Annotated in this window: 64 protein-coding genes and 1 pseudogene (1 of these 65 running past the window's edge); 52 read left to right on the top strand and 13 right to left on the bottom strand. The window is 41.0% G+C overall.

Going from position 1 to position 56,876, the window contains the following annotated elements; translation table 11 throughout:
* Positions 1–219: 219 nt before the first annotated feature.
* The 8 genes from larC2 (at position 220) to trhO (ending at position 7,368) form a co-directional block, all read left to right on the top strand.
* Entirely contained in the window at positions 220–1,407 is a 1,188-nt protein-coding gene (gene larC2 / locus ACZ5AE_RS22190; RefSeq protein WP_464566707.1) for a nickel pincer cofactor biosynthesis protein LarC2, read from the top strand.
* Between the two features lie 2 nt (positions 1,408–1,409).
* Entirely contained in the window at positions 1,410–2,027 is a 618-nt protein-coding gene (locus ACZ5AE_RS22185) for a nucleotidyltransferase family protein (RefSeq protein ID WP_464566706.1), read from the top strand.
* 86 nt (positions 2,028–2,113) lie between these two features.
* Positions 2,114–2,881, top strand: a complete 768-nt coding sequence (locus ACZ5AE_RS22180; RefSeq protein ID WP_464566705.1) for a tRNA threonylcarbamoyladenosine dehydratase — start codon at positions 2,114–2,116, stop codon at positions 2,879–2,881.
* A gap of 281 nt (positions 2,882–3,162) precedes the next feature.
* Complete coding sequence (locus ACZ5AE_RS22175; protein ID WP_464566704.1) at positions 3,163–4,089, top strand: ABC transporter ATP-binding protein; 927 nt, start codon at positions 3,163–3,165, stop codon at positions 4,087–4,089.
* Positions 4,082–5,032: an ABC transporter permease gene (locus tag ACZ5AE_RS22170; RefSeq protein WP_464566703.1), complete on the top strand. Its 951-nt coding sequence runs from the start codon at positions 4,082–4,084 to the stop codon at positions 5,030–5,032. Before ACZ5AE_RS22175 ends, ACZ5AE_RS22170 begins: the two co-directional genes overlap by 8 nt.
* 114 nt (positions 5,033–5,146) lie before the next feature.
* Complete coding sequence (locus tag ACZ5AE_RS22165) at positions 5,147–5,440, top strand: HesB/YadR/YfhF family protein (protein WP_464566702.1); 294 nt, start codon at positions 5,147–5,149, stop codon at positions 5,438–5,440.
* A gap of 95 nt (positions 5,441–5,535) precedes the next feature.
* A complete protein-coding gene (locus ACZ5AE_RS22160) occupies positions 5,536–6,375 on the top strand; it encodes a 2OG-Fe(II) oxygenase (protein WP_464566701.1) in 840 nt (279 codons plus the stop codon).
* A 21-nt stretch (positions 6,376–6,396) separates the two neighbouring features.
* Complete coding sequence (trhO, locus tag ACZ5AE_RS22155; protein ID WP_464566700.1) at positions 6,397–7,368, top strand: oxygen-dependent tRNA uridine(34) hydroxylase TrhO; 972 nt, start codon at positions 6,397–6,399, stop codon at positions 7,366–7,368.
* Between the two features lie 54 nt (positions 7,369–7,422).
* Here trhO and ACZ5AE_RS22150 read toward each other — a convergent pair whose 3' ends face one another.
* Positions 7,423–8,694: a replication-associated recombination protein A gene (locus ACZ5AE_RS22150; RefSeq protein WP_464566699.1), complete on the bottom strand. Its 1,272-nt coding sequence runs from the start codon at positions 8,692–8,694 to the stop codon at positions 7,423–7,425.
* A gap of 151 nt (positions 8,695–8,845) precedes the next feature.
* Between ACZ5AE_RS22150 and cymR the strand changes: the two genes are divergently transcribed.
* From cymR to mnmA, 3 genes are read left to right on the top strand one after another with little or no spacing between them, the layout of a single operon-like run.
* Complete coding sequence (gene cymR / locus ACZ5AE_RS22145) at positions 8,846–9,265, top strand: cysteine metabolism transcriptional regulator CymR (RefSeq protein WP_464566698.1); 420 nt, start codon at positions 8,846–8,848, stop codon at positions 9,263–9,265.
* Between the two features lie 45 nt (positions 9,266–9,310).
* Complete coding sequence (locus ACZ5AE_RS22140) at positions 9,311–10,453, top strand: cysteine desulfurase family protein (protein ID WP_464566697.1); 1,143 nt, start codon at positions 9,311–9,313, stop codon at positions 10,451–10,453.
* A 41-nt stretch (positions 10,454–10,494) separates the two neighbouring features.
* Entirely contained in the window at positions 10,495–11,613 is a 1,119-nt protein-coding gene (gene mnmA, locus ACZ5AE_RS22135) for a tRNA 2-thiouridine(34) synthase MnmA (RefSeq protein WP_464566696.1), read from the top strand.
* Here the strand turns inward: mnmA and ACZ5AE_RS22130 are convergent.
* Positions 11,610–11,831 carry a hypothetical protein gene (locus ACZ5AE_RS22130; RefSeq protein WP_464566695.1) on the bottom strand — a complete coding sequence of 74 codons (222 nt, stop codon included), beginning with the start codon at positions 11,829–11,831 and terminating at the stop codon, positions 11,610–11,612. The two genes, mnmA and ACZ5AE_RS22130, sit on opposite strands and share 4 nt — an antisense overlap.
* Positions 11,832–11,873: 42 nt before the next feature.
* Here ACZ5AE_RS22130 and ACZ5AE_RS22125 point away from each other — a divergent pair, with 42 nt between their 5' ends.
* On the top strand, positions 11,874–12,527 hold the full coding sequence (locus tag ACZ5AE_RS22125) for a tetratricopeptide repeat protein (protein ID WP_464566694.1): 654 nt from the start codon (positions 11,874–11,876) through the stop codon (positions 12,525–12,527).
* Between the two features lie 36 nt (positions 12,528–12,563).
* On the top strand, positions 12,564–14,984 hold the full coding sequence (recD2, locus tag ACZ5AE_RS22120) for an SF1B family DNA helicase RecD2 (protein ID WP_464566693.1): 2,421 nt from the start codon (positions 12,564–12,566) through the stop codon (positions 14,982–14,984).
* Positions 14,985–15,014: 30 nt separating this feature from the next.
* On the opposite strand, the gene ACZ5AE_RS22115 is transcribed toward recD2, so the two are convergent.
* The gene (locus ACZ5AE_RS22115) at positions 15,015–15,707 is read right to left on the bottom strand and encodes an N-acetylmuramoyl-L-alanine amidase (RefSeq protein ID WP_464566692.1); all 693 of its coding nucleotides are present in this window, start codon (positions 15,705–15,707) and stop codon (positions 15,015–15,017) included.
* Positions 15,708–15,852: 145 nt separating this feature from the next.
* On the opposite strand from ACZ5AE_RS22115, the gene ACZ5AE_RS22110 reads away from it, so the two are divergent.
* The 16 genes from ACZ5AE_RS22110 (at position 15,853) to ACZ5AE_RS22035 (ending at position 30,450) form a co-directional block, all read left to right on the top strand.
* Entirely contained in the window at positions 15,853–16,329 is a 477-nt protein-coding gene (locus ACZ5AE_RS22110) for a PRC-barrel domain-containing protein (protein ID WP_464566691.1), read from the top strand.
* A gap of 11 nt (positions 16,330–16,340) precedes the next feature.
* On the top strand, positions 16,341–16,532 hold the full coding sequence (locus tag ACZ5AE_RS22105; RefSeq protein ID WP_213120075.1) for a hypothetical protein: 192 nt from the start codon (positions 16,341–16,343) through the stop codon (positions 16,530–16,532).
* Between the two features lie 180 nt (positions 16,533–16,712).
* The gene (locus ACZ5AE_RS22100) at positions 16,713–16,847 is read left to right on the top strand and encodes a YrzQ family protein (RefSeq protein ID WP_213120076.1); all 135 of its coding nucleotides are present in this window, start codon (positions 16,713–16,715) and stop codon (positions 16,845–16,847) included.
* 93 nt (positions 16,848–16,940) lie between these two features.
* Entirely contained in the window at positions 16,941–18,020 is a 1,080-nt protein-coding gene (locus tag ACZ5AE_RS22095) for an AI-2E family transporter (protein ID WP_464566690.1), read from the top strand.
* Positions 18,021–18,358: 338 nt separating this feature from the next.
* Positions 18,359–20,998 (top strand): alanine--tRNA ligase, encoded by a 2,640-nt coding sequence (alaS, locus tag ACZ5AE_RS22090; RefSeq protein ID WP_464566689.1) that lies wholly within the window; start codon positions 18,359–18,361, stop codon positions 20,996–20,998.
* Positions 20,999–21,053: 55 nt separating this feature from the next.
* Positions 21,054–21,320, top strand: coding sequence for an IreB family regulatory phosphoprotein (locus tag ACZ5AE_RS22085; protein WP_066311816.1), 267 nt, complete (start codon positions 21,054–21,056; stop codon positions 21,318–21,320).
* Positions 21,321–21,323: 3 nt separating this feature from the next.
* Entirely contained in the window at positions 21,324–21,740 is a 417-nt protein-coding gene (gene ruvX, locus ACZ5AE_RS22080; protein ID WP_464566688.1) for a Holliday junction resolvase RuvX, read from the top strand.
* Between the two features lie 12 nt (positions 21,741–21,752).
* Positions 21,753–22,055: a DUF1292 domain-containing protein gene (locus ACZ5AE_RS22075; RefSeq protein WP_464566687.1), complete on the top strand. Its 303-nt coding sequence runs from the start codon at positions 21,753–21,755 to the stop codon at positions 22,053–22,055.
* A gap of 178 nt (positions 22,056–22,233) precedes the next feature.
* Entirely contained in the window at positions 22,234–23,358 is a 1,125-nt protein-coding gene (gene mltG, locus ACZ5AE_RS22070; RefSeq protein ID WP_464566686.1) for an endolytic transglycosylase MltG, read from the top strand.
* A gap of 364 nt (positions 23,359–23,722) precedes the next feature.
* On the top strand, positions 23,723–24,367 hold the full coding sequence (locus ACZ5AE_RS22065; protein WP_464566685.1) for an O-methyltransferase: 645 nt from the start codon (positions 23,723–23,725) through the stop codon (positions 24,365–24,367).
* Position 24,368: 1 nt separating this feature from the next.
* On the top strand, positions 24,369–25,298 hold the full coding sequence (locus tag ACZ5AE_RS22060) for a peptidase U32 family protein (protein ID WP_464566684.1): 930 nt from the start codon (positions 24,369–24,371) through the stop codon (positions 25,296–25,298).
* A 24-nt stretch (positions 25,299–25,322) separates the two neighbouring features.
* The gene (locus ACZ5AE_RS22055; protein ID WP_464566683.1) at positions 25,323–26,591 is read left to right on the top strand and encodes a peptidase U32 family protein; all 1,269 of its coding nucleotides are present in this window, start codon (positions 25,323–25,325) and stop codon (positions 26,589–26,591) included.
* 1 nt (position 26,592) lies between these two features.
* Positions 26,593–27,228 (top strand): uridine kinase, encoded by a 636-nt coding sequence (gene udk / locus ACZ5AE_RS22050; protein ID WP_464566682.1) that lies wholly within the window; start codon positions 26,593–26,595, stop codon positions 27,226–27,228.
* A 166-nt stretch (positions 27,229–27,394) separates the two neighbouring features.
* Positions 27,395–27,871 (top strand): transcription elongation factor GreA, encoded by a 477-nt coding sequence (gene greA / locus ACZ5AE_RS22045; RefSeq protein ID WP_464566681.1) that lies wholly within the window; start codon positions 27,395–27,397, stop codon positions 27,869–27,871.
* Positions 27,872–27,937: 66 nt separating this feature from the next.
* Positions 27,938–29,686 (top strand): peptidoglycan D,D-transpeptidase FtsI family protein, encoded by a 1,749-nt coding sequence (locus ACZ5AE_RS22040; protein ID WP_464566680.1) that lies wholly within the window; start codon positions 27,938–27,940, stop codon positions 29,684–29,686.
* A 95-nt stretch (positions 29,687–29,781) separates the two neighbouring features.
* Complete coding sequence (locus tag ACZ5AE_RS22035; RefSeq protein WP_464566679.1) at positions 29,782–30,450, top strand: YrrS family protein; 669 nt, start codon at positions 29,782–29,784, stop codon at positions 30,448–30,450.
* A gap of 31 nt (positions 30,451–30,481) precedes the next feature.
* On the opposite strand, the gene ACZ5AE_RS22030 is transcribed toward ACZ5AE_RS22035, so the two are convergent.
* Complete coding sequence (locus tag ACZ5AE_RS22030; protein ID WP_213120089.1) at positions 30,482–30,685, bottom strand: YrzA family protein; 204 nt, start codon at positions 30,683–30,685, stop codon at positions 30,482–30,484.
* 189 nt (positions 30,686–30,874) lie between these two features.
* On the opposite strand from ACZ5AE_RS22030, the gene mtnN reads away from it, so the two are divergent.
* Positions 30,875–31,567 (top strand): 5'-methylthioadenosine/S-adenosylhomocysteine nucleosidase, encoded by a 693-nt coding sequence (gene mtnN / locus ACZ5AE_RS22025; RefSeq protein WP_213144777.1) that lies wholly within the window; start codon positions 30,875–30,877, stop codon positions 31,565–31,567.
* A gap of 47 nt (positions 31,568–31,614) precedes the next feature.
* On the opposite strand, the gene ACZ5AE_RS22020 is transcribed toward mtnN, so the two are convergent.
* Positions 31,615–31,875: a YrhC family protein gene (locus ACZ5AE_RS22020; RefSeq protein ID WP_464566678.1), complete on the bottom strand. Its 261-nt coding sequence runs from the start codon at positions 31,873–31,875 to the stop codon at positions 31,615–31,617.
* 522 nt (positions 31,876–32,397) lie between these two features.
* On the opposite strand from ACZ5AE_RS22020, the gene ACZ5AE_RS22015 reads away from it, so the two are divergent.
* From ACZ5AE_RS22015 to ACZ5AE_RS22005, 3 genes are read left to right on the top strand one after another with little or no spacing between them, the layout of a single operon-like run.
* Entirely contained in the window at positions 32,398–32,538 is a 141-nt protein-coding gene (locus ACZ5AE_RS22015; protein WP_464566677.1) for a YrzI family small protein, read from the top strand.
* Between the two features lie 30 nt (positions 32,539–32,568).
* Positions 32,569–32,715: a YrzI family small protein gene (locus tag ACZ5AE_RS22010; protein WP_464573707.1), complete on the top strand. Its 147-nt coding sequence runs from the start codon at positions 32,569–32,571 to the stop codon at positions 32,713–32,715.
* Between the two features lie 39 nt (positions 32,716–32,754).
* Positions 32,755–32,895 (top strand): YrzI family small protein, encoded by a 141-nt coding sequence (locus tag ACZ5AE_RS22005; protein WP_213144781.1) that lies wholly within the window; start codon positions 32,755–32,757, stop codon positions 32,893–32,895.
* A 428-nt stretch (positions 32,896–33,323) separates the two neighbouring features.
* Here ACZ5AE_RS22005 and ACZ5AE_RS22000 read toward each other — a convergent pair whose 3' ends face one another.
* Positions 33,324–35,123, bottom strand: coding sequence for a M3 family oligoendopeptidase (locus tag ACZ5AE_RS22000; protein ID WP_464566676.1), 1,800 nt, complete (start codon positions 35,121–35,123; stop codon positions 33,324–33,326).
* Between the two features lie 122 nt (positions 35,124–35,245).
* On the bottom strand, positions 35,246–35,413 hold the full coding sequence (locus ACZ5AE_RS21995) for a hypothetical protein (protein ID WP_464566675.1): 168 nt from the start codon (positions 35,411–35,413) through the stop codon (positions 35,246–35,248).
* A 159-nt stretch (positions 35,414–35,572) separates the two neighbouring features.
* Here ACZ5AE_RS21995 and ACZ5AE_RS21990 point away from each other — a divergent pair, with 159 nt between their 5' ends.
* Complete coding sequence (locus tag ACZ5AE_RS21990; RefSeq protein WP_464566674.1) at positions 35,573–36,547, top strand: F510_1955 family glycosylhydrolase; 975 nt, start codon at positions 35,573–35,575, stop codon at positions 36,545–36,547.
* 16 nt (positions 36,548–36,563) lie between these two features.
* Here ACZ5AE_RS21990 and sigK read toward each other — a convergent pair whose 3' ends face one another.
* The gene (sigK, locus tag ACZ5AE_RS21985) at positions 36,564–37,280 is read right to left on the bottom strand and encodes an RNA polymerase sporulation sigma factor SigK (RefSeq protein ID WP_464566673.1); all 717 of its coding nucleotides are present in this window, start codon (positions 37,278–37,280) and stop codon (positions 36,564–36,566) included.
* Positions 37,281–37,451: 171 nt separating this feature from the next.
* The gene (gene pssA, locus ACZ5AE_RS21980) at positions 37,452–37,991 is read right to left on the bottom strand and encodes a CDP-diacylglycerol--serine O-phosphatidyltransferase (RefSeq protein ID WP_464566672.1); all 540 of its coding nucleotides are present in this window, start codon (positions 37,989–37,991) and stop codon (positions 37,452–37,454) included.
* Between the two features lie 131 nt (positions 37,992–38,122).
* Here pssA and ACZ5AE_RS21975 point away from each other — a divergent pair, with 131 nt between their 5' ends.
* Positions 38,123–38,905 carry a phosphatidylserine decarboxylase gene (locus ACZ5AE_RS21975; RefSeq protein ID WP_464566671.1) on the top strand — a complete coding sequence of 261 codons (783 nt, stop codon included), beginning with the start codon at positions 38,123–38,125 and terminating at the stop codon, positions 38,903–38,905.
* Between the two features lie 146 nt (positions 38,906–39,051).
* Here the strand turns inward: ACZ5AE_RS21975 and sda are convergent, their stop codons facing one another.
* Positions 39,052–39,192, bottom strand: coding sequence for a sporulation histidine kinase inhibitor Sda (gene sda / locus ACZ5AE_RS21970; protein ID WP_213144787.1), 141 nt, complete (start codon positions 39,190–39,192; stop codon positions 39,052–39,054).
* 487 nt (positions 39,193–39,679) lie between these two features.
* Here sda and ACZ5AE_RS21965 point away from each other — a divergent pair, with 487 nt between their 5' ends.
* From ACZ5AE_RS21965 to ACZ5AE_RS21930, 8 genes are read left to right on the top strand one after another with little or no spacing between them, the layout of a single operon-like run.
* A complete protein-coding gene (locus ACZ5AE_RS21965) occupies positions 39,680–40,195 on the top strand; it encodes a YqeG family HAD IIIA-type phosphatase (RefSeq protein ID WP_464566670.1) in 516 nt (171 codons plus the stop codon).
* A gap of 3 nt (positions 40,196–40,198) precedes the next feature.
* Complete coding sequence (gene yqeH, locus ACZ5AE_RS21960) at positions 40,199–41,305, top strand: ribosome biogenesis GTPase YqeH (protein WP_464566669.1); 1,107 nt, start codon at positions 40,199–40,201, stop codon at positions 41,303–41,305.
* Positions 41,306–41,332: 27 nt separating this feature from the next.
* Positions 41,333–42,163 carry a shikimate dehydrogenase gene (gene aroE / locus ACZ5AE_RS21955; RefSeq protein ID WP_464566668.1) on the top strand — a complete coding sequence of 277 codons (831 nt, stop codon included), beginning with the start codon at positions 41,333–41,335 and terminating at the stop codon, positions 42,161–42,163.
* A 3-nt stretch (positions 42,164–42,166) separates the two neighbouring features.
* Positions 42,167–42,457: a ribosome assembly RNA-binding protein YhbY gene (gene yhbY, locus ACZ5AE_RS21950; RefSeq protein ID WP_464566667.1), complete on the top strand. Its 291-nt coding sequence runs from the start codon at positions 42,167–42,169 to the stop codon at positions 42,455–42,457.
* Between the two features lie 17 nt (positions 42,458–42,474).
* Complete coding sequence (locus ACZ5AE_RS21945) at positions 42,475–43,044, top strand: nicotinate-nucleotide adenylyltransferase (RefSeq protein WP_464573706.1); 570 nt, start codon at positions 42,475–42,477, stop codon at positions 43,042–43,044.
* Entirely contained in the window at positions 43,034–43,603 is a 570-nt protein-coding gene (gene yqeK, locus ACZ5AE_RS21940) for a bis(5'-nucleosyl)-tetraphosphatase (symmetrical) YqeK (RefSeq protein ID WP_464566666.1), read from the top strand. Before ACZ5AE_RS21945 ends, yqeK begins: the two co-directional genes overlap by 11 nt.
* The gene (gene rsfS / locus ACZ5AE_RS21935) at positions 43,604–43,960 is read left to right on the top strand and encodes a ribosome silencing factor (protein WP_464566665.1); all 357 of its coding nucleotides are present in this window, start codon (positions 43,604–43,606) and stop codon (positions 43,958–43,960) included.
* Complete coding sequence (locus tag ACZ5AE_RS21930; RefSeq protein ID WP_464566664.1) at positions 43,957–44,706, top strand: class I SAM-dependent DNA methyltransferase; 750 nt, start codon at positions 43,957–43,959, stop codon at positions 44,704–44,706. Before rsfS ends, ACZ5AE_RS21930 begins: the two co-directional genes overlap by 4 nt.
* A gap of 68 nt (positions 44,707–44,774) precedes the next feature.
* Here the strand turns inward: ACZ5AE_RS21930 and comER are convergent, their stop codons facing one another.
* A complete protein-coding gene (comER, locus tag ACZ5AE_RS21925; protein ID WP_464566663.1) occupies positions 44,775–45,599 on the bottom strand; it encodes a late competence protein ComER in 825 nt (274 codons plus the stop codon).
* A gap of 87 nt (positions 45,600–45,686) precedes the next feature.
* On the opposite strand from comER, the gene ACZ5AE_RS21920 reads away from it, so the two are divergent.
* The 3 genes and pseudogenes from ACZ5AE_RS21920 to ACZ5AE_RS21910 all read left to right on the top strand — a co-directional run bounded on the left by ACZ5AE_RS21920 (position 45,687) and on the right by ACZ5AE_RS21910 (position 49,264).
* Complete coding sequence (locus ACZ5AE_RS21920; protein ID WP_464566662.1) at positions 45,687–46,340, top strand: helix-hairpin-helix domain-containing protein; 654 nt, start codon at positions 45,687–45,689, stop codon at positions 46,338–46,340.
* A 71-nt stretch (positions 46,341–46,411) separates the two neighbouring features.
* Positions 46,412–46,858 (top strand): annotated as a pseudogene (locus ACZ5AE_RS21915) (ComE operon protein 2); the annotation flags it as partial.
* A gap of 75 nt (positions 46,859–46,933) precedes the next feature.
* A complete protein-coding gene (locus tag ACZ5AE_RS21910) occupies positions 46,934–49,264 on the top strand; it encodes a DNA internalization-related competence protein ComEC/Rec2 (protein WP_464566661.1) in 2,331 nt (776 codons plus the stop codon).
* A gap of 67 nt (positions 49,265–49,331) precedes the next feature.
* Here the strand turns inward: ACZ5AE_RS21910 and ACZ5AE_RS21905 are convergent, their stop codons facing one another.
* Positions 49,332–49,466, bottom strand: coding sequence for a YqzM family protein (locus tag ACZ5AE_RS21905; protein WP_213120113.1), 135 nt, complete (start codon positions 49,464–49,466; stop codon positions 49,332–49,334).
* Positions 49,467–49,806: 340 nt separating this feature from the next.
* On the opposite strand from ACZ5AE_RS21905, the gene holA reads away from it, so the two are divergent.
* Entirely contained in the window at positions 49,807–50,823 is a 1,017-nt protein-coding gene (gene holA, locus ACZ5AE_RS21900) for a DNA polymerase III subunit delta (protein WP_464566660.1), read from the top strand.
* 151 nt (positions 50,824–50,974) lie between these two features.
* On the opposite strand, the gene rpsT is transcribed toward holA, so the two are convergent.
* Positions 50,975–51,235: a 30S ribosomal protein S20 gene (gene rpsT / locus ACZ5AE_RS21895; protein ID WP_213120116.1), complete on the bottom strand. Its 261-nt coding sequence runs from the start codon at positions 51,233–51,235 to the stop codon at positions 50,975–50,977.
* A gap of 220 nt (positions 51,236–51,455) precedes the next feature.
* Between rpsT and gpr the strand changes: the two genes are divergently transcribed.
* From gpr to hemW, 5 genes are all read left to right on the top strand, one after another.
* Entirely contained in the window at positions 51,456–52,571 is a 1,116-nt protein-coding gene (gpr, locus tag ACZ5AE_RS21890) for a GPR endopeptidase (protein ID WP_464566659.1), read from the top strand.
* 105 nt (positions 52,572–52,676) lie between these two features.
* Positions 52,677–53,876, top strand: coding sequence for a stage II sporulation protein P (gene spoIIP / locus ACZ5AE_RS21885; protein ID WP_464566658.1), 1,200 nt, complete (start codon positions 52,677–52,679; stop codon positions 53,874–53,876).
* 25 nt (positions 53,877–53,901) lie between these two features.
* Positions 53,902–54,228: a DUF3679 domain-containing protein gene (locus ACZ5AE_RS21880; RefSeq protein ID WP_464566657.1), complete on the top strand. Its 327-nt coding sequence runs from the start codon at positions 53,902–53,904 to the stop codon at positions 54,226–54,228.
* A 110-nt stretch (positions 54,229–54,338) separates the two neighbouring features.
* Positions 54,339–56,174 (top strand): translation elongation factor 4, encoded by a 1,836-nt coding sequence (gene lepA / locus ACZ5AE_RS21875; protein WP_464566656.1) that lies wholly within the window; start codon positions 54,339–54,341, stop codon positions 56,172–56,174.
* 306 nt (positions 56,175–56,480) lie between these two features.
* Positions 56,481–56,876 carry the 5' end (the start) of a radical SAM family heme chaperone HemW gene (hemW, locus tag ACZ5AE_RS21870; protein ID WP_464566655.1) on the top strand. It continues 747 nt past the right edge of the window, so the window shows 396 of its 1,143 coding nt (coding positions 1–396); the start codon lies at positions 56,481–56,483; its stop codon lies off the right edge, out of view.

Below are 56,876 nucleotides of genomic sequence, written 5' to 3'. Positions count from 1 at the left end.
GGTAGCATAGAGGGTTTATATGAGCCCGAACACATGGAAAATGCGCCAGCTCTTGAAGCATAGAGGAGTTATATGAGCCCGAACAAATGGAAAATGCGCCAGTTCGGTAGCATAGAGAGGTAATATGAGGCCGAACACATGGAAAATGCGCACGTTCGGTAGCATAGAGAGGTTATATGAGCCCGAACACTTGGAAAAATAGGATAGGAGGGATTAACCATGAAGACGCTCTATCTTGATTGTACTTTTGGCATTGCCGGGGACCTGGCTTTGGCAGCACTAATCGATTTAGGTGCCGACATCTCTTACATAGTTGATCATATTAGAAAGTTACCAATAGAGCCGTTTGGAATCGAATTACATAATATTACGAAACAAGGCATTGCTGCAAAAAAAATAAGCATCTTTTACGGATCGGAAAAAAATCAACATTTGAGTACGCAAGTGATATTTAAAATAATTGCAGAAAGTGAACTCCCAGCTAAAACTAAGGAATGCAGTTTGGCAATATTTCATGAATTCGCAAATGCCAAAGGAAAGCTACTTGGAATCGACTCCAATGATGTTTATTTTGAAATAGATTCCATTATCGAGATCATTGGTGTCTGCCTGGCACTTGAAAGCCTCGAAATCGGAGAAATATTCGCGTCACCCGTTCCGGCAGGCTTTGGCCACAAGATGACGGCGCAAGGACTTTATCCAATACCAACTCCAACTACTCTTGAGCTGCTAAAAGGGATTCCACTTGCAGAACTAAACGTCCAAGGGGAATTGACCACACCAACAGGGGCAGCAATCTTGCGGACGCTTGTGAAAAAGTTTATGCCGATTGGCGATTTTGTTGTGGACAAGGTAGGGTATGGTGCTGGTGAAAATGACCACCCAAATGTTCTTCGAGCCTTACTCATATCTCCAACGAACATCCAGTCATCGGGGAAGCCTGAACCCAATCAAGAAAGAGAGTCTATTTATATCTTGGAGGCCCAACTTGATGATATGACAGGGGAAGGTCTTGGATTTGCAATGGAACGTCTACTGGCTGCAGGAGCTCTTGATGTTTTTTATACTCCTGTTTACATGAAGAAAAATCGGCCAGGCACCCTTGTAACTGTATTGGTATCCTTAAACCTGGCGGACCGCTGTGAACAAATTTTATTGGAAGAGACTACTACCCTAGGAGTCCGAAGAAGCATGTGGAGCCGCAATATTCTAGACAGAAGTTTTATTGAGGTTGAGACACCCTATGGGCCAATTAAGGTTAAGCAGGCTTGCAGGGGGAAAAAAATCCTCCACCAAGCACCGGAATTTGAGGATGTTGCAAAGGCAGCAAGGGTGCACGGGGTTCCGTTTCAAACGGTTTACCAATATGCGATGAAATTAGCAATCAATGAGCAGATTGGGGATTAAATATGGCCCATATGATTCCCATTACAGCTGTTGTGTTAGCTGCAGGAAGCTCCAAAAGGATGGGAGATTTTAAACCTTTGCTTCCCATTCAAGGAATCCCAATGCTTGAGATGGTACTGCAAAAAGTTTTATCATTCCCGTTTGAACAAGTGATGGCAGTCGTTGGCTATAATGAAAAAGAAATTAAAGATTCCATAAAGATTCATAACGAGCGCTTCAAATGGGTAAGCAATATCTATTTTCATGAAGGGTTAAGCAGTTCAATAAAATCTGCTATTCAGCAATGCAATGCTGAAACCTGCGGCCTAATGGTCTTTCTCGGCGATCAGCCTTTACTTAAAAAGACGACAATCCAACAAATAATCCAGACAATCTTGAACACGAATGTAAATCAATCAAAGTACATTATTCAGCCAACCTACAACAGTGTTCCTGGACATCCCGTTTCACAGCTTTTTCCATATGTTGATAAAATAACAGGTGATCAAGGGGCAAAAGCGATATTTAAGTTTGCAAATAAACATTACCAAATTCCCATCGATGACGAAGGGACCATTTTAGATGCAGACACCTATGAGGATTATCAAAAGATTATCCAAAAGATAAAAAAATCATTCTAAGTGCTTCTGTTTTTAGGAAAGTATGATATATTCTTTAAGGTGAAAAATAATAAAATAAATCGAATTTAATTTTTGGAGTGAACACAATGTTGCATCAATTTTCTCGTAATGAGCTTGCGATTGGTAAAGAAGGCCTTGATATAATGAAAAACAGTACGGTTGCCGTATTAGGTATTGGCGGCGTCGGTTCTTTTGCCGCGGAGGCGCTTGCCCGTTCTGGAGTCGGCCGTCTAGTGTTGATAGATAAAGACGATGTAGACATTACTAATGTTAACCGCCAATTAATTGCCTTGCTATCCACTGTAGGTAGACCAAAGGTTGAAATTATGGAGGAGCGGATTAAGGATATTAATCCCGATTGTGAAGTTATTTCATTAAAAATGTTTTATACTGAGGAAACATATGAAGAAATTTTCAGCCACAAGTTAGATTTTGTTGTTGATGCTTCAGATACGATTATGTATAAAATCCATTTGATGAAGGAATGTTTAAAGAGGAATATCCCGATTATATCAAGTATGGGTGCCGCCAATAAAATGGATCCAACCCGCTTCCAAATCGCCGATATTTCAAAGACGCATACAGACCCGATTGCTAAGGTGATTAGAACAAAATTGCGTAAAGAACGAATTCACAAAGGCATTCCGGTTGTCTTCTCCGATGAAAGCCCGATTGTTATTCGAGAGGATGTCAGAAAAGTTGTCGGAAACGAAAATGCAGAGATTAGGAAGGCAAAAATGCCGCCATCTTCTAATGCATTCGTGCCATCTGCATGTGGGTTAATCATGGCAGGCTATGTGTTTAGCCAATTACTAAAAGACATCAAAATCATCCGCGTAGCAGATGAGAAATAGCTAAACTTTAGCTCTAAGCAAAAATGCTTAGGGCTTTTTTTTGCTGAAAAATCTTATATAACTTTGTGGAGGGAAAAGCAAAAACATGGTGCACTCGCTGTCTTTTCTATGTCTGGCTATTGTTGTCCTTCCGTTTTTTTCGGTCTCCAGACCTAGTTTCTTTACATCTTCAGCCGTTTAATTCACTCCTAATATTAAGTTAAGATAATTAGTGAATTAGTAGGAAAATTTTAGCTGTTAGGTTAAAATATAGGGGCACTCGAAGAGAGGGGAGAAAATTTTTGAAATCAATCGTAGAATTAATAAATGTAACAAAAGTGATTAAAGGGAGAACGATAATAGACGATATCAGCTTTCAAGTGAATAAAGGAGAAGTTTTTGGATTTCTAGGTCCGAACGGTGCAGGTAAGACAACGACCATACGAATGATCGTCGGTTTAATGGCGATTACCTCTGGGGACATTACCATTGGCGGTTCCAGCATCAAAACACAATTTGAAGACGCCGTTCGCCATGTTGGAGCCATCGTTGAAAATCCGGAAATGTACAAGTTTTTAACAGGTTATCAAAACCTGATACATTATGCTAGAATGGCCAAGGGAATTACGAAGGAAAAAATTGCTGAAGTAGTGGAATTAGTGGGGCTGTCGGACAGAATACACGATAAAGTTAAAACCTATTCTCTAGGTATGAGGCAGAGATTGGGGCTTGCACAATGTCTATTGCATGATCCCGAGGTATTAATACTTGATGAACCGACAAACGGTCTCGATCCTGCAGGAATTCGGGAAATCCGAGACTATGTCCGCCGTCTGGCACGTGAAAAAAATATGGCAGTTATTGTTTCCAGCCACCTCTTGTCCGAAATGGAAATGATGTGCGACCGAATCGGCATTATTCAAAATGGGCAATTGATTGATGTCCAGCAGGTGAAGGAATTTATCCAGGGCAATGAAACAGTCCATGAAATGGAAGTTATTCCTAGCGAAACTGCACTATCAATCGTACGCTCTTACTTCCCAGATGCAGAAGCAAATCTGTCACGAAACGGTATATCTGTCAGTCTTTCAAAACAAGAAATCCCAAATCTGGTTAAAATCCTAGTCCAAGAAGACATTAAGATTTTTAGCATTAAGGAAACTGCGAAAACTCTAGAAGACCGCTTCCTTGAAGTGACGAAAGAAAAGGAGGCAGAAGCCCATGCTTAATTTAATAAAAAATGAATGGATGAAAATTTTTCGGCGTCCCGGTACCTATGTCATGATTGCGATGCTGATTGTCATAACCTGCATTGTCGGTGCCTTTTTTAAATATCAAGAAAATGGCTCTAATGCTGGTCCGGATAAGAATTGGCAGCAAACGTTGCAGGAAGAAAACGATGCCTTAAAGAAACAGATGGAGCAGAGCAGGACCAAAATAGAGAAGGACTTTTTCAAAGAAGAAATCGCCATCAATGACTATCGTATAAAACATGATATTCCACCGAAAGAAAAATTTAATGTTTGGTCATTTGTCAAACAGGCATCTGAACTTATCATGATGGCTGGGTTGTTTACGATTATCATTTCTGCAGGAATTGTAGCCAGTGAATTTAATTGGGGAACCATTAAGCTGCTGTTGATTCGGCCTATCAATCGAAGCAAAATATTAATTTCAAAATATTTGACTGTTTTATTGTTTGCCCTGACCATGCTAGCGATTTTGTTTGTCTTTTCGACGGTCCTTGGCGCATTGTTATTCGGAATGCCTGAGCATGCAGCCCCGTATTTAAACTATCATAACGGTTCGGTTACCGAGCAAAATATTGTGGTCCATTTATTAATCTATTATGGTTTAAGCTCTATTGATATGATCATGCTGGCGACGATGGCGTTCATGATTTCATCTGTTTTCCGAAACAGTTCACTTGCCATCGGATTATCTATTTTCTTATTATTTACTGGAGCGCAATTTACTGCGCTGCTGTCGCTTAAGTTTTCATGGGCGAAATATATTCTATTTGCCAATACGAATTTAATGCAATACTTTGAAGGATCCCCGATGGTCGAGGGAATGACGATGAATTTTTCAATCTTTATTCTAGTTATTTACTTTGTTGTTTTTCAATTCTTGGCATTCTTTGTATTCAAAAAACGGGATGTTGCTGCATAATCAAGTGAAATAGGGCTGTCTCATCTTAGCTGTTGAGACAGCCTCCTTTTTTCAATTATAGCGATATGATATGGGCAAACTATATAGTAGAAAAAATATCTGGAGGACTTACTTATGGAAATTAAAATCAGCAATCAGGCGTTAAAATGGTTTAAAGAAGATATTGGCCTTAAGAAGGGGGATAAACTGCGGTTTTATACGCAAGTTTATGGAAATAGTCCCATTCAGAAGGGGTACTCTTTGGCATTTACTCAAGAGGAGCCTTTAAAAATAGCAGCCAGTACTGATTTGGATGGGATCCTTTTCTTTGTTGAAGAAGGGGATATCTGGTATTTCGATGGGCATGATTTACATGTTGATTATGATGCAAAAGAAGATGAATTGAAATATAAGTATGTTAAACCTTAGGTAGTTTGGGCTAGAACAACGATACCCTTCGCTGGTAATTTTCTTGTAGTTAAGAGATAATTGTTTGGTACTCGTTCTAAAAGGAGAAATATAGAGTGGAAAAAATCAAGCATATCTCCAGCGAATTTAAAGATTGGATCATTCAGACATTAAATAGTGGTGCAAGCCCGGAGAAAATCGTCGATGCGATGATTAAAAAGGGATTCGATGAAACATTTGCTTTAAGGACTTTATTGCGTATTGGTGGAAACCAAACCATTTTAACAGCCGATAAGCAAAGTCCTTATTATTATGAAATTCCTGAAATTGGTCAAAAGGGTAATAAACTACATGCGGGGGACCGGGAAATTAAGGTGCTTTCTAGAGTGGAGCATCCATTTATTCTGCATTTAGATAATGTGTTAAGCGACGAAGAATGTGACAAACTGATCAGCCTTTCAAGGGACAGATTACAGCCCTCTTATGTTATTGATAAAAACACAGGTGAGGAACGTGCTGCTTCTGGCAGAACGAGCAAAGGAATGTATTTTACAATCAATGAAAATGCACTCGTCTCCACGATTGAGAAAAGAATTGCTGAATTAACCGGCTATCCGGTTGAAAATGGCGAGGGACTGCAGGTTTTGAACTATAAAATTGGCGAGGAATATAAACCCCATTTCGATTATTTCCCCGCAAACCAGGTTAAAGCAGATAAAGGGGGACAGCGGATTGGCACCTTTTTAATCTATTTAAACAATGTCGTTTCAGGAGGAGAAACCGTATTCCCAAAGTCTGGAGTATCGATAGTTCCGAAAAAAGGAACAGCTGTTTACTTTCATTATGGGAATAGTAAGGGGCAAGTTGATCGACTGTCCTTACACACCAGTGTGCCGGTATCCGAAGGTGAAAAATGGGTTGCCACCAAGTGGATCAGGCATGGTAGAATTTACTAACATAGATAGGGGCAGTAACAAATGACAGAAAATAAACCATATAGAGTATTACTATATTACATGTATGTACCAATTGAGAATCCGGAGGAATTTGCCGCTCAGCATTTGCAGTTCTGTAAGGAACTAGGACTTAAAGGACGAATTTTAGTGGCTGCCGAAGGGATTAATGGTACGGTTTCGGGAACGGTCGAGCAGACTGAAAAGTATATGGAAATCATGCATCAAGACGAACGTTTCGCTGAGATGGTTTTTAAAATTGATGAAGAGTATGAGCATGCCTTTAAAAAGATGCACGTCCGTTTTCGGCCGGAGCTTGTCACTCTTCGCTTAGAAGATGAAATCGATCCTAATGAAACAACCGGTAAACATTTGAGTCCAAAAGAATTCTATGAGGCAATGCAGGATCCGGAGACCGTTGTCATTGATGCCAGAAATGACTATGAATTTGATTTGGGTCATTTTAGAGGAGCAGTTCGGCCCGACATAACTGCCTTTCGCGAGCTTCCGGACTGGATTCGGGAAAATAAACAGCAGTTTGAAGGGAAAAAAATCTTGACCTATTGTACAGGCGGAATTCGCTGCGAGAAGTTTTCAGGCTGGCTTGTAAAGGAAGGCTTTCAAGATGTTGGACAACTGCATGGCGGAATCGTGACCTACGGGAAGGACCCTGAAGTGCAAGGACAGCTTTGGGACGGACAATGCTATGTATTCGACGGACGAATCAGTGTGCCGGTGAACCGGGTTGAACATGTTATTGTCGGTAAAGATTATTTCACGGGTGAACCTTGTGAACGATATGTAAATTGTGCAAACCCGGAATGCAATAAACAAATTATCTGCTCAGAGGAAAGTGAGCACAAATACCTAAGGGGCTGCACACATGAATGCCGAATGCACCCAAGGAACTTGTACGTAAAGGAACATGAATTAACGGAAGAAGACGTTGAATTAAGATTAATGCAGATTGGTGAAGAGTTTTCGGTTAACAGCTGATAATTTTATTAAAAAATGACGTGTGAATTGTACACGTCATTTTTTTATACATGTTTAATTTTTTCTTGTAAGCTTTTCATAGACAGCAGCCAAGGCTTGTTCGAATTTCCCTGTTTTTTTCGGCTGATAGTATTGTTTGTTCTTGATTCGATCTGGCAGGTATTGCTGTGGCACCCAGCCGTTCTCATAGTCATGCGGATACTTGTAGCCGATGCCTCTGCCAAGCTCTTTCGCTCCTCTGTAATGGGCGTCCTTTAAATGATCAGGGACATCCCCAGAAATCCCCTTTTGAATGTCGGAAAGGGCAGCATCAATTGCAAGGATCGCTGAATTGGATTTGGGCGACAGGCATAATTCAATCACCGCATTGGCAAGCGGGATTCGTGCTTCGGGAAAGCCGAGTCTTTCCGCCGTTTCAACGGCCGCCAATGTCCGTGCTCCCGCCTGCGGGTTGGCAAGCCCAATATCCTCATAGGCAATTACGATTAACCGCCGGCTGATGCTCACCAAGTCCCCGGCCTCAATTAATCTGCCAAGATAATGCAGGGCAGCGTTCACGTCACTGCCGCGGATTGATTTTTGAAAGCCTGACAATACATCGTAATGTGCGTCCCCATCCTTATCTGCGGCAATGCTTTTCTTCTGCAGGCATTCTTCCGCGGTTTGCACATCGATATGAATGATACCTTGCTCATCCGGGTCCGTCGAAAGAATAGCTAATTCCAGGGCATTTAAAGAGCTGCGGACATCTCCTCCTGAGCCTTGGGCAAAATGCTGAAGCGCTTCCTCCGTCAGTTCGACCTTTAATCTGCCGTACCCGCGTTCTTCATCCTTTAATGCCCTAACTAATGTCTGTTTTACTTCATCAGGTGTTAAAGGCTTAAGTTCGAAAATTTGGCAGCGGCTCCGGATGGCAGGGTTAATGGCATGATATGGGTTACTGGTTGTGGCCCCAATCAAAACAATCATTCCGTTTTCCAAATAAGGTAATAGGAAGTCCTGCTTCGCTTTATCCAGCCTGTGCACCTCATCAAGAAGAAGTATCACTTTACCAGACATTTTTGCCTCAGCGGCAACAATTTCCATATCTTTTTTATTATTCGTCACGGCGTTTAATGTTCGAAAAGCGTATTTGGTACTGCCGGCAATGGCGCTTGCGATCGAAGTTTTCCCAATCCCAGGCGGTCCATACAGAATCATCGATGTCAGCTGCTTGGCCTTTACCATTCTGGCAATAATTTTTCCATCACCGACAAGATGCTGCTGGCCGGCTACCTCTTCAATTGTGCGGGGCCGCATCCGAAATGCTAACGGCTTTTGCTGCATAATAATCTCCCCAATAAATATTTTGCTATCTAAACAATACCATTTTCTCGTGGAAAAGCATATTAAAGAGGAATATGTTATAATTCTAATGCCTATCAAATTACTGCGGATTTTTTTGAATATAAATTCTAAATAATAGAGGTGTTATTTTATGAAAATATCTACAAAGGGACGATACGGCCTTACAATTATGATTGAATTGGCCAAAAATTATGGGGAAGGGCCGACTTCTTTAAAAACAATTGCCCAAGCAAATGATTTATCGGAGCATTATTTGGAGCAATTGATTGCGCCATTAAGAAATGCCGGGCTGGTTAAAAGTATTAGAGGTGCTTATGGTGGTTATATTTTAACAGATGTACCTTCAAAAATTACGGCAGGCGATGTGATTCGTGTGCTTGAGGGACCAATTACACCTGTTGAGGGAATTGAAGACGAAGAACCTGCTAAACGGGAGTTGTGGATTCGCATCCGCGACGCGATTAAGGGCGTATTGGATAATACGACTCTAGAAGACCTGGCCAGCCACAGTGAAGATGGTGATGTGGAAGGTTATATGTTTTATATTTAATGACAAAGTTAATAATATAGATATTTTTTGATTTGAGGTGTCATAATGGAACGAATTTATCTCGACCATGCCGCAACCTCTCCGATGCATCCAAAAGTGATTGAAAAAATGCATGAGACGATGAAAACTGTTTTTGGAAATCCATCAAGCATCCATGCTTTTGGCAGGGAAGCGCGACACTATATTGATGTGGCGCGGGCAACACTCGCGGGGAGCATTGGGGCAAATGAAAATGAGATTATTTTTACTAGCGGCGGTACCGAAGCGGACAATATGGCCTTATTTGGCGTTGCGGAAAGCTATCAGCATTTAGGGAAGCATATCATCACTACTCAAGTAGAGCATCATGCTGTTCTTCATGCTTGTCAGAAGCTTGAAAAGATGGGCTTTGAGGTTACCTATTTGCCAGTTGATGAAACAGGCAGGATTTCCGTTTCAGACCTTCAGGAGGCCTTGAGGGACGATACGATTTTAGTTTCTGTCATGTATGGAAACAACGAGGTTGGCACCATCCAGCCGATTGCGGAAATTGGCCATATTTTGAAGGACCATCAGGCAAAATTTCATACAGATGCCGTACAAGCATATGGGATGGAAAATATAAATGTCGACCAAAGCTATATCGATTTGCTTTCGGTTTCTGCCCATAAAATAAATGGACCAAAAGGGATCGGTTTTCTTTATGTAAGGTCAAATGTTAAAATTTCACCACGTTTATTTGGCGGCGAGCAGGAGAGAAAACGGCGAGCAGGAACAGAAAATGTCACATCAATTGCCGGGTTCCATGAAGCGGTTCTGATTGCGATGGAGGAACGGTCTGCGAAAAGAGAACAGTTTACAGGGTATAAGCAGCTTTTGATGAACAAGCTTCAAGAAGCAGGGATTGAGTTCGCTGTAAACGGATTGCTTGAAAATTCCTTGCCGCATGTATTAAACTTAAGCTTTCCCGGAACTAACGTGGAAGCCATGCTGGTGAATCTAGACCTGGCGGGAATTGCTGTGTCAAGTGGTTCTGCCTGCACGGCCGGATCAATTGAACCATCGCATGTCCTGGTGGCGATGTTTGGAAAAGGCTCGGAACGGTTAACGAATGCAATCCGCTTTAGTTTTGGCTTTACCACGACAACCGAAGAAATCCTACAAGCGGCGGAAGAAACAGCGAAGGTTGTTTCGCGGCTTAGAAAATAAATGCATGATAAATTTGTGTGTAAAGTGAGGTGAACTTTTAAATGGAAAGAAAAGACCCAAAAGATACCCGAGTTGTTGTCGGTATGTCAGGAGGTGTTGATTCGTCTGTTGCGGCATTGTTGTTAAAGCAGCAGGGCTACGATGTAATCGGCATTTTTATGAAAAACTGGGATGACACCGACGAAAACGGTGTTTGTACGGCAACGGAGGATTATAACGATGTGATTCGTGTCTGCAACCAAATTGGCATCCCTTATTATGCGGTTAATTTTGAAAAACAATATTGGGACAAGGTATTCACCTATTTTCTTGATGAATATCGGGCGGGCAGGACACCGAACCCCGATGTCATGTGCAATAAGGAAATTAAGTTTAAAGCATTTTTGGAGCATGCAATGAATTTAGGGGCAGACTATCTAGCTACAGGTCATTATGCCCGCGTTGAATATCGCGACGGGGAATATAAAATGCTGCGGGGACTTGATGAAAATAAGGATCAAACCTATTTCTTAAATCAATTATCTCAAGAGCAAATTAGTAAAGTCATGTTCCCAATCGGAAATCTTGAAAAATCGAAAGTACGGGAAATTGCGAAGGAAGCCGGTCTTGCTACAGCGGCGAAAAAGGACTCCACCGGCATTTGTTTTATCGGAGAACGGAATTTTAAGGAGTTTTTAGGTCAATACCTGCCTGCTCAGCCCGGTAACATGGAAACGTTCGACGGCGAAGTCAAAGGCAAACATGAAGGCCTGATGTATCATACAATTGGTCAGCGTCATGGGCTCGGCATTGGTGGATCGGGAGAACCTTGGTTTGCCATTGGCAAGGACTTAAAACGAAATGTTTTATATGTCGGCCAAGGTTTCCATAATGAAAAGCTTTATTCCGATTCAATTACTGCGACGAATGTTAGCTGGGTTTCTAACCGGGAAAAGCCTGTCGAATTTGATTGTACTGCTAAATTCCGTTACCGCCAAGAGGACCATAAGGTAAAGGTTCGTTTGCTTGAAGGCGATAAGGTTGAGGTTATCTTTGCTGAACCGATACGTGCCGTCACACCTGGGCAAGCCGCTGTTTTTTATAACGGTGACGAATGTCTTGGTGGTGGAACGATTGATGAAGTTTATAAAAATGGGGAGCGGCTGACGTATGTTGGTTAAGCTTTCGAGGCCCTGATTCCAGTTTGGGAATTGGGGTTTTTTGTTGCGGAAATTGGGTTTGGCGGATAACTGTTCGATTTCGGCGGATAACTCTGCAAGTTTGGCGGATAACCGGCTAGATTTGGCGGATAATCCATACAAGTTGGCGGATACTTGGCCAATTTCGGCGGATATCTCAAACCGCCGACCCACACCACTTTTCCAACCTCAATTTTCAATTAAAATATGGTATACTTCCATGTAGAACGGAGTTGAAAATAATGGACAAAAACCAATTAGGTGTTCAATATATGCAGGAAGGCAATTGGGAAATGGCTGTGAAGGTTTTCAATGAGGCAATACAGGAAAATCCGTCTGACCCAGTCGGCTATATTAATTTTGGCAACGTCCTCAGCGTTGTCGGTGAGGCTGAAAGAGCGTTAAAATTTTTTCAAAAAGCGATTGAACTTGACGAAAATGCAGGTGCCGCCTATTACAGCGCGGGCAACCTTTATTTCAGCAATGACCGTTTCCAGGAAGCGAAAAACATGTTTGAAATAGCGATGAGAAAAGGGCTGGAAACCAGCGACAACTATTTTATGCTGGGGCTTTCATTAGTCAATCTTGACCAAAGCAAATTTGCGCTTCCCTATTTCCAAAGAAGCGTTGAGTTGAATGAAGAGGATGCCGAGGCCCGGTTCCAATACGGGTTATGCTTGGCAAACCTTGAACTGATAGATGAAGCCATCAGCCAATTTACAAAATGCGTTGAGCTTGATCCCGACCATGCAGATGCCTATTACAACTTGGGTGTTTCCTATGCTTTCAAAGAGCAGGGGCCAAAAGCGATGGACATGTTTGAAAAAGCTTTAGAAATCCAGCCTGACCATCTATTGGCAGGAAATGCTAAAAAAATATTAGAAATGAACCAGTAGACCATTCAATTTCTTACATGGAAGGAGGGAGCAGCAATGGTGGAAAAGCAGGAAGCGCTAGATTTGTTTAGCGAGCAGGGGAAATATATTAAAGGCAGACCGATTGTCACGATTTTTCACAATGAGCAAAACCTCTATACCGTCATCAGAATCCGGGTAGACGAGACAAATCATCATTATGAAGACAAAGAAGCCGTTATTACCGGCTATTTTCCAAAAGTACACGAACAGGAAACGTATATTTTTTACGGGGAATTTAAAGACCATCCTCGCTTTGGCACTCAATTTCATGCCAACCATTTTCGTAAGGACATGCCTCAATCTAAGCAGGGTGTTATTGCTTATTTGTCCGGCGAAATGTTCAAAGGAATCGGCAAGAAAACGGCGGAAAATATCGTGGAAACCTTGGGTGAGGATGCGATTTCGAAAATTCTCAATCAGCCTTCCTTGCTTGATACCGTACCGAAGCTCCCTCCCGATAAGGCAAAGCAGCTTTATGACACGTTAATGGAGCATCAAGGTCTAGAGCAGGTGTTGGTCGCGTTAAACCAGTATGGTTTTGGCCCGCAGCTGTCGATGCGTATATACCAAACTTATAAAGAAAAGACACTTGAGATTATTCAAAAAAACCCATACCAGCTGGTTGAGGATGTCGAAGGTATTGGTTTTGGCCGGGCGGATGAGCTCGGATACCAACTTGGAATCTCAGGCAGCCATCCGGACAGAATCAAAGCAGGCTGCCTCTATACATTGGAAAATGAATGTATGCAGACAGGGCATGTCTATATGCAAGCCCAAGCCCTCATTGAGCAGGTAAAAGCCCTGCTTGAAGATAACCAGCGCGACCAAATTGATTTCCTTGCCATCTCGAACGAAATTATCAAGCTTGAAGAGGAAGGAAAAATTGTTGGTGAAGATAGGCGAGTTTACCTGCCTTCCTTATACTTTGCGGAAAAAGGACTCGTCACCAGCATTAAACGAATCCTGCAGCAAACAGAGTATCAGGACCAATTCCCGGAATCGGAATTTTTGCTGGCATTGGGAGATTTGGAAGAGCGGCTTGGGGTTCAGTATGCACCAACCCAAAGGGAAGCCATCCAAACAGCGTTAATGTCACCGATGCTGATCTTAACGGGGGGGCCAGGAACAGGGAAAACCACCGTTATTAAGGGGATTGTCGAGCTTTATGGAGAACTCCACGGCTGCTCCTTGGAAATAAAGGATTATCAAAAAAAGGACGAACCATTTCCGTTTCTGCTCGCGGCGCCTACCGGAAGAGCAGCCAAACGGATGAGTGAATCGACTGGATTGCCCGCTGTCACAATTCACCGACTGCTTGGCTTCAACGGGACGGAAGGCTTTGACCGTGATGAGGGGAGCCCGCTTGAAGGAAAAATTCTCATTGTCGATGAAACTTCGATGCTCGATATTTGGCTCGCGAATCAGCTCTTCAAAGCGTTACCGGAAAACATCCAAGTCATCATGGTAGGTGACGAAGACCAGCTGCCGTCTGTCGGCCCAGGCCAGGTTTTAAAGGATTTACTAAGATCGGAGCGAATCCCGACAGTAAGGTTAACAGATATATACCGCCAGGCAGAGGGCTCCTCTATTATTGAACTAGCTCATGAAATCAAAAAGGGACATTTGCCGGCTGACATAACCCAAAAACAAGCTGACCGTTCCTTTATCAGATGTACTACCACGCAAATCGCAGAAGTAGTCGAAAAGGTCGCATTAAATGCGAAAAATAAGGGTTATACGGCAAAGGATATTCAGGTCTTAGCCCCAATGTACCGCGGTCCTGCCGGCATTGACAGATTAAACTTACTCTTGCAGGAAATCTTTAACCCAAACCCGGATGGCAAAAGAAAAGAAATCCAATTTGGAGATGTTAAGTACCGGATTGGCGATAAAGTTCTTCAGTTAGTTAACCAGCCTGAGAATAATGTGTTTAATGGAGATATCGGGGAAATCATCTCTATCATCTATGCAAAGGAAAATACTGAAAAGCAGGATATGATCTATATTTCCTTTGAAGGAAATGAAGTGGAGTATACAAGGCAGGATTTGACGCAAATTACCCATGCCTATTGCTGCTCGGTCCATAAATCACAGGGAAGTGAATTTCCGATAGTCATTCTTCCCGTAACAAGAAGTTATTACAGAATGCTGCAAAGGAACTTAATTTATACGGCGATTACAAGAAGTAAACAATCCTTGATCCTTTGCGGAGAGGTTGATGCACTGCAAATGGGTGTTGCGCGGGCGGATGAAATGTCAAGACTAACCACTCTTTGTGAGAAACTTCAGGAAACCATTGTCGGAAATACAGCCGATCCTCAAAAGGATCAAGAACAAAGTAAATTGTCGCTTGAGGAAGAATTAATGGCCGTCAATCCAATGATTGGGATGGAAAATATTACGCCATATGATTTTATCGAGAAAACGGGCAGCTAATGTAAAAGGACCCAAAGGGTCCTTTTACATTTATTTACTTGATAGTTCCTGCATTTTGCGAGACACAAGCGGATAAAAATTATTGATGGCGTCGGTAGTCGAATTACCTCCAAAAAAACCTGTTCCCGGGCAGGTTTTTACATTGTAATCCGGACCGCTGTCTAGCACTCGTTCACCCGTTTTTACATTCCACCAATGATGATAGGTAATACTATCAATAGAGGGAGTCAGACCGAATCTTAAGGAAAGAGCAGCCGTGATATAAACAATCGTCTCTTTTTGCTCCGCTGTCATCACATCATGGCCGATATCAAAGTTTCCGATATTTTCAATCATGATTCCGGTTGTGTTAGCGATAGGGCCAATCGAGCCTTCTGGTGCAACATCAAACGGCCTGGACACTGCCACCTTTCCATCCGGAAACGTTGTTAAATTTTGCGCGATATTCTTCCAGCCTCTTTGCTTCACATGGAAATTTTCCATGCTCTCCAGCAGTTTAAAATGATTATTCCCATAAAACTGCTTGTAGGACGGCAGCCATGTATGATGCTGCTGGATGATGTTTATATTTCTTTTAAATTTATTTTGAAATAACCAATCCTTAAATTCCTCTCTAGTCATCAAAATATATTGTCCATGTGTAGCCGCTCCAAGCGCATGGGAAGGGAAAATATTAATCATCATGATGAAAATAAAACTGAAAAGGATTAGATTTTTTTTCATTTTCTCGACCTCTTTCTAACCTCTTTTCTACATTGTTTGTTAAACAACCTTTCTTATTCCAAATAGCACAATGGAAAACGTTGCACCTTATGATTTGACGAAAAATAACGGAAACTAAAAATGTTCGAAGGAGGTGGGATACTCTTTGCGAACATTTTCCTTATTGAAGGGGCAGCCGGTTTTTGAAACGAAAAAAGGAACGAAAATCGGCGAGGTTTGTGATCTTTGCATTTCAAAAAACGGAACCGTCAAAGGCCTATTGATTAAAAAGGGCGTTTTCTTCAAACAATCCTGTTTTTTGGACATTCAGAAGGTTTCTTCCTTTGGCTGGGATGGGGTCATGATTGAGGATGCTGCTAGCTTGGAAAAGCTGAAAGAAACTCCTGAGTTTACATTGAACCATCAGCATTCACTTGAAGGGATGATGATGCTTTCCAATAGCGGACAATCGCTCGGAATGTTAAAAGATGTATACTTTCAGGAAGAAGTGGGAACAATCGTAGGGTACGAAATCACGGATGGCTTCTTTTCAGATATCACTGATGGGAAACAGGTAATCCAGTCCGAGAAACCCTTAACGGTTGGAAAAGATGCCATTATCGTTGACGTTAATCAAACGTGAGGTGTCTTTTCATGCTTAAGTGTCCCAATTGTGCAAGCAAGGATATCGGAAAAATCGGTATCAATCAATACTATTGCTGGAACTGTTTTATTGAATTGTCTGTTGGCAAAGGAATTATCAACACCCATCAAGTTGAGGAAGACGGAACCTTGAGTTCATTAGACGATTTGTTTGAAGAAGAATTGCGTCGTTACACACTCTAAATAGAAAAGCGTAGGCGCCTTGATCAGGGGCGACAGGCATAAGACGAGCCGGCGAGAAGGCTGCTTTTTAGCCTTCTTGACGGATTGGCTTATGACCCCGAGCCCCTAGGCGCCGTAGCTGGACAGTGGTCTTAGTTATGTGACCTGTCTTGATTTCAATCCTAATAAGAGGTGAAACGTATGAACAAATTGATGACGACCATGGTTGCTTTCGGTGCCGGGATGGCTGCTTATAATTTGGCGCAAAGAAATAATTTAATGTCAGGCCGGCAAATGAAAAGAATGCAAAGAAAAGTGAAACGAGCGATATTTTAAATGCTTAGGTCCCCCTCATATGCCGAGGGGGATTTTTGAGTGCATATTTATTTACCGAGTCTCCAAAAATAACCACTAAAGGAGGCACGGACGTTGGATATTCGTATGAAATGGTATTACCGAATCGGTTTTTCACTCCTTTTATTAATTGTCATTTACGTATTTTTAAAAATACGTTTTGTCTGGCTGCCCGTTGTAAAAGTGGCCATAATTATCGCACTGCCGTTTGTCATTTCCGGATTTATCACCTATTTGCTGCATCCGATAGTTGAAAAACTGCATGAAAAAGGACTTCATCGCGGCATTGCCATCCTGCTCATTTATGTCATATTTTTTGGTGGACTTGGGTTTACCCTTTATAAGGGGATTCCAGCAGTCATAGCACAAATAAAAGACCTGTCGGAAAGTGCACCCGTTTTCGCTGAACAGTACCGAGATTGGATTCGTACTCTCCAGTCCCATACAAGGGAATGGCCGGAGGGATTGCAAACGAGAATCAATGACGGCATTGATGCTTTTGAGAAAAGACTTGATTCTCTTTTATCAATTATTGTTGGCTATTTAGGCAAATTGTTAAGTTCAGCAGCTCTTTTACTGATTATCCCTTTTATTACTTTCTATATGCTGAAGGATTTTACCCTTATTAAACGCAGTGTTTGGTATATGACACCAAAAAAATGGCGCAAAAGGGGAACCCTTTTTCTAAAGGATGTTGACGATTCACTAGGTAGATACATTAGAGGCCAGCTGCTTGTTTGTGTCATTATCGGAACAGTCTCGTCTCTTCTGTTCTGGGTGTTTCATTTAAAGTATCCCTTATTGTTAGGGATGATTGTAGGAGCAACAAATGTCATTCCCTATTTTGGCCCCATTATCGGCGCTGTACCAGCGGTGATTGTGGCAGCAACGACTTCGGTAAAATTGGTCATTATCACGCTGATTATTGTATTTGGATTGCAGTTCCTCGAAGGTAATATACTGTCGCCATATATTGTGGGCAAAAGCCTTCATATGCATCCTTTAGTCATCATGGCGGCACTGACAGCAGGGGGTGAGATCGGCGGGATCTTGGGGTTGATATTAGCAGTTCCGGTGGTAGCGATTCTAAAGGTTGGCATCATTCATGCAAAAAATCACTTTATCGACGCCCGAAATAATGGAACTTCACCATAGGTATTTGACAAACTAAGTCAGTACTAGCTATAATTCGTCATAGATAATATTGCTTAAAATGAAGAAGGACCCAAGTATGTTATAGACCATCTGTAACGCATCTTGCGCTGAAGAGAGGAGCCCTCTTGGCTGAAAGGGGTTCTGGATGAAGGATAACAGAACGCTAATCCGGAGTGCAGCTAATCACTGCCGTAAGACCTGCGTTAAAGGCTGTTGAGAGATGGGTGCTGTATCTGTACCCATAATCAGGGTGGTACCGCGAGATAAGCTCTCGTCCCTGTTTGGGGGATGAGGGCTTTTTTGTGTGCTTTTTTAAGAATAAAGGAGGTAATATAAATATGAAAAATTTAACCGGCTCGCAAATTCGCTCAATGTTTTTACAATTTTTTAATGAAGAAAAAGGTCACCAAATTGAACCAAGCGCTTCGCTAGTCCCGCATGATGACCCGTCGTTGTTGTGGATAAACAGCGGTGTTGCAACTTTGAAAAAATATTTTGATGGCCGTGTCGTGCCTGAAAATCCAAGAATTACGAATGCCCAAAAGTCCATACGGACAAACGATATTGAAAATGTCGGCAAAACCGCCCGCCACCATACTTTCTTTGAAATGCTCGGAAACTTCTCAATCGGCGAGTATTTCAAAAGGGAAGCGATTGAGTGGGCATGGGAATTCTTAACGGACGAAAAATGGATTGGTTTTGAAAAAGACCGCTTGTCTGTGACAATTCATCCGGAAGATAATGAGGCCTATGAAATTTGGCATAACACGATCGGCATTCCGGAGGAGCGGATTATCCGTCTTGAAGGAAACTTCTGGGATATCGGTGAAGGCCCAAGTGGTCCCAATACGGAGATTTTCTATGACCGCGGACCTGAGTACGGTGCTGACCCAAATGATCCAGAATTGTATCCTGGAGGGGAAAATGAACGCTACTTAGAGGTTTGGAACCTTGTATTTTCACAATTTAACCATAATCCTGACGGTACATATACGCCGCTGCCTAAGAAAAATATTGATACTGGAATGGGTCTTGAGCGGATGGCTTCTGTTGTGCAAAATGTCCCAACCAACTTTGATACAGACTTGTTTATGCCGATTATCCGGGCGACTGAAGAAATCTCCGGAGAAAAATACGGTGTGGATAAGGGGCAGGATGAAGCCTTTAAAGTAATTGCAGACCATATCCGGACCGTTGCGTTTGCCATTGGCGATGGAGCGCTGCCATCAAACGAAGGCCGCGGCTATGTTCTAAGACGCTTGCTTCGCCGTGCTGTCCGGTATGCTAAGCAAATCAACATTAACCGCCCGTTTATGTATGAACTTGTTCCAGTGGTGGGCGAAATCATGCATGATTTCTATCCAGAAGTAAAGGATAAATCTGAATTTATTCAAAAGGTAATAAAGACTGAAGAGGAGCGCTTCCATGAAACCCTTCATGAAGGATTGGCGATTTTAGCAAGCGTCATTAAGAAGGAAAAGGAAAAAGGCAGCGACATCATCTCTGGTGAAGATGTTTTCCGTCTTTATGATACGTATGGTTTCCCAGTTGAATTGACTGAAGAATATGCCGAAGAAGAAGGCATGAAGGTTGACCACGATGGCTTTGAGGCAGAAATGGAAGTTCAGCGGGAACGTGCCCGTGCGGCTCGTCACGATGAAAATTCGATGCAGGTTCAAGGTGGCGTATTAAGGGATATTACTGTAGAAAGTAAGTTTGTTGGGTATAATGAACTGATCACGAACTCTTCTATTTTAGCGATTATAAAAAATGGCGAACTGATGGATGAGGCTTCAAGCGGTGAAGAGGTTCAGCTTATTCTTGATATTACTCCGTTTTATGCGGAAAGCGGCGGACAAATTGCCGACCGTGGTGTCATTCAAGGCGATGGGACAAGCGTCTCAGTTAAAGACGTCCAAAAAGCGCCAAACGGCCAGAACCTTCATAAAGTAGTGGTGCAAAGCGGAACATTAAAGACAAACCAGCAGGTAACTGCCCAGGTGGATCCGGAAAACCGTGTGAAAATCATTAAGAACCATACTGCTACCCACTTATTGCATCGTGCATTAAAGGATGTATTAGGGGAGCATGTGAATCAAGCAGGGTCGCTTGTTGAACCGGACCGTCTTCGCTTTGACTTCTCGCATTTTGGTCAAATTAAACCAGAAGAACTGGAGCAAATCGAAAAGATTGTCAACGAGAAAATCTGGAGCAGCATTGAAGTAGATATCAGCCTGAAGCCAATTGCTGAAGCAAAAGCAATGGGAGCAATGGCGTTGTTCGGTGAAAAATACGGCGACATTGTCCGCGTTGTTAAGGTAGGCGACTATAGCTTAGAGCTGTGCGGTGGCTGCCACGTTCCAAACACCTCCGTAATCGGCTTGTTTAAAATCGTCTCTGAGGGTGGAATTGGTGCCGGCACGAGGCGCATTGAGGCTGTTACCGGCGAATCAGCTTACAAAGCTTTAATCGAGCAGGTTGGCATGTTAAAGGATGCTTCAGAGAAATTGAAGGTTAATCCAAAAGAAGTGGGGCATCGAATTGATGGTTTACTGGCTGAAATCAAACACCTTCAAAGAGAAAACGAATCGCTCTCTGCCAAGCTTGGCAATATTGAGGCAGGAAATTTGGTCAACAAAGCAAAAGAAATCAATGGAGTTACTGTCTTAGCCGCAAAAGTTCAGGCTCAGGATATGAACAACTTGCGTAATATGGCTGACGATCTTAAACAAAAGCTTGGTTCTGCAGTGATTGTATTGGGAAGTGCACAAGATGGCAAGGTGAATTTAATTGCTGCGGTTACAAAGGATTTAATTGAACAAGGTTACCATGCCGGCAAGTTAATTAAAGAAGTGTCTGCTAAGTGCGGCGGCGGCGGCGGCGGCCGTCCGGATATGGCTCAGGCAGGCGGCAAGGATCCTGAAAAACTTGATTCAGCGCTTTCCTTTGTCGAAGAATGGGTAAAATCTGTTTTGTAATAAGGACAAAGTAGTGTAAAATGTAGGTAACAATTCCAATTCGAGGTGCACGTTAATGAGCTCATTTGATAAAACAATGAGATTTAATTTTCCTGAAGAGCCTTTTGAACATGATGTCAATGATGTACTTTTTCAAGTTTATGAGGCATTAAAGGAAAAAGGGTATAACCCTATTAATCAAATTGTCGGTTACCTATTATCTGGAGACCCAGCCTACATCCCACGTCATCGCGATGCCCGCAATATCATCCGCAAGCTGGAACGGGATGAAATCATTGAAGAACTGGTAAAATCGTATTTAAAACAGCAGCGAGAGGGTTAATCAATGCGTTTAATGGGTTTAGATGTAGGTTCAAAGACTGTCGGGATCGCCCTAAGTGATGAACTTGGGTGGACAGCGCAGGGCCTGAAAACACTCAAAATTGATGAAGAAAAAAAACAATTCGGTTTTGAGGAAATTGGCCAATTAATTAAGGAACATCAAATTAGTACTGTAGTAGTAGGCTTGCCAAAGAATATGAACGGTACAATTGGACCGCGTGGAGAGGCAAGTCAATATTATGCGGAAGAACTAGAAAGCCGGTTTGCCGTTCAAACCGTTTTATGGGACGAACGGTTGACCACAATGGCAGCAGAACGTATCCTGCTTGAAGCAGATGTCAGCAGGAAAAAGCGGAAGAAAGTCATAGATAAAATGGCGGCTGCCATGATTCTTCAAGGCTATTTGGATAGTAAAAAATAATGAGGTGAAAAAATGGCGCACGAACACCATTATGATGATGAACAATATATTACTCTGATCAATGAAAACGGTGACGAGGAGTTATTTGAAATTCTGTTTACCTTTGAATCTGATGAATTCGATAAGTCATACGTTTTATGCTACCCGGTTGGTGAGGGAGAGGATGATGAGGAAGTCGTTGTCCACGCATATTCCTACATCCCAACTGAAGAAGGGGAAATTGGAGAATTATCACCTGTCACATCCGATGAGGAATGGGATATCATCGAAGAAGTATACAATACTTTCATCCAAGATGAAGAGGAAGAAGAATAACACAAAGGAGGAACCAGCTGACAATGCTGGTTCCTTTATTTTTTATCCTCAAATTAATGTCGACAAATTAAATGCGAAATTGACATTTTTCTTACCTTATGCTGAAATTATTACGACATGGTTCAAGTTTATAGAAAAATAATAAAGCACCCATGCTAACAGGGAAGGGGGAAATTAGATGACAGAAGACAAGAAGCATGTAATTCGACAAAAAATGCTCGAACATCAGAGTGAAGCACGAATCGTCAGAAGGATTGTTTTAATTATTACGATTTTATTGGTGGTTACCATCGTCCTTATTGGCGGCGGGGGATACCTCTATATACAATCAGCACTAAAACCGGTAGATTCCAACAGTAAGGTACAGAAAAACGTGGAAATTCCGATTGGCTCCTCAGTAACCGGGATAGGCGAAAGACTTGAGCAAAACGGGATCATTAAGGATGCCAAGGTGTTCAAATATTATGTAAAGCTCAAAAATGAAGGCGGCTTTATGGCGGGGGACTATCAATTAAGTCCTTCCATGGATGTTCCTGAAATTGTCAGCCGCTTGAAAACAGGCAAGGTCCTTGCCAAGGCATCGTTTAAAATTGCTATCCCGGAAGGAAAGCAGCTTAAGGAAATTGCCGCCATTATTGCGAAGGCAACAAATCAGGATGAGGCACAGGTACTTGCCAAATTAAATGATAAAGAATTTATCAAAACATTAATGGCAAAATACCCTGATATTTTAACAAATGAAATCTTGAACCCTTCAATCATGTATCCGCTAGAGGGATATTTATATCCAGCCACCTATCCATTCTTTAAACCGAATCCATCGGTCGAGGAAATAGTTACAGCCATGCTTGATAAAACGAGAGAAGTCCTTGCTGACTACACAGATGAGGCAAAAGAAAAAAAGCTGTCTGTTCATCAGCTCCTTACAATGGCATCCTTGGTCGAGGAAGAGGCAACCGAGAAAGCTGACCGAAAAAAGATTACCAGCGTCTTTTATAATCGGATGGAAAAGGGGATGCCGCTGCAAACGGACCCAACCGTTCTATATGCCCAAGGGAAACATAAGGAAAGAGTGGTCTATAAGGATTTGGAAGTGAATTCTCCTTACAATACGTATAAAAATCCCGGACTTCCACCTGGTCCGATTGCTAATGCTGGAAAATCTTCCATTGAAGCTGCGTTAGAACCGGAACAAACGGATTATTATTATTTCCTGGCAGCAGAGGACGGCACGGTTATTTTCACCAAAACGCTAGAAGAACATAATGAGGAAAAAGCCAAGCATATTTCCAGTAAAAAATAGTACGTCACCTGAGGGAATTGTTCGCATTCCCTCTTTTTTTATGGTAGAATACTAAAGTGTTTCATAAGCTATCTATAGCGTCACTCACAGGTTATTTTGGCGGTTTACTGCCAGTGTCAATGTGCCGAATGATTATTGCTCGGTTCGTTGTTTTTCTGTGAACGCTATTTTTTATGTCTAAAGAGCCGCATTTTGGCAACACTGCAGGTAAAGAAAACACGCAACTGGCGGGTCCGTAAGGGCGGTTCATGAGGCGCAGTTCACTCAAAAGCACAGTTTTTGGGTTTCGATGCGAATGCTCATGAAGCATTCCTTAGTGCACTTATACTTTTTTATTAGCGAAAAAGGATTGAGGTGAAGCAGCTTGTTAAATGAAAAGCTGCATTCTTATATAGAAGGTCTAATTCCGGAGCGTCATTCTTTATTAATGGAAATGGAGAGTTATGCCAACGAGCATCATGTTCCAATTATGGAGCTGGCCGGAATGGAAGCAATGCTTCAAATGTTAAGGATCCATGGTGCCCAAAATATTCTTGAAGTGGGCACCGCCATTGGGTACTCTGCATTGAGAATGGCTTTTGCATTGCCATGTTCGAACATTATCACGATTGAGCGGGATGAAGAACGCATTCAATTGGCAAAAGAATTTATTGCTAGATCTGATTATCATGAAAATATTTTTCTCATCGAAGGGGATGCACTTGATGTTGAAGAGCGCGTAAACGGTCATGCTCCTTACGATGCTATTTTTATTGATGCCGCTAAAGGGCAATATCAAAAATTCTTTGAAATTTACTCTAAATATTTAAAAACTGATGGCTTGATTATTACAGATAATGTCTTATTTAAAGGACTTGTTGCAGAATCAGAAATAGAGTCTAAAAGGACGCGGAACCTTGTCAAAAAAATTAACGAATTTAACCGCTGGTTAATGAATCATAAGGGTTTTGATACAGTTATTCTCCCGGTCGGTGATGGGGTCGCGATCAGTAAACGAAGAGGTGAATAAAATGAAAAAGACAGAACTATTGGTAACTCCCATTTCTGTTGATGACATTTTGCCATTGGCAGAGGCAGGGGCTGATGCCTTTGTTGTCGGAGAGCAGCGGTACGGCTTGAGACTGGCGGGGGAATTTACTCGAAGTGACGTGCAAAAGGCTATTGAATTGGCTCACTCAAAAGGAAAAGAAGTATACGTGGCTATGAATGCCATTTTTCATAATGATAAACTTCCCGAGCTGAACGATTATATTCGTTTTGTGTCTGATGCAAAGGCTGATGCTATTATATTTGGTGATCCGGCTGTACTAATGGCAGTAAAAGAAACAGCCCCGGAAATGAAGCTGCATTGGAGCACTGAGACAACTGGCACCAACTGGTATACCTGTAACTATTGGGGAAGAAAAGGAGCGAAAAGAGCTGTCCTTGCCCGCGAAATTAACATGGATTCAATCGTGGAAATAAAAGAAAAAGCAGAGGTTGAAATTGAAGTTCTCGTTCATGGAATGAGCTGCATGTTTCAATCGAAGCGTTCGCTCTTAGGCAACTATTTTGAATACCAAGGCAAAGTCATGGAAATCGAAAACCGTAAACAGCAAAAGAATATGTTCCTCCATGACAAGGAGCGCGAGAACAAATACCCGATTTTTGAAGATGAAAATGGAACTCATATTATGAGCCCAAATGATATCTGCATTATCGATGAGCTGCAGGATATGCTTGAGGCTGGAGTGGATTCTTTTAAAATTGATGGAATCCTAAAGAGTCCAGAATATATTTTAGCTGTTACAAAGCTATACCGCGAAGCAATTGACCTTTATTTTGAAGACTCAGATAATTATGAGGACAAAAAGGACGAGCTATTAGAAGCAGTAGAGGAAATCCAGCCAGCTAATCGTCCGTTAGATACAGGATTCTATTTTAAAGAAACAGTTTATTAAATTAGAAAGGGAGGGGTTCAATTCATGAGTATTGTGAAAGATAAGATTTCAGAGATTATTGATGGAAAACGCGTCATTGTCAAAAAGCCGGAACTCCTAGCTCCTGCAGGCAATCTCGAAAAGTTGAAAATTGCTGTCCAGTACGGTGCCGATGCCGTGTTTATCGGCGGCCAGGAATATGGACTGCGCTCCAATGCCGATAATTTCTCGCTGGAAGAAATCAAAGAAGGCGTAGAGTTTGCAAAAAGGTACGGGGCTAAAATTTATGTAACCACTAATATTTATGCCCATAATGAAAATATTCCCGGACTGGAAGAATATATACTTGGTTTAAAAGAGGCGGGAATTGCCGGAATCATCGTGGCAGACCCGCTGATTATTGAAACCTGCCGCAGGCTGGCACCGGAAATCGAAGTACATTTAAGTACACAGCAATCTCTTTCTAACTGGAAAGCCATCCAATTTTGGAAGGAAGAGGGGCTTGAGCGTGTCGTATTGGCGAGGGAAACTAGTGCGGAAGAAATCCGTGAAATGAAAGAGAAGGTAGATATTGAAATTGAAACCTTCATCCATGGAGCGATGTGTATCGCTTATTCCGGCCGTTGTACCCTTTCCAATCATATGACAGCCCGCGATTCTAACCGCGGCGGCTGCTGTCAATCATGCCGCTGGGATTATGACCTGTATCAGTTAGAGGGCATGGATGAAAATGCGTTATTTGCGGAGGGGGATTCTCCGTTTGCAATGAGCCCAAAGGATTTAAACCTTATACAGTCCATTCCGAAAATGATTGAGATTGGCATCGACAGCTTGAAAATTGAAGGACGGATGAAGTCGATTCACTACATTGCTACAGTGGTAAGTGTTTATCGTAAAGTAATTGATGCTTATTGTGCAGACCCAGATCATTTTGTGATTAAAAAGGAATGGCTTGACGAGCTGGATAAATGTGCCAACCGTGAAACGGCTCCGGCCTTTTTCGAGGGCGTTCCTGGGTATAAAGAGCAAATGTTTGGTAATCATAGCAAAAAGACTAGTTTTGATTTTGTCGGTCTTGTCTTGGACTATGACAATGAAACGCAAATGGTTACCCTGCAGCAGCGTAATCACTTCAAACCTGGTGATGAAGTTGAATTCTTCGGACCGGAAATTGAGAACTTTACCCATGTAATCGAAAAAATTTGGGATGAAAAAGGAAATGAATTGGATGCGGCAAGACATCCGCTTCAAATTGTACGATTTAAAATGGACAAACCGGTTTATCCTAACAACATGATGCGAAAGGAGAACTAGCATGATGCATAGGCCGGTTGTGATCGGTGTTGCCGGGGGGTCGGGCTCCGGTAAAACGAGTGTGTCAAAAGCGATATATGAAAGCTTTAAGGGTCACTCGATTTTAATGCTTGAACAGGATTATTACTATAAAGATCAAAGCCATCTGCCGTTTGAGGAGCGCTTAAAAACGAATTATGATCATCCGCTTGCTTTCGATACGGATTTACTTATCGAGCATATCGAACAGCTCTTAAGGTATGAGCTGATTGAAAAGCCGGTATATGATTATTCCATTCATACACGCTCTGACCAGGTGATTGTAGTAGAGCCGAAGGATGTTATCATATTAGAGGGAATTTTGGTTCTTGAAGACGAGCGGCTTCGCGATTTAATGGATATTAAATTATTCGTCGATACCGATGCAGATCTCCGCATTATCCGCCGCCTCCAGCGCGATATTCAGGAACGCGGACGTACACTAGATTCGGTAATAGACCAATATGTCAATGTTGTCCGCCCAATGCATAACCAATTTATTGAGCCGACCAAGCGCTATGCTGATATCATTATTCCTGAAGGCGGGCATAATCATGTGGCAATTGATTTAATGGTCACAAAAATTCAAACAATTCTTGAACAAAAGTCATTTTTATGAAACAATAGCAAGTGATAATCCTAAAAAAGTCCACAAAATGGATGAATAATAGCTGCGCGCCCTGTAATAGGACGCGCTGCTATCAATTTTTTGCCAATGGGCATAATGTTTACATATCATACATACACAATCTATGGGGGTTGTGAGACTAGAAGGAGTGAGGGTTTTGGCTGCAGAAAAAGTTTTTCCAATGACACAGGCAGGAAAAGAAAAATTAGAACAGGAACTTGAATATCTAAAAACGGTTAAGCGTAAAGAGGTAGTAGAAAGAATTAAAATCGCCAGAAGTTTTGGGGATTTATCTGAAAACTCCGAGTACGATTCTGCTAAAGAAGAACAAGCATTCGTTGAAGGCAGAATTACTACATTAGAAAATATGATCCGTAATGCTAAAATAATTAGCGAAGGCGAATTGGCTGGCGATACTGTGTCACTAGGCAGCTCCGTAACATTTGTCGAGCTTCCGGATGGAGAGGAAGAAACCTATACCATCGTTGGAAGTGCTGAGGCAGATCCGTTTGAAGGGAAAATTTCTAACGATTCTCCAATTGCCAAGAGCTTAATGGGCAAAAAGGTAGGGGACCAGGTATCTGTCCAAACCCCTGGCGGAGAGATGAGTGTCCGCATTGTTAGTATAAAATAAGGAAAAATCAGCCTGAATAGTTTGAAAATGCTAAACCTCGTCAAAACTTTTGACGAGGTGTTTTTTATGTGGAGAAGAAGAGCAAAAGGCTGGCTTATAATTTGTATCGTTTGCTTTATGCTTTTATTGGGTCGTCTTATGCAGATTCAATTGTTTGAGACAGAAACCTTTTCCAAGCATAATGTGAATTTGCTTGAAGACAGTGTCCAGCAGAGGACGCAGGAACTGGTGATTGATAATGGCAGGGGGAACTTTCTGGATCGAAACGGCACCATGCTGACGCATAAAAAAGTCAGTGTACTTGTGTTATTCCCATTTTTAAAAAAGCTCGACTGGGATATCAAAAAGGTGTCCGACATCTCAGGCATATCGGAAATTGCTTTGAAAAATGCGGTGAACTCAGCGAAAAAACCATTTGCCTACGGTGACCCGGCCCCAATAGAATTGACACCATCACAGATGGAAAGAATCAACGCGTTAAACATACCAGGCGTATTTGCGATAGAGAAGAAATTTGAAAGGGCAAATGTGCCGGCAGAACAATTGCTTGGACTGACAGGAGAAAATGCAGCCGAATTGAAAAAGCGTTATCCCAATAAAGAGCTGTCCGAGAAAACCTTAATAGGTGTTTCAGGACTTGAGGAAAGCTTCGATGAATTCCTTCTTCCTGAAGGGAAATCGAAGCTTGTCTACCACGTGGACGGGGGCGGGGCGCCTTTATTTGGAATAAACGTTAAATATGTTGATCCTGCCAATCCATTTTATCCTGTCAATGTTCGGACAACCATTGATAAAACAATTCAGCAAAAAGCAGAGGATTTGGTTGATAAGTACCAAATTAAAAAAGGTGGACTGGTTCTGCTGAATATCGAGGACAACAGTGTGCTCGCCATGGTTTCAAGGCCTGAAGTCAATAAGAAGGATCCATATAGCGGTGCCGGTATTACTAATAGAATGCTAAAACAGCAAATCATGGGTTCTGTTTTTAAAACAGTTGTTGCAGCGGCCGCTATCGACCATAATCTTGATAATCCAAATAGACTGTTTGACTGCAGTAAAAAAATCAATGGCAAGCCGGAATTAAAATATAATTACGGCATGTTGAATTTTACGGACAGTTTTGCCAGAAGCTGTAATCGCACCTTTGGTGAACTTACGAAGGAGTTGCAAAAGATCGACCCGAATCTTTTGGAAGAGTATGCAGAGAAGTTGTCCTTAACTGGTTCTGTCGGCTGGCAGGGAGATGTTTATCATACAAGTGATTTCAAACAGTTTGATAATGAAGACAAGGGCAGGGTCTTTTTGTCCGAAGAGGCCAGAAAGGATCCGAACTTTGCCGCGATGTCCGGAATTGGCCAGAATGAGGTCAGGGCAACTCCACTTGCTGTTGCCAATATGATGGCGAGCATCGCCAGGGGTGGCAAGAAAGAAACAGTCCGCGCCGTTTCAAAAATAGAGTATAAGAACGGAACTACGATGGTTAATTTCCCTGAAGAGCCGCTTAAAGGAGATTCCATTTCCCCATTTACGGCGATGAAACTGCAAAAATTGCTAAGAGAGGTCGTATTGAACCCGAATGGGACAGGCCGCTGGTTTAAGGAACTTCCATATGAGGTGGCTGGAAAATCTGGTACAGCAGAAACAGGTAAATATGAGGATGGCAAGCAGCTGCATAATAAGTGGTTTGCTGGCTATTTTCCCTATCAGAATCCAAAATATGCACTAGTAACGGTTAATTTAGATGTGACAGAAAATGAAGGCGGGGTTAATTTATTATTTGCCGATATGGTGAAAATGCTGTCAGAGCTGGAGTAATTTCATAATTAACTGGTTAATCGAGGAAATTCCTTCAAGTTCTTTTGAAATCATGTTAAAATATTCACAGCCTATTTTATTAGGAGGGATTATTTTTGAATAATGATTTCAATCAAAATTCGCGTTCCACATACCGTGCCAAAAGAAAAAAAACGAATATTGTTTTAAATAGTTTAATTATTATTGTCCTAGCCTTAATTATTATTGTAGCTTATAATATTTTTGCTTCCGGAAGTGAAGAAAAAGCTTTGAATATACAGGAAACACCGAAACAAGAACAAAAACAGGCAGCACCTAAAGAGAAAAAGGCTGAAGATACCAAGAAAAAGGAAAAAGCTTCAGCAGATAAAGCAGCCAATGAGGAAGATGAAAAACAAAGCGAGGAAGCCACCGAACCGGAAAACGCTGATGATTCACAGGCTGTTATTTCAGATGGGGGGACTTCTCCTAATGTGGTAAAAACCATTGAAAATCCAACTTGGAAGCCAGTCGGAACAACGCAAGCAGGAGAACATACAGCTGTCTATGATCAATCTTCAGTTGATTGGCAGGAAATGCTGAAGGCCGTCTCCTATGCAACAGGGCTGGATTCTGGGAATATGACTGTTTACTGGATCGGCAGGGATAAAACCACCTCAAATGCATCATTTGCTACAGTTGCATCCAAGGATAAACAGCAAAAATACAATGTATATATTAAGTGGGTTGATGGCGAAGGCTGGATGCCGACAAGGGTTGAAGAATTAGCGGAAATCCAGCAATAGCAGAGTAGGATGGGCCATAATCGGTTCCATCCTATTTCTTTTTAAAATGAACCACTGCCGAAAAGTAGGTTTGTCCTTTTTCATTTACATGGACTTGATGGGAAACAGAATGGACCCCTAATAGAATTCCTTTGTTAACCTCGATTTGGTTCGCGATTTTCTTTTCCAGCGTTTTTAAATCCCCAGCTTCAAAAAACTCCACCTTATCTTCAATAAAATCAAGTTGAAAATTCACTTATACAACCTCCTTCCATTAATAATTCTAATGAAATATTTATTCTAAATCAATGATTTGATAGCAAGCTGTAAGTAAAAAAGGTACAATGATGTTTGCGGATACGATGTACCAATTTGAAGAAAAATAATAAAACAATCGTTTAAGCGAAAAATAAAGCAAAAGCTTTTAGGAGAGAGGTTTATACATATGAAGATTGCTATCATTGGTGCAATGGAAGAGGAAGTAACCTTACTAAGAGACCATATTGAAGGACAAACAAAAGAAGAAGTAGCTGGTTGTGAATTTACCTTTGGAAAAATGCACGGCAAGGATGTCATCCTGTTACGCTCAGGAATTGGTAAGGTAAATGCCGCCATGTCTACAACCATTCTATTGGATAAATATAAGCCAGATTGCATCATCAACACTGGTTCTGCCGGTGGTTTAAATCCAGACCTGAATGTGGGAGATGCAGTCATTTCAACGGAAGTGCGCCACCACGACGTTGATGTAACTGCCTTTGATTATGAATATGGCCAGGTACCCCAGCTGCCGGCAGCTTTCTTGGCTGATGAAAAGTTAATGTCGATTGCCGAAGCAGCAGCAGGGGAATTGGAAAATTTTCAGATTGTTAGAGGCTTAATTGCAACAGGTGATTCCTTTATGGAGGACCCTAAAAAAGTGGAATTTATCCGCGGGAAATTTAAAAATCTGCAGGCAGTAGAAATGGAAGCAGCAGCGATTGCACAGGTCGCCTTTCGGTTTGGTGTTCCATTTGTAATTATTCGTTCCCTTTCGGATATTGCCGGGAAAGAGTCAGAAATTTCCTTTGATCAGTTTATCGATAAAGCAGCCACGAATTCGGCAACATTAGTTATGAAAATGGTAAAGGCTTTATAATTACTGTCCATGATCAACAAAAAAGCGCCTCATCACAGCAGAGGCGCTTATTTCTTCGAGTAATAGTCCTGTTCTTCCTCTATCTCTAGTAATTTCATTTCGCATTGTTTTGAAAAAGTAAAGAAAAGTACCGATCCAGCTAGGAAGGACATAGAGGTAAGAATGAATATATTTAGATCCATATCCGTTTTTGTATCGGACGGAATAATGACACCGATAAAGAAAAAGATTCCCACAGCCAATAAAACAGTTCCAAACCGCTTAAAATCAACCCTCTTCTCATAAAGACTTCGCGTTTTCTGCTTCACAGCTGATTCACCCCTTCTTTATTAAATCTACTAAACCACTTTACCATACAAAATTCCGATAAACAGTATGTAAATTCTTGAAAAGATGCCTAACACTTAATATCTTGGGGCATTTGACTACATTTGAAAAAAATTTCTAAAAAGTGGTTTACAAAACACCTTTATGTGGATATAATTACCGTAGCAAGTAAAAAATTCCAAAAGGAGGTCGAAGGTAATGTTATTAACGATTAATGCAACGAGTTTTGTCCCGAAAGCAATGGCTCTAACTGAATATTTGAATATCATGCATTCGACCAGATTGGAATGGATTGCTTAGTGTGTTAATTTGCATCTACATATCCATGCCGCAGGGAGAATGACGCCTTGCGGTATTTTTGTGCCCTTTTTTCTGGAACGGCCGCAAGGAACTATCTTCTTGCGGCCTTTTTGTGCCCTTTTTACGAGCCGATTGGATATGTACTGCATAAATTAAAAATGTTGTTGGACTAACAGAAATAATCTTATGAGGAGGTGATCAATATGACACTGAATATTTTATTCTTCACGATCACAATTCGAAAAAGAAAAGTAACATTGCAGGAAGCCGCTCAGCAGGAAATGATTGAAAAGCTTTACGAGCAAAACAGGGATCGCCAGACTTCTATCCATCAGTTCATGTAATGGAGAATTTAGGCCGCAGAAAGGAAAGTGATGAAAATGACTTTAAATTTATTTTTTGTAACAGTTACATTCAAAAAAAGAGAAATTAGTCTAGAAGAGGCTGTCCAGCAGGAGATGGTTGAACGTTTATATGAGCAGAACAAGGACCGTCAGATTTCTATGCATCAGCTAATGTAAGGGAATTTTAAGGGGTTTAAACAAAAGGAAGTGATAATCATGACCCTGAATATATTGTTTTTAACGATTACGATTTCAAAAAGAAAAGAAAGCCTTGATGAAGCTCTTAATCAAGAAAGGATTAACAAGCTTTACGAGGAGAATAAAGACCGGCAAATATCCATGTACCGTGTGATGTAGGTGGGAACTAAATTAAAAAATGAAAGGTGGTTTTTATAATGATTTATTTAATGCAGGGAAGAGGAGCTTATTTCTGGGATTTGAAAGATACCACTTAGCCAAGGGAATTTCGGATAAGGAGGTAGTCAGCATGCCGCTGCATATTTTGCTTTTGTCGCTTATTTTTAAGTTTAATAAGAAGGAATCATAATTTCAGTTGAGGATTGAAGTTTTTAACATAATGTTCACATTTCCTAAAGTTAGATACTGTGAAAATATGATAAATTGAAGGTAAGAAAGCAGTATCCATTAAGGGGTGGGGAAGATGTTCATGGTGGCAATAGCCTTCGTTATTACGGGCGCAATTGGCTGTGTAATCTCTGCTGAGATCAGTGTTGTTGAATAACAAAGAAGCATCGGCCAATTGGCCGATGCTTTTATAATGCTAATTATTTTCCTTCAGTCAGCTCCAAGAATTCATCGATGTCATCCAAACAGATTCCTACAGCCTTTTTCCAGAAATCTTTTTCTGTCAGGTTTACCTGAAGATGTTTTGCTGCAAGGTCTTCCACTGTCATGGATGCTGTATCACGGAGCAAGGCAATGTATTTTTCTTCGTAGCCTTTCCCTTCTGCAAGTGCCCGTGCATAGATTCCTAATGAGAAAAGATAGCCAAATGTATAAGGGAAGTTATAGAACGGAACATCTGTAATAAAGAAGTGCAGCTTTGATGCCCAGAATAATGGATGATACTCCTCAAGGGCGTCACAGTACGCTTCCCTTTGTGCCTCTAACATTACCTCATTTAACCTTTCAACGGAAATAGGTCCCTGCTTTCTTTCTTCGTAAAAATGGGTTTCAAACAAGAATCGGGCATGGATGTTCATCAACAGGGCAACGGTTCTTTGAATCTTATCATCAAGGAGAACCAGCTTTTCTTCCTCATTTCTCGCGCTCTTAACAGAGGCGTCGGCCACAATCATCTCAGCAAACGTGGAGGCAGTTTCGGCCACGTTCATCGCATATAAGCGGTTGATATGCGGGACACCTCTCATTGCGTACGTATGGAAGCCGTGTCCAAGCTCATGTGCTAATGTGGAGACATTTGACGGCGTGCCTGAGTACGTCATAAAAATGCGGGACTGTTCGCTCTCTGGCAGATAGGTACAGAATCCGCCCGGTGCTTTGCCAGGCCTGTCAGCTGCTTCAATCCACTGCTCCTCAAACGCCATTTTGGCAAATGCTGAAAGCTTTTCGCCGAACTTTGCAAAGTTTTCTTCAATAAAATGGGCACCTTCCTGATAGGAAAATTTGGATTCTGTTGTGCCATATGGGGCATCAAGGTCAAACCAGCTTAACTTTTCAAGGCCAAGGAGTTGTGCCTTCCGCTCCAAATATTTCACGAGTTTTTCCTTGTTTTCTGTGATAACGGCCCACATGGTGTCAAGTGTTTCTTTTTTCATTCTGTTAATACTAAGGGGTTCCTTCAACACTTCATCCCAGCCCCGTTTTTTGTATACGTTTAATCGAAATCCGGAGAGATGATTTAAGGTTTTTGCCAAGAAGTCTGCCTGGTCGCCCCATGCCTTTTCCCAGTTTTCAAAAACAGCTTGTCGGATTTCTCTGTCAGGGTTGGAAAATTTATTGAAAGCCTGGCCGACAGACAGTTGTTTTTCTTCACCATTTTCAGTAAATGGAACTTTGATTTTGCTAACGATTAAGTCATATAATTGCCCCCAGCTATGATAGCCGTCCACACCAAGGGCGTTTATGAGTGCTTCCTCTTCTTTGGAAAGCTTCTCTTTAGCCCGTTCACGCCATTCCGATAAAATAAAACCAAGCTCCTTTATTGAAGCTAGAGATAAAATGTTATCCCATACTTGATCGTCAATTGATGTCAGCAGATTGTGAAAAGCACCAAGCGCTGTTTGGAAGGCTGCACTTAATCCGGTAACCTGTGAATCGAGTGCGTAGGCCTTTTTATCCTCAGTATTTTGTGCCAGCAGACAACCGATAAATGCACCTGCCTGACCAAGTTTTTTTCCAGTTTTCTCAAAATCACTTAGCACCTCTTGCAAGATTTCACTATCGTGGGCAGAATTGCTAGGTGTCCAGTTATTTATTTTTGTTTGGAAAAGGTCAATTAATTCTTCGGTTTCCTTCAGGTGATTCTGCAATTCCGGGGAATCACTTCCTCCTTTAAAAAACACATCAAGATTCCAAATATCTGAATATGTAATCGCCGCCATAGTTTGACCTCCTTTTTTATATGTACGTTCTTAATTATATTGCTATTTTTCAAAAGATTCCATCAAAACGGCAAGACAGGAATAGAAAAAGCTTATGCCAATACGCATAAGCTACAAAAAGTTTAATAATAAAAACAGCTAAACCACCACCAGGCGAAGAAGATTAACAGCAATATAAAGAGGACAATCACAACTGCAAACCAAATCCAGCCGCGCCCTGCGAAAGGGGCCGAATATCCAGCATAGGGAGCCCCAAAGCCGGCGGGGGCATATGGGTAACCAAAAGCCATCAACATTCCCCCTTTCCTGTTTTTTTATAGTGTATGTGGCTGTATGCCCTCGTGAATAGGCTCCTGCTGAAGGACTGTCTATAAACTGATTATTTGACAATGATACTAAGGCTGAGTTATAAGTGATAAGAATTAATATTCTCGCTTGGAGGAATAGAAGTGAAGAGGCATAAGGTAATTTACTTTACGATTTTAATCGTGTTTATTTTGACAGCTGCTGGCTGCACAAATAATACGAAGGAATCTAAAAAGACTGAACAGGGTCAAAAAACTGCTGTCCTGCCGAGGTTTGATGTTACTGCAGCAAAATCTATAAGAGTTAAACGGATCTACGGGATTGGTTATCCCGGTAATGACAACGCTCTCTATGTTGCGGCAAATAATGGGCTAAAGATATATAAAGAAGCAACTTGGCTTGAAACGACAACGAACCGTCATCAATACATGGGGTTTCAGGCCGTGGAAGATGGCTTTGTCTCAAGCGGACATCCGCAAAAAGGGACAGGTTTAAAAAATCCGCTTGGGATAGTTAAAAGCGATAATAAAGGGAAGACCTTAAAAAAGCTCGCCTTTTACGGAAAAGGGAACTATGTTTTCATGGCCTCAAGTTTTTCAGGTAAAGATCTTTATGTGATCAGTGATCAAGAGACGGACCAGTTAAATACTGGTGTGAATTATTCCAAAGATAACGGGAAGACCTGGCAGCCTAGTAAATTCAAAGACTTTCAAGCAGATTCGCTTGGAATGATGGCTGTCCACCCGGTCAACGGTGACGTTATGGCTATGTCTACCCGGTCTGGCATTTATTATTCCACCGATAATGGAAACACGATGAAGCTAGTGACAAAGCCATTTATGGTTACTGCTCTTACTTTTGCCGGAGATTCTCTTTTATTCTCTAGTGTTGAAAACGATAAAATACTTTTAAAAACTTTAAATCCCGCAACGGCTGAGGAAACGAATATTGCCATTCCATTCTTAGACTATGATAATCCGATTACATATTTGGCAGTAAATCCAAAGAATCTGAATCAACTGGCCTTTACTACTTATAAAAATGATCTTTATGAAAGCCCCGATGGCGGGAAAACATGGAATAATTTATTTTTAAAAGGGAAAAAAGAGCAGGAGTGAACTGCTCTTTTTTCCATTAGCTTTTTTTCTTTTTTTCCTTCTCGGCCCGATAAAATTCATGGAACATTTTCATCAGGGCCCGCTTTTCAATCCTAGATACATAACTTCTTGAGATGCCAAGCTCTTTGGCAATTTCGCGCTGGGTTTTTTCTTTTTGCAAATCAAGACCAAAGCGGCCGATAATCACTTCTTTTTCCCGGCTGTCTAAAACTTCGATATATTTCTTGATTTTTTCAAGTTCCATATTAAGCTGAATCGTATCAATAACATCTTCCGATTCTGATTTCAAGACATCGATTAAGGAAATTTCATTCCCTTCTTTATCCTGGCCAATCGGGTCGTGCAGGGAAACATCTTTTTTTGTCTTCTTTAAAGCGCGAAGGTGCATTAAAATTTCATTTTCTATACAACGTGCAGCATAAGTGGCCAGCTTTGTTCCTTTACCCTCCGAATAACTTTCGATGGCCTTGATTAACCCAATCGTTCCAATCGAGATTAAATCCTCAGAATCCTCACCGGTATTTTCAAATTTTTTTACGATATGGGCAACCAGCCGCAAATTGTGTTCAATCAACATATTTCGCGCATGGGAATCCCCTTCTGCCATCAAGCGCAGGTACTTTCTTTCATCTGCAGCAGATAGGGGTTGAGGAAAGGCGTTGTTCTTTACGTAAGATACAAGAAATAAAAATTCCTTAACCAAATAGCCAAGAGCCGTTAAGATTCCAGACATTCACTTCCACCCCGTATCTTTATTGGACTTTAGCCTATTATTAATTCCTATGAAGAAAACAGGAAATTGTGTCTGTCCAGTTAATTTTATTTGAGTGTTAGCGGAAATTATAAAAAAAGACCTACTTAGTAGGAAGTACCAAGTAAGTCGAATGAATTGAATTTTGAATTTTTAAACTTTTTTAAGCTTAAAGGTGCTAACCATAAGGAATGAAAGAATGATAATAATAAATAAGAACGTTTGTGATGGCAGGTAGGGTATCGCCAAAAAGCTTAATGTTGCCAAACAGCCAGCAGCTGTAATCGGCAGACCAGTAAAGTAGCTGTTGCTTTCTGTAATATTAAACCTTGCTAAACGAAAGGCACCGCAGCCAATATAAAATACAGTGAAAAATGAACCGGGGCCGCCGAATTCATTTAAAATTCCTTGGTATAGTAATAGTGCAGGGGCAACTCCAAATGATATAATGTCACTCATGGAATCCAATTGTTTGCCTAATTCTGACTCAATATTAAATTTTCGGGCAATCATTCCATCAAATCGATCTGCCAATGCCGCAATAAAAATGAGCAATAAGCTTAATCGCAAATTTCCATGCAGGCCAAACACGATGGCAAATCCACCCAATGATAAATTGGCTAAAGTGATGACATTTGCAGTTTGCGATTTTAATTTCTTGATGGTTTGATCTATAACATCTAATAAAAACATTTTTTACCTTCCACTCCTTTCTTCAAGCCGAAGGAATTTATTATTTCCACAGTTTACTTTATAATATTTAATTTTAAGGGTTTTATGTCTGTTCGTAAAGAGTATTTTTACACTATTTGGGGGTATTACCAGTGATACAGTCCTTTTACCGATTATTTATTGAATTAACGAATGGAAGGTGGACTTCAAGCTTTTTAAAAAGATTTGCCAGGTCCCGTGCCAGCCGTGTTATTGTCCCTTCCTTTGCAAGAGTTTATCATCTCAATCTGGGAGAGATGGAGAAAGAACTGCACGAATACACTACCCTGCATGATTTATTTGTCAGGAGGCTGAAGAAGGATGCCCGGAAAATTGATGAAGCAGCAGATTCTGTGGTGAGCCCGGTTGACGCAGTCATTGAAGATGTTGGGAAAATCAATCAAAATAGTGAGATTCTTGTAAAAGGAAAAACGTATTCTATCGAAGAAATGCTGGGTGACGCAGGGGCTTTACCAAAATATCTTAATGGTACATATATGATTCTATATTTAAGCCCAAGTCACTACCACCGGATTCATAGCCCGGTAAGTGGCACCGTTACAAAACAATGGAAGCTTGGTTCAAAATCTTATCCTGTAAATAAGCTCGGGCTGAAATACGGAGTGCGTACACTGGCAAAAAACTACCGTGTCATTACAGAAGTTCAAACAGAGTTTGGGCATGTGGCGATAGTGAAGGTAGGGGCTATGTTTGTCAATTCTATTGAAACCATTCATGAGGGTTCAGAGTTAACTAAAGGCGGTGAAATGGCTTATTTTACCTTTGGTTCAACAGTGGTTTTGCTGTTTGAACATAATATTTTCGAGCCTGCTGCGGTTTTAGAAACTCCTAAAGATATTAAAGTCGGAGAAAAAATCGGGACGTTATTGAAATAAAATGAGACGGCGCGAAAATAGCGCCCGCTTTTGGATATAAGAAAGTGTCAATTCAACTACGCCTCATGAACTGTCCTAATGGAACTCGCCAATCAGCGGGTTTTCATTTATTTTTGGCAAAAAGAAAAGCCCATTTGGGCAGATAATTATGATGATTTTTTTATTTTATAAGAAAGGGACCGACGGCGAATTTCGGACTCAATAAGGTTAATAAATTCGCTGCTTAGGTTTAACTCTCTTGCTTTAAAGTAAGATTCAATCAGTAATTCATCGGAAAGTTTACGCATGTCTGATTCCACCTCCGGCTTTTAAATTGATGGTTCTATTTTTGTAAAAGGGACATAATATAGTAAGTTCAGATGGTGTACCCTAAATCTACCAAATTTATTCCTGTAGAACAATCGTTCTAATTATCCACAGGATAAAGTGGATAACTTGTGATTAGCTTGTTTATAAAGCAATAAAAAGTGTATGATTCAAAGGGTATAATGTTAATAACGTTATCCACAGGCGTTGAGAAAGTAGATGTTTGTCGAAAAATATTTTTATTTTTTAAAAAAACTGCTCTTTTCTTCATTAATCTGATATGATTCAGCCTAATTTGCATACATACATATCATGTATTGCCGTGATTTGAAGAACAATAAGATTAAGGATAAAATGGTTTTGCTTTTTCTTTTGAAACCAAAGTTAAAATTAGTTATGATGGTACAAGAATAGGGTAATCCTTGGCTTCATGACCAAAGATTAGTAATTTAATGAGGTGTACGCTAAGTGCTAAAACAATTTTTACCTGATGAACACGTTAAGAGCATTCTTGAGATAACTCCGGAACAATTAAAATCCAGAGGCATAAAGGGAATTATTACTGATTTGGATAATACATTGGTGGAATGGGACCGTCCAAACGCAACTCCCGCTTTAATTAAATGGTTTGAGGAATTAAAAAAGCAAAATATTCTAGTTACGATTGTTTCAAACAATAACAAAGAACGGGTAGGAGCCTTTGCAGATCCTCTCGATATTCCGTTTATTTTTCAAGCCAGAAAGCCGCTTGCAAAGGCCTTTAAAAAAGCAATCACACAAATGGGCATAAAAAAAGAGGAGGCCGTCGTAATCGGCGATCAGTTGTTAACCGATGTACTAGGCGGAAACCGCGGCGGCTTCCATACCATTTTGGTAGTACCTGTTGCGCAGACAGACGGCTTTTTCACAAAATTTAACCGTTTTGCAGAAAGACGGATTTTGAATTGGTTTCGAAAAAAAGGAATGGTTTCATGGGAGGATTAATTAGTGAGTGACTTACAATATGTTTGTATAGGCTGCGGAGTAAAAGTTCAGACTGAAGACCCTGAGAAAATTGGTTATGCCCCCGCTTCCGCATTGGAAAAAGAGACAATTATTTGCCAAAGATGCTTTCGTCTCAAGCATTATAATGAAGTACAGGATGTCAGCTTAACAGATGACGATTTTTTAAAAATACTAAATGGAATCGGCAAAACCGATGCGTTGGTTGTTATGATTGTCGATATTTTTGACTTTAACGGCAGTTGGCTCCCTGGGCTGCACCGGTTTGTGGGCGGCAATAAAGTGCTCCTCGTTGGCAATAAGGTCGATTTGCTGCCGAAATCAGTTAAACATAATAAATTGATTCACTGGATGAAGCAGGAATCAAGGGAGCTGGGTTTGCGGCCTGAGGAGGTATTTTTGGTCAGTGCTGCAAAGGGCTGGACAATGAAAGAAACAGCGGCTGCCATAGATGAATACCGCAATGGAAAAGACGTCTATGTAGTCGGCTGTACGAATGTCGGCAAATCTACCTTTATCAATCGGATTATAAAAGAGGTGACCGGCGAAGGTGATATCATTACGACCTCACACTTTCCGGGAACTACGCTAGATATTATTCAAATCCCACTTGATGACGGAAAATCATTAGTGGATACTCCGGGAATTATCAATCATCATCAAATGGCGCATTTTATAGATAAAAGGGATTTAAAAGTGATTACGCCAAAAAAAGAAATCAAGCCGATGGTTTTTCAATTGAATGAGGGACAGACATTATTTTTTGGCGGGCTGGCCAGGTTCGATTACGTAAGCGGAGGCAGAAGATCTTTTGTTTGTTATCTTTCCAACGATTTAAACATCCATCGGACAAAAACCGAAAATGCTGATATGCTTTATGAAAACCATGTTGGGGAAATGCTGACCCCTCCACGGCAAGAACAACTGGAAACATTTCCAGAGCTTGTCAAACAAGAGTTTTTTATTAAGGAAGCCAAGACAGATATTGTTTTTTCCGGTCTTGGCTGGGTGACTGTTAATGAACCAGGTGCAAAGGTAATCGCCTATGTTCCAAAAGGTGTTCAAGCATTATTACGAAAATCATTAATATAAAAAGTGAAATTGGGTGGGGAGAAATAAGTGAAAAAGCTATATGCGGTTATTGGATATCCAATTGGGCACTCTATGTCTCCGGTGATGCATAATAATTTATTTTCGTTTTATCAAATCGATGGCCATTATCTCCCTTTTCAAGTGGCACCGGGGAACCTCGAGGATGCTGTGAAAGGTTTAAAAGCAATTGGGGTTGGTGGATTTAATGTAACTGTTCCTCATAAAAGCAGTATCATCCCTTATCTTGATGGGGTAGACGAACTGGCGAATGCAATTGGTGCGGTAAATACCGTCGTTAATGAAGACGGCCGTTTGATCGGTTATAATACTGACGGACCTGGATTTCTAACGGGATTGAAAAAACAATTTGCTTCTATTGAGGGAAAAAAGATTCTTGTGATTGGAGCTGGGGGTGCCGCAAGAGGCATTTATTTTACCTTGGCGAAGGAAAAACCAGCTAAGATTGACATTGCCAATCGGACCGTGGAGAAAGCTTGGAGTCTTATTAATGATTGTCCGTATACCAACTCGTCAACTGCCTTTTCTTTGGAGGAAGCTGAACAGGTCTCGGAAGATTACGACTTAATTATCCAAACAACCATGATTGGGATGGCACCGAAGATTTCTGAACAGCCATTTAAACTAGATAACTTAACTAAACAGGCTATTGTTTGTGATATTATCTACAATCCGCTGAAAACTAAATTTTTACAAGATGCGGAACAAAAAGGTGCACAAATTCAAAATGGGATTGATATGTTTGTTTTTCAAGGGGCTCTTGCTTTTGAAAAATGGACAGGGACTTTCCCGGATGCAGAACGAATGAGAGCAATTGTGCTCAAACAACTCGGAGGTTAATTCATGTTAACAGGAAAACAGAAAAGATTCTTACGCTCTAAAGCTCATCATTTAGATCCGATTTTTCAGGTTGGAAAGGGCGGCGTAAATGAGAATATGGTGAAGCAAATTGCCGATGCACTTGAGGCAAGGGAACTCTTAAAAGTAAGTGTCCTACAAAATTGCGACGAAGATAAAAATGTGGTTGCCCAGCAGCTTGCAGATGGGGCAAGGGCAGAATTAGTACAGATTATCGGAAATACGATCGTCCTTTATAAGGAATCAGTTGAAAATAAACAAATTACTCTTCCCTAAAGTAAAGGTGGGGTTGTATTGTGAAGGTTGGAATTTTGGGCGGAACATTTGATCCACCGCATTTCGGGCATCTATTGATTGCTAATGAGGTTTTAGCCGTTCTTTCACTTGATGAAATTTGGCTGATGCCGAATCGAGAGCCTCCGCATAAGAAAAAATCGGAATCGATATCGAACAATGAAAGGCTTCAGATGTTGGATTTAGCCATTGAAGGAAATCAAGCATTCAAAATACAGCCAATCGAACTTGACAGGGATGGACCATCCTATACCGTTGATACGATGATGCTCCTTAATGAAACCTATCCCAGGCATCAATTTTATTTCATAATTGGTGCGGACATGATTGAATATCTGCCTAAATGGCATAAAATTGATGAACTAGTTAAGCTTGTCCAATTTGTCGGTGTGCAAAGACCTGCCTACAGCCATCTTACAGAGTATCCTATTATTTATGTTGATGTACCGGCGATAGAGGTATCTTCAAGTATGATTAGAGAAAGATTTAAAAACGGAAAAACTGTGCGTTATTTATTGCCTGATTCCATAATCCAATATATCGAGGAGAACCATTTATATGGAACGTGATGTAGCATTAAAGCTTGTAAAGGAACAATTAACGGAGCATCGCTATCAGCATACATTAGGCGTAATGGAAACAGCCATTACCCTGGCTAGAAGGTATGGGGCAGATGAAAAAAAAGCTGAAACTGCCGCTATTTTTCATGATTATGCAAAATTCCGCCCGAAAGAGGAAATGATGGAAATTATTATGACTCAGGGCTTTCCTCAAGATCTGCTTAGGTTTAACGCTGAACTTTGGCATGCTCCTGCCGGCACCTATCTTGTCGAGAAGGAAGCGGGGATTAAAGACAGAGAAATTCTCAATGCCATTCGTTATCATACATCAGGACGGCCGGGGATGAGCCTGCTTGAAAAAATTATTTATTTAGCAGATTATATTGAACCAGGCAGACACTTTCCGGGTGTTGAGGAAGTACGGGAAATGGCAAAAGAGAATTTAGAAAAAGCATTGATTCAAGCCGTTAAAAATACAATATCATTTTTAATGAAAAAAAATCAGACCGTCTATCCTGAGACATTTTATACGTATAATGATTTAATCCAAAATGGAAGGGTTGAGTAAATGGACAATCAAGAACTACTTCAATTGACAGTTAAAGCAGCTGATGATAAAAGGGCAGAAAATATTCTTGCGCTAAATATGAAGGGAATTTCGCTAATTGCCGATTATTTTATGATTTGTCATGGGAATTCCGATAAGCAGGTTCAGGCAATCGCAAGAGAAATTAGGGAAAAGGCCAATGAAAACGGCTTTGATTTAAAGAGAATAGAAGGATTTGATGATGCACGCTGGGTGTTAATCGATTTGGGGGATGTTGTTGCCCATGTCTTTCATCGTGACGAAAGAAGCTATTATAATTTGGAGCGTTTATGGGGAGATGCACCGCGGGTTGACGTCTTAAGTGAGCTAAATTCATGACAAGCTACCAGCATTTTGCGTACCTTTATGACGAACTCATGAAGGATGCACCATATGATGAATGGATTCGATTTGTGGAAAAAAAGCTTGCCAAATACAATATTAAAGGCAGCAAGCTGCTTGACCTAGCCTGCGGAACAGGGCAGCTTTCTGTTCGTTTTGCCAAGCGGGGCTTCCAAGTGACCGGATCTGATTTATCGGCTGACATGCTGGCTGTTGCCCAAGCAAAAGCAGAAGAAGCGGGGCTTGTGATTCCATTTTTTGAACAGAATATGGCTGAATTCGAAAACTTGGAACAGTTTGATGTCATCGGAATCTTTTGTGATTCCTTGAATTACTTGGAAACTGAACAAGAGGTTAAAGAAACCTTTTTGCATGTTTTTCAGCATTTACAGCAGGGCGGACTTTTTATTTTTGATGTTCATTCAATTTTTAAAATCACTCAAGTCTTTATGAACCAAACCTTTGCTTTAAATGAAGACCATGTCGCTTATATTTGGAATAGCTTTCCTGGGGAAGAGCCAAATAGCGTGGAGCATGAGTTAAGTTTTTTTGTCTTGGATGAAAAGTCGGGAAAATATGATCGTTATGATGAGCTTCACTATCAGCGAACGTTTACCGTTCAGCAATATTCCGATTGGCTGGCTGAGGCGGGCTTTCAATTATTAGAGATTAATGCTGATTTTGAACACACTAAACCACAAACCAATTCCGAACGAATTTTTTTTATTGCACACAAAAGATAAAGCCATCTTCATTAAAAAAGATGGCTTTTTTTATTTATACTTGCAGGAAATTGTGGAAATTTGGCGAATTAATGTTTTGAGATTAGCAATTCTACTTTATCGAGATCTTCCTTGAATTTTGCGTGAGTAGCTTGAAATAAATGTTCAAACATTTTCCCGAGCTCTTTGTCGAGCACCTTAATCCCTTCTCCGGTAATTCCGCCTTTTACACAAACTTTTTCCTGGAGTGATGGTAAGGTGTAATGTCCTTGCTTGAGCAATTCACCAAGTCCCACAATCATTTCACTTGCCAAAACTGTGGCTATTTTTTCATCGATTTCCGTTTCTTTTACGGCTGCATTAATAAATGCTTGCAGCAAATAACTGAAAAATGCAGGTCCGCAGCTGACAATATCTGATGCCACTCTCGTTACCTTTTCATCAATATCGACTGGAACCGAAATCTTCGTCATTAAATTGTCCATTTCCAATCTCCAATTATCCCGGCAGCTTTCCCCATAGGTCATTAATGAAACTCCTGAAAGAGCCCGATTCGTGATGCTTGGGATAACTCTTACCACCGAACAAAAAACTTTACTCTCAATTTGTGCTGTACTGATAGGGCTTGTTATCGAAACAAGACATTTATTTTCCGTCAAGTGGGGATTTATCTTATCTATCACCTTAAAAACATCTAATGGCTTTACACAAACAAATATTAAATCGGATTGAGCTGCAACTTCTACTTCATTTGCCCCAACCCTTATTTCCTTGTATTTATCTTTAAGCAACATGGCTTTAGCGATCGTTCGGTTCGTAATCAGCATCGCAGAAGGAGATACGGCTTCTCCGTCAATTAACGCTTCCACCAAAATCCTCCCCATATTACCGGTGCCGATAATGCCAATATTCATTGTTTCGACCCTCCTTCACCTCAGAGTTTCTTTTATAACATTATGAGGAATGTTTGTAAAATATACCTTTAGAAAGGATGGTGCCAAGTGAAAGAATGGTTGATGGAACATAAGCGTTATGCTGTTGCATCTGTATTTCTTGTCGTGGTCTTAATTTTTTATTTTTACCAATACGGTGCTAGTGAGCCAGTCCAACCACAGCCCTTAGCGACTGAAAAGGTGTCGGAGGCTGGCAGTGTTCAAGAAAAATCCAAGGAAAATATGGAGAAGACACAGAGTCAAACAACTGCAGTAATTTTGGTGGATGTAAAGGGACAGGTGAAACAGCCGGGTGTCTATAAAGCCTCGGAGGGGGAGCGGGTTATTGATGTGGTTAGCCGTGCGGGAGGTGTAACTGAACAGGCTGAACAAGCTCAAGTGAATTTCGCAGAACGAGTAAAGGATGAAATGGTCATTTATATTCCGGCAAAGGGTGAATTGGAGGTGGTTCTCCCGGAGGCAACGGGAAATGGAGTTGTGGTCTCAGGGGGAACATCTAAGAATGAAGGTAAAATTAATCTCAATAATGCGGACGTCAATGAACTGCAAAACCTGCCTGGTATAGGGCCGGCAAAGGCAGCGGCGATCATCGATTACCGGGAAACAAGCGGACCCTTTAAACAAGCAGAAGATTTAAAGAATGTCAGTGGAATCGGTGAAAAAACGTATGAAAAATTAAAGGATTTGGTTACGGCGCCATAATTCTATCATTGACGACCATGGACAAGCATGATTAAACTTAAACAAAAGAGAACATCAAGGGAGTGGCTAAGGTGAATCGTATTTCATGGGATCAATATTTTATGGCGCAAAGTCATTTGCTTGCTTTAAGGAGCACATGCACCCGGCTTACAGTTGGGGCAACCATTGTCAGGGATAAACGGATTATCGCCGGGGGCTATAACGGTTCCATTGCAGGTGGGGACCATTGTATCGATAAAGGCTGTTATGTAGTCGACAATCATTGTATTCGTACTATTCACGCTGAAATGAATGCCCTTTTGCAATGCGCTAAATTTGGCGTTCCGACAGCAGAATCGGAAATTTATGTGACCCATTTTCCTTGTTTGCAATGCTGCAAAGCGATTATCCAGGCTGGCATTAAAACTGTTTATTATGCTGAAGATTATAAGAATCATCCATATGCAATTGAACTGTTTAAACAAGCGAATGTAAAAGTTGAAAAGGTAGAATTAACCGAACCAGTGATAGATTTTCGAAAGGTTAGTTCATAACCTTTGTTTGGCGCCGGACTTCAACCCGGCGTCAATATTTCAAAGACTGGAGAAGGCGCGATGACCGGAAAATATATATATTTTGCTGTTGCTGCTCTTTTAGGAGTATTGGCAGCACTGACCCATTTTCTGCCCTATTTTATGTTGTCCATCCTTTATCTGTTTGTTTTGCACTATTATAATAGGTTTCAACCATACCTATTAACAGTAACAACCGCAGTATGGCTTGTATTTTTCCTCTTTGGCTTTGAGGCAGCCAACCACAATCATACAAAGATTCCTGAGACTGTCGCTTCATTTTCCCTTGAATATATTCAAGACCCCAAAATAGACGGTGATTTATTACAAATCCAGGCAAAAGAGCATTTATATAAAGAAAAACTCCTAATCCGCTACAAAATCAATTCACAACAAGAAAAAGAAGACCTTAAAGATAAATCTTTTTATGGTTTTGTATGCAAGGTATCTGGCAGCTTGAAGAAACCAAAGACAGCTAAAAATCCGAATGGCTTTGACTATCGTAAGTATCTAAAAACAAAAGAAATTTACTGGATTGTTGAAAGTAAGGAAAGTCCTTTGAAAAACTGTACCCTTGTTAAGAGAAATTCCCTTTTTACCCCCATTCAAAATCTCCGCTTGATGGGAATTCATTACCTCGAAAAACAGTTTCCAACCGAAATTGCGTCATTATCTGCTGCTTTAATTTTTGGCGACAGGGGAATGTTTAGTCCAGATTTGCAGGAGGATTATCAAAAGACGGGACTTGTTCATTTATTGGCGATTTCAGGACTCCATGTTTCCCTCCTGATCGGGATGGTTTTTTATATGGGGATAAGATTGGGCTTGACAAGACAGATGATGACGAATTTTCTTTTGATAGTATTGCCTGTGTATGTCATCTTAACCGGCGCGTCCTCGTCAGTGGTTCGAGCAGGACTTATGATTTTTCTTCTTCTGGCAGTAGTAAAGTGGAAAAACCAGCTTAAATTGCTGCCCTTTGATGCCATCAGCCTTGCCTGTATCATTTATCTGGCCTTTAATCCGTTGGTGCTGTTTGACGTCGGCTTTCAATTATCGTTTACAGTAAGTGCTGCCATCATTTTGTCTTCAAAGCATATATTAGGGAAATATTCCATTAACATTATCCAAATGATTGCCATTTCCGCAGCCTCTCAATTAGCTGCACTCCCTTTTTTGCTGTATTACTTTTTTGGATTGTCCTTCATAGGGATAGTAGCTAACTTAATCTATATCCCCTTATTTTCATATGTTTATCTTCCCGGCTTGTATGGTTTATTTTTTATTCAACTATTATTAGAGTGGACTCCGGAAATCCTCATTAAATTCTTCTTGGCAATAATTACCCTTTTTAACAATTTAATTGCTTCGCTCGCTGATTTAAATTTTGCTGCATTAGTGCCTGGGAGACCAAATCTTTTCTTTTTACTATTTGATATTGTGGTGATTATTTGTATTTTTTACATTTGGGAAAAGAGGGGTTATCCAAACAGAAAATGGCATCTTGTCGGTTTATCTGCCGCTCTTATGACCTTTCAATCAGGCTGGAACTGGGCTGAGCCGTTCGGTGAGGTAACGATGATCGATGTGGGACAAGGGGATAGTATCCTCATCCATTTTCCCCGTGGTGGCGGAGATTATCTGATTGACACGGGTGGAACGATGAATTTTATGGATGAAAATTGGCGGGAGCGAGCGAAACCGTATGAGGTGGGCAGTGATGTTGTTGTTCCATTCTTAAAGGGAAAAGGGATCACAAAAATTGATAAATTAATCTTAACACACGGGGATATGGATCATATTGGAGGTGCCAAATCTATAATAAAGGAGCTTATGGTGAAAGAAATTCTCCTGCCCTCAGTCGCCGAACCATCTGCCTTGGAAGAAGAAATCAAGGCGCAGGCTGACAAAAAGGGAATAAATATTGTTCACGTTTCTTCTGGATATCGATGGGGAAACGCGGATCATCAATTTTATATACTTAGTCCGGATGAAAATTTTAATGGTGAACGAAACAGTGGGTCGCTTGCCATATTTGCCCGTTTCGGAGGGTTGAATTGGTTTTTTGGGGGAGATTTGGACAAGCCGGGTGAGGAAAGAATTATCCGGAAATATCCGGAATTAACGGTGGATGTCCTTAAAGCGGGACATCATGGGAGTAAAACCTCGAGTTCGGAAGCATTTATAAGGCAGATTAAGCCTAGAGTGGCTCTAATTTCCGCGGGAGAAGGAAATCGTTACGGGCATCCCCACCAAGAGGTATTGGAACTTTTAAAGGAAGAAAGAACTGTTATTTATCGAACAGACCTTCAGGGTGCAATAACTTTCCGATTTTTTAGAGATAAAGGAACCTTTTCAACGTTTTTGCCATAAGATACATCACTTAATGAAAAAGAGGCTGCGGTAATACAGCCTCTAGAAACTCTTATGTAGCATTAAATTAAGAACCGATCAGCTTAATGACTGTAGCAATGATAAACATTACAGCAAAAAAGCCAAAAGACACACCGAATCCAACCCCTGAATCAATTGCATCGTTACGCTTGCTTTGCGGATTTTTTTCAAATTGGTTCACAGTCTACCCCTCCTATTTCACAATATAGTATAAGCGATTTACTAAAAAAAATCCAGCCTCCCCTAAATGCTTTTCCTGTACTGACAAGTGTTGTCAAAATAGTTTGACTAACAAAGGGCTACAATAAGCTTACCAAAGGAACTCCGCCTGACATATCGGTACCTAGGGCTGATAAAAGCAGGCGTTCATTATAGATCGGGAATTGGCACTATGGCGAATGCTGTCAATTCCCTTTTAATTATTCGGAAATAACTCTTGCAAACCTGGCGTTTTGTACTTGTCAAATTGTCCAAGCTTCATTACGATAATAAAGAGTGAAATAAAGAGGAGCCTGGACAAAATGGTAACAGATGTGTGGCGGAAAATTAAACAAAATCATATTGCTCCTATTTATTTATTATATGGAACAGAAAGCTTTTTAATTAATGAGACTAAGCAATTGCTGCTAGACCATATATTAAATGAAGAGGAAAAGGACTTTAATTTTGCAGCCTATGATTTGGAGGAGACTCCGCTTGAAATTGCAGTCGAGGATGCGGAAACCTTTCCGTTTTTAGGAGAACGGAAGGTTATACTTTTACATAATCCGATTTTTTTAACAGCCGAAAAATCGAAAGGAAAAGTTGAGCATAATATAGCAAAGCTTGAAGCCTATATACAGGAGCCTGCGCCGTATACAGTCTTGGTCATTTCGGCACCTTATGAGAAATTAGATGAAAGAAAGAAAATTACAAAAGAACTTAAACGAACTTCAGAGGTTGTCGAGGCCAAAAAATTAAATGAACATGAACTAAAAAATTGGGTGAAGGACCGGGCGAAGACATCAGGAATTGAAATCGAAACTGATGCTGTTGAGCAGCTCCTCGCGCTTTCGGGTACCAACTTGTTCATGCTTTCGAGCGAACTAGAAAAGCTTGCTTTATATGCTGCAAATGAGAAAAGAATTGATGCGGCACTTGTGGAAAAATTGGTTGCCCGTTCATTGGAGCAAAATATTTTCTCGCTTATCGAAAAAGTAGTACAGCGAAAATTGGAGGAAGCTTTAAGGATTTATTTTGATTTGTTAAAGCAAAATGAGGAACCGATCAAAATATTGGCGCTCCTTTCTAATCAATTTCGCTTGATCTATCAAGTGAAGGAGCTGTCGAGACGAGGGTATGGCCAGCAGCAGATTGCGCACTTTTTGAAAACCCATCCATTTCGAGTCAAGCTTGCTCTCGGACAGGCGGCTCAATTTACGGACGAAGAGCTTACAAATCTCATTAGCCTCCTTGCTGAAGCCGACTATCAAATGAAAACCGGCGGGATGAATAAGTCATTACTGATAGAGATGCTGCTTTTTAAATTAAAGAAATAATTATTTAGTATTCCAGGCTGTCGAACTTTCGATAGCCTTTTTATTTGTATAAAGTTTTCCAACAGGCCCATTAGTTGAGATAGAAATATTTCAAATTAACAGATCCAAGAATATAAAAAAACGATTCCTGAAAAAAGGAATCGTTTTTTTATTATAGTGCGTTGATTTTCTTCATTAGGCGAGCTTTTTTACGAGCTGCAGCGTTTTTGTGGATAAGACCTTTTGCAGCTGCTTTATCTAATTGGCTAGCAGCATTTACTAAAGCTTCCTTCGCAGTAGCAGCGTCGTTAAGAGTAACAGCAGCTTCTACTTTCTTTACTGAAGTACGCATTGCAGATTTCGCCATTGTATTTTGAGCATTACGAGATTCGCTAGTTTTTACACGCTTAATAGCAGATTTAATGTTAGGCATTACTTTCACCTCCTGTAAAGAATCGAGACTATATGAACTCGACTTAACATTCATAAACAATTATTCGCAACAAGAGATATTTTATCAAACGGTCAACTAGATTGCAATATAGAATTCATTAGCTTGGCTAGAATATATTGCATGTTTTCTTTAAAAAGGGGCAAAAATAGGAAATAGTTTCTATTTGCAGGAAATCTTTTTTTCAAATGGAGGATTGAACATGAAGGAATCTATCGACTTAAGTCAATATTCGGTCCGCACTGATTTAGCAATTGAAGCCAGGGAAATGGTACTGGCACAAACTGTTGATCAAGAGGAAAATTTGTCTCAAATTGAAGGGGTCATTATTAAAGAAAAAGATGTTGATGATATAAAAATCTCTTTAGTAGAAGTGACGAAACAAGGAGAGGCGCAGCTTGGAAAAAAAGCCGGACGATATTTAACCTTAGAGGTCCAGGGGATCCGTCAGCAAAATACGGAAGTGCAACAAAAAGTGCAGGAAATCTTTGCTAGCGAGTTTGCCCATTTTTTGGAGGGGTCAGGGGTTAAGAAATCGGATTCCTGTCTTGTGGTTGGATTGGGGAACTGGAATGTAACGCCGGATGCGGTTGGTCCGATGGTTTGTGAAAACCTGCTTGTGACACGCCATCTTTTCCAGTTACAGCCAGAAAATGTGGAGGAAGGCTACCGATCTGTCAGTGCATTGTCACCGGGAGTTATGGGGCTAACGGGCATTGAGACCAGCGACATTATTTTCGGGGTTGTAGAAAAGACCAAGCCCGATTTTGTGATCGCAATTGACGCCTTGGCATCACGGTCTATTGAAAGGGTGAATTCTACCATCCAAATCTCTGATACTGGCATCCATCCCGGTTCTGGGGTGGGGAACAAGCGAAAGGAATTAAGTAAAGATACATTGGGGGTTCCTGTTATTGCTGTAGGAGTTCCTACAGTGGTAGATGCCGTTTCGATTACAAGTGATACGATTGACTTCATTTTAAAGCATTTTGGCAAAGAAATGAAAGAAGGGAACAGACCTTCCAGAGCACTTGCTCCTGCCGGGATGACCTTTGGAGAACGACGCAAACTGACCGAAGAAGATTTGCCGGAAGAAAAGCATCGTAAAACCTTCCTCGGCATTGTCGGGACACTTCCGGATGATGAGAAACGCAAACTGATTCAAGAAGTCCTTTCACCGCTTGGCCATAATTTAATGGTTACACCAAAAGAGGTTGATGTGTTTATTGAAGATATGGCAAACCTCCTCGCTAATGGACTAAACGCCGCCCTCCACAGCACCGTTGACCAAGGTAACGCAGGATTCTATACACGATAAAAATGTTAGAGGCAGTCTGATTTGGGCTTGCCTCTAAAAACTGGTTCTACCAACTCTATCAATGTCATAGGATTTACTAGAATCCTTTTTGTGAGAGGTGGAACCATGAAAACCAAAGCTTCAGGAACCTTTATAATGGTGCAAGGGACAAGTGTCCTTAAGTTTATGGCCGCACTGTTTATATTCTTATTGTTTATTTTTTCTATCAGCGGGCTCTTAACATCTTTAAAGCCACAATATAGACTATCTTCCTCCTCCGTCAACCAGGCGGCAACGAAAGTGAACGGTGAACTTCTTTTTCAACTAATGGGCTGGGAAAACCATCACTTCTTAAAAGTGAAGCCCGACTTTACGATGCCAACACTAACGAATTTGGTTTTTAAACTGTCAAGTAACATTAATTTGGATGACCCAAGAAGTATGCTTGGCCGAGAACTGCCAGGATTTTATCAGTTTGATGGGCAGATACTGGTTGCTGGAGAAGGCACTAATTATACAAATATGCCAATGGAATCCTCGCCGCCGCTTGAAATTATGAAAGCGGAACAAGAGGCATCCCTGCAGAATATCGAAGGCTTGGATAAGCCTTCGGATGATAATCCGTCACCTGCACCGGGCCAAACGACCGGAGATCGGAAGGTTGTCTACGTTTACTTTACACATAATCGGGAATCCTATTTACCGTATCTAAAAGGCGTAACGAATCCCAATTTGGCCTACCATTCACAGATTAATGTGACTAAAATCGGAGACCAATTAAAAACAAGCCTCGAGGAAAGAGGAGTCGGAACCTTTGTCGACAAAACGGATGTCCAAGGAAACCTAAATAAAAAGGGCCTAAAATATTGGAATTCCTACACGGAATCTCGCTCACTGGTGCAAACTGCCATGGCCTCGAATCGAGATTTGCAATATTTTATTGATGTGCATCGCGATTCACACCGGAAAGCTGAAACAACCATTTCAATTAATGGGAAATCTTACGCTAAGATAGCTTTTATCATCGGTGGTAAAAATCCAAACCATGAAAAAAATGCGCAGCTAGCGAGCGAACTCCACAGCCTAATGGAAAAGAAATATAAAGGCTTAAGCAGGGGAGTTATTGTTAAAAACGAATCTGGGTCGAATAGTGTCTACAATCAAAACCTTTCTGATAATGCCATGTTAATTGAATTCGGCGGTGTTGATAATACATTTGAAGAACTGGATCGGTCGGCAGATGCACTCGCAGATGTATTCAGCGATTATTTCTGGCAGGCAGAAAAGGTGAACAAGGATACGGAGCAATCTACCAATAAACAATAAACAATAAATGATAGGAGCATTTCGGATGAAAATGTTCATGGTAAAAAGTTTCATTTTTGCAGCCCTAATGTTCATTTCAGTTTTAACGGGAATGGAACTGGCGAATAATGGAATTCAAAAAATGAAAGGTTATGAGGATCCTAATTTTCAAAACGCCGTCTCGATAAATGAAACAGGGGATGATCTAAAGGCGACGTTTCTTGGTAAAAATATTTCCAATCATGATATTGAAGCAAAGAAGAAAAAACTTGAAGAGATCAATGCCTATAATTTTTTCTCCTCAATGGGTAGAAAGATGTCAGATGGCTTAACCAAAGCTTCTGAGAGTCTGATTGATTTGATAGCTAAATAAACGGCGGCACCAGTGGTGGTGCTGCTGTTTTAGTTTTCGTTGAATCTTGATAATCCTCTTGTTATAATGAAAAATAGTGTATCTGCGCCAATTTAGTAGGAGTGAACCACATGAATAGAGATGAACGACTGAAACGCCAATCAAAAATCAGAAACTTTTCCATTATTGCCCATATCGACCATGGGAAGTCGACCTTGGCCGACCGGATTTTAGAAAAAACTAACGCCCTTTCCTCTCGAGAAATGAAAGACCAGCTTCTGGATTCAATGGATTTGGAAAGAGAGCGCGGGATTACAATAAAATTAAATGCTGTCCAGTTAAAATATAAAGCGAAAGACGGCGAGGACTATATTTTTCATTTAATTGACACACCAGGACATGTCGACTTTACTTATGAAGTGTCGCGCAGCCTTGCTGCCTGTGAAGGGGCTGTTCTTGTTGTTGATGCAGCGCAGGGGATAGAAGCACAAACATTAGCAAATGTTTATCTAGCGCTAGATAATGAACTTGAAATTTTACCGGTAATTAATAAAATTGACCTGCCAAGTGCCGACCCGGAAAGAGTGCGCAGTGAAATTGAAGACGTCATTGGGCTTGATGCTTCCGAGGCAGTATTAGCCTCGGCAAAAGCAGGAATCGGCATTGAGGAAATTCTCGAGCAGGTTGTTGAGAAAGTTCCTGCCCCAACAGGAGACCCTGAAGCACCGTTAAAAGCGTTAATTTTTGATTCCTTATACGATGCTTATCGCGGTGTCGTCGCCTATATTCGAGTTGTTGATGGAACGGTTAAAGTCGGTGAAAAAATTAAAATGATGGCCACCGGTGCTGAATTCGAGGTAACAGAAGTTGGTGTATTTTCTCCAAAAGCAGTTCTTAGGGAAGAACTGTCCGTCGGGGATGTTGGCTTTTTAACTGCTTCGATTAAGAATGTAGGGGATTCCCGAGTCGGGGATACGATAACGAATGCCAAAAACGGTGCGAAAGAACCGCTGCCAGGTTACCGGAAATTAAATCCAATGGTTTATTGCGGTATGTATCCGATTGACACGGCTAAATTTAATGACCTCCGCGAAGCATTGGAAAAACTGCAGCTTAATGATTCCGCCCTGCAATTTGAACCGGAAACCTCCCAAGCGCTTGGTTTTGGCTTCCGCTGCGGATTTTTAGGACTGCTGCATATGGAAATCATCCAAGAGCGGATTGAGCGGGAATTTAAAATCGATTTAATTGCGACTGCTCCAAGTGTTATTTATCATGTGCATATGACAGACGGAGAGCAGATCAACGTGGACAACCCATCCAACATGCCAGACCCGCAAAAAATCGACCGGGTTGAGGAGCCGTATGTAAAAGCAACCATGATGTCGCCAAACGATTATGTTGGCGCGATTATGGAGCTTTGCCAGCAAAAACGCGGTAATTTTGTCGATATGCAGTACTTGGATGAAAATCGGGTCAGCATCATCTACGAAATCCCGCTTGCAGAGATTGTTTATGATTTCTTTGACCAATTGAAGTCCAACACGAGAGGCTATGCTTCATTTGATTATGAACTGATTGGTTATAAACCGTCTAAGCTGGTTAAAATGGATATCATGTTAAATGGTGAAAAAGTAGACGCATTAAGCTTTATCGTCCATAAAGACTTCGCTTACGAACGGGGAAAAGTAATTGTCGAAAAGCTGAAGGAATTAATCCCAAGGCAGCAATTTGAAGTTCCTATCCAAGCTGCAATCGGGCAGAAAATTGTCGCTCGTTCCTCGATTAAGGCGATGCGAAAAAACGTTTTGGCAAAATGTTACGGCGGTGACATTTCTCGTAAACGTAAATTGCTCGAGAAGCAAAAAGAAGGTAAGAAGCGGATGAAACAGGTTGGTTCCGTTGAAGTGCCGCAAGAAGCGTTCATGGCCGTGCTAAAGATGGACGACAATAATACAAAAAAATAACTTCAACACGAGGTCAGGACAAGCCTATATAGGTGAAGCCTGCCTCTTTTTGTTAGGCTCTTTTCTCATATATTGTTGCTTTTAACTATATTGAAAACACCGAGTGGATTGGAGCGAAAGGCGCTTGACTCCTGCGGGAAATAGAGGAAAGGTCGAGACCCCGCAGACGGAACGTCGAGGAGGCTCGACTTCCTCCCCGCGGGTTTGCTGAGCGCCTGTAGCGGAAAGGAACGGATAGTGTTATTCCCAAAAACAACAAACTTTACGAAAAGAGCCTTTTGTTATTAATAAGGAGTTGAAACGTAAATGATTAAAGCTGCCTATCTGCACATTCCTTTTTGTGAACATATTTGCCATTATTGCGATTTTAACAAAGTGTTTCTTAAGGGGCAGCCTGTTGATGAATACTTACAAGTTCTGGATCAGGAAATGCAAATGACCTTGGCGCAGTTTCCAGTGAAAGAACTTGATACTATTTTTGTTGGGGGAGGAACGCCAACATCTTTAAATGAAAAGCAGCTTGAGCGATTCTGTGAAAGCATTAACCGACATTTATTGAAAAGTTCAGATGTAGAATTTACTTTCGAAGCAAATCCTGGTGATTTATCGACGCAAAAATTACAAATATTAAAGGATGCAGGTGTCAATCGGATTAGTCTTGGCGTTCAAACCTTTAATGATGAATTGTTGAAAAAAATCGGC

The organism is Neobacillus sp. S1227 (assembly GCF_055385255.1).
The sequence above is the reverse complement of the archived record's forward strand: the minus strand, read 5'-3'. Positions and strand labels throughout refer to the sequence as shown.

What these genes read in the sequence shown, in the direction of transcription:
- sigK (WP_464566673.1), bottom strand. Translation starts at nt 37,280, where the DNA reads ATGTCTGGAATCTTAACGGCTCTTGGCTATTTGGTTAAGGAATTTTTA.
- ACZ5AE_RS22180 (WP_464566705.1), top strand. Translation starts at nt 2,114, where the DNA reads ATGTTGCATCAATTTTCTCGTAATGAGCTTGCGATTGGTAAAGAAGGC.
- mltG (WP_464566686.1), top strand. Translation starts at nt 22,234, where the DNA reads ATGACAGAAGACAAGAAGCATGTAATTCGACAAAAAATGCTCGAACAT.
- ACZ5AE_RS22055 (WP_464566683.1), top strand. Translation starts at nt 25,323, where the DNA reads ATGAGTATTGTGAAAGATAAGATTTCAGAGATTATTGATGGAAAACGC.
- alaS (WP_464566689.1), top strand. Translation starts at nt 18,359, where the DNA reads ATGAAAAATTTAACCGGCTCGCAAATTCGCTCAATGTTTTTACAATTT.
- sda (WP_213144787.1), bottom strand. Translation starts at nt 39,192, where the DNA reads ATGCGTAAACTTTCCGATGAATTACTGATTGAATCTTACTTTAAAGCA.
- ACZ5AE_RS22015 (WP_464566677.1), top strand. Translation starts at nt 32,398, where the DNA reads ATGACACTGAATATTTTATTCTTCACGATCACAATTCGAAAAAGAAAA.
- ACZ5AE_RS21930 (WP_464566664.1), top strand. Translation starts at nt 43,957, where the DNA reads ATGACAAGCTACCAGCATTTTGCGTACCTTTATGACGAACTCATGAAG.
- ACZ5AE_RS22150 (WP_464566699.1), bottom strand. Translation starts at nt 8,694, where the DNA reads ATGCAGCAAAAGCCGTTAGCATTTCGGATGCGGCCCCGCACAATTGAA.
- ACZ5AE_RS22100 (WP_213120076.1), top strand. Translation starts at nt 16,713, where the DNA reads ATGAACAAATTGATGACGACCATGGTTGCTTTCGGTGCCGGGATGGCT.
- ACZ5AE_RS22010 (WP_464573707.1), top strand. Translation starts at nt 32,569, where the DNA reads ATGAAAATGACTTTAAATTTATTTTTTGTAACAGTTACATTCAAAAAA.
- ACZ5AE_RS22165 (WP_464566702.1), top strand. Translation starts at nt 5,147, where the DNA reads ATGGAAATTAAAATCAGCAATCAGGCGTTAAAATGGTTTAAAGAAGAT.
- yqeK (WP_464566666.1), top strand. Translation starts at nt 43,034, where the DNA reads ATGGAACGTGATGTAGCATTAAAGCTTGTAAAGGAACAATTAACGGAG.
- rpsT (WP_213120116.1), bottom strand. Translation starts at nt 51,235, where the DNA reads ATGCCTAACATTAAATCTGCTATTAAGCGTGTAAAAACTAGCGAATCT.
- ACZ5AE_RS22040 (WP_464566680.1), top strand. Translation starts at nt 27,938, where the DNA reads ATGTGGAGAAGAAGAGCAAAAGGCTGGCTTATAATTTGTATCGTTTGC.
- mnmA (WP_464566696.1), top strand. Translation starts at nt 10,495, where the DNA reads ATGGAAAGAAAAGACCCAAAAGATACCCGAGTTGTTGTCGGTATGTCA.
- ACZ5AE_RS22000 (WP_464566676.1), bottom strand. Translation starts at nt 35,123, where the DNA reads ATGGCGGCGATTACATATTCAGATATTTGGAATCTTGATGTGTTTTTT.
- ACZ5AE_RS21995 (WP_464566675.1), bottom strand. Translation starts at nt 35,413, where the DNA reads ATGGCTTTTGGTTACCCATATGCCCCCGCCGGCTTTGGGGCTCCCTAT.
- ACZ5AE_RS22185 (WP_464566706.1), top strand. Translation starts at nt 1,410, where the DNA reads ATGGCCCATATGATTCCCATTACAGCTGTTGTGTTAGCTGCAGGAAGC.
- pssA (WP_464566672.1), bottom strand. Translation starts at nt 37,991, where the DNA reads ATGTTTTTATTAGATGTTATAGATCAAACCATCAAGAAATTAAAATCG.
- ACZ5AE_RS22105 (WP_213120075.1), top strand. Translation starts at nt 16,341, where the DNA reads ATGCTTAAGTGTCCCAATTGTGCAAGCAAGGATATCGGAAAAATCGGT.
- ACZ5AE_RS22060 (WP_464566684.1), top strand. Translation starts at nt 24,369, where the DNA reads ATGAAAAAGACAGAACTATTGGTAACTCCCATTTCTGTTGATGACATT.
- holA (WP_464566660.1), top strand. Translation starts at nt 49,807, where the DNA reads ATGGTAACAGATGTGTGGCGGAAAATTAAACAAAATCATATTGCTCCT.
- ACZ5AE_RS21910 (WP_464566661.1), top strand. Translation starts at nt 46,934, where the DNA reads ATGACCGGAAAATATATATATTTTGCTGTTGCTGCTCTTTTAGGAGTA.
- spoIIP (WP_464566658.1), top strand. Translation starts at nt 52,677, where the DNA reads ATGAAAACCAAAGCTTCAGGAACCTTTATAATGGTGCAAGGGACAAGT.
- rsfS (WP_464566665.1), top strand. Translation starts at nt 43,604, where the DNA reads ATGGACAATCAAGAACTACTTCAATTGACAGTTAAAGCAGCTGATGAT.
- lepA (WP_464566656.1), top strand. Translation starts at nt 54,339, where the DNA reads ATGAATAGAGATGAACGACTGAAACGCCAATCAAAAATCAGAAACTTT.
- ACZ5AE_RS22085 (WP_066311816.1), top strand. Translation starts at nt 21,054, where the DNA reads ATGAGCTCATTTGATAAAACAATGAGATTTAATTTTCCTGAAGAGCCT.
- ACZ5AE_RS22140 (WP_464566697.1), top strand. Translation starts at nt 9,311, where the DNA reads ATGGAACGAATTTATCTCGACCATGCCGCAACCTCTCCGATGCATCCA.
- ACZ5AE_RS22075 (WP_464566687.1), top strand. Translation starts at nt 21,753, where the DNA reads ATGGCGCACGAACACCATTATGATGATGAACAATATATTACTCTGATC.
- comER (WP_464566663.1), bottom strand. Translation starts at nt 45,599, where the DNA reads ATGAATATTGGCATTATCGGCACCGGTAATATGGGGAGGATTTTGGTG.
- trhO (WP_464566700.1), top strand. Translation starts at nt 6,397, where the DNA reads ATGACAGAAAATAAACCATATAGAGTATTACTATATTACATGTATGTA.
- ACZ5AE_RS22125 (WP_464566694.1), top strand. Translation starts at nt 11,874, where the DNA reads ATGGACAAAAACCAATTAGGTGTTCAATATATGCAGGAAGGCAATTGG.
- yhbY (WP_464566667.1), top strand. Translation starts at nt 42,167, where the DNA reads ATGTTAACAGGAAAACAGAAAAGATTCTTACGCTCTAAAGCTCATCAT.
- ACZ5AE_RS22005 (WP_213144781.1), top strand. Translation starts at nt 32,755, where the DNA reads ATGACCCTGAATATATTGTTTTTAACGATTACGATTTCAAAAAGAAAA.
- ACZ5AE_RS22170 (WP_464566703.1), top strand. Translation starts at nt 4,082, where the DNA reads ATGCTTAATTTAATAAAAAATGAATGGATGAAAATTTTTCGGCGTCCC.
- gpr (WP_464566659.1), top strand. Translation starts at nt 51,456, where the DNA reads ATGAAGGAATCTATCGACTTAAGTCAATATTCGGTCCGCACTGATTTA.
- ruvX (WP_464566688.1), top strand. Translation starts at nt 21,324, where the DNA reads ATGCGTTTAATGGGTTTAGATGTAGGTTCAAAGACTGTCGGGATCGCC.
- udk (WP_464566682.1), top strand. Translation starts at nt 26,593, where the DNA reads ATGATGCATAGGCCGGTTGTGATCGGTGTTGCCGGGGGGTCGGGCTCC.
- larC2 (WP_464566707.1), top strand. Translation starts at nt 220, where the DNA reads ATGAAGACGCTCTATCTTGATTGTACTTTTGGCATTGCCGGGGACCTG.
- ACZ5AE_RS22115 (WP_464566692.1), bottom strand. Translation starts at nt 15,707, where the DNA reads ATGAAAAAAAATCTAATCCTTTTCAGTTTTATTTTCATCATGATGATT.
- mtnN (WP_213144777.1), top strand. Translation starts at nt 30,875, where the DNA reads ATGAAGATTGCTATCATTGGTGCAATGGAAGAGGAAGTAACCTTACTA.
- ACZ5AE_RS21880 (WP_464566657.1), top strand. Translation starts at nt 53,902, where the DNA reads ATGAAAATGTTCATGGTAAAAAGTTTCATTTTTGCAGCCCTAATGTTC.
- recD2 (WP_464566693.1), top strand. Translation starts at nt 12,564, where the DNA reads ATGGTGGAAAAGCAGGAAGCGCTAGATTTGTTTAGCGAGCAGGGGAAA.
- cymR (WP_464566698.1), top strand. Translation starts at nt 8,846, where the DNA reads ATGAAAATATCTACAAAGGGACGATACGGCCTTACAATTATGATTGAA.